Origin of the sequence: Parasphingorhabdus sp. JC815 (genome assembly GCF_040717415.1) — a bacterium.
Taxonomy (GTDB): domain Bacteria; phylum Pseudomonadota; class Alphaproteobacteria; order Sphingomonadales; family Sphingomonadaceae; genus Parasphingorhabdus.
Map to the genome: position 1 here is coordinate 56,808 of NZ_JBFEFM010000007.1, position 41,199 is coordinate 98,006.

A 41,199-nucleotide genomic window follows, 5' to 3' on the forward strand; every position below is an offset into this window, starting at 1 on the left:
GTCTTGTCGATTCTCACAACTTGGTCGAACCACGCTTTGAGCGCGGCCGGCATGCCGTAGTTATACATCGGCGATGCCATGACGATGATGTCGGCGCTGGCCACTTCGTCAATCAGTCCGTCTGATAGCATAAGAAGCTGTTGCTGGTCGGTAGACCGCTCCTTTGCGAAAGCCGCTGCAATCCAGTCTTCAGTGATAATCGGAGGCGGATTGGCGCCGACGTCGCGCAGGACTACCTCATCCAGCGGACGACGTTCACGCCAGCTTTGCACGAAACTGTCAGCCAGTTCCCGGGTAAGCGAACGCGTGGTCCGCGCGCTGGCATCGATGCGTAATAATCTAGTCATTTTCAGGTCTCCTAAAGTAGCGGTAATCCCAGTTATCGAGCAATCTCGCGGCCAAAGCGCAAGCCGTCTACTTTACTGAGGGGTTTGGAGTGTCTGGATGATGAAATGGGCGAAATTTACCCTGCATCAGCCCGTTTTGACAAGGTCGGTAGTCCAGGCGTTCGGCGCAAATGCAGCGTCCAATTCGGTGGCAGCGATATGGTTGGTATAGTTCGACATCACCTTGAGAGATGTACCTAGAATTACCTCCAAGATATTCTGCCGGGTGTAACCCGCGTCAAGAAATGCATCGACATCTGAAGATTCGGGCCATCCGCGCGTTTCATTGATCACGGCGGCGAAAGTACGAAGCGCCTCAAGTTTCGGGTCACTGATCGGTGTATCGGTGCGCAGGGATTCAATTATATCTTTGGGGACACCAACACCTTGAGAAATGGAAGTATGGGCAGCCATGCAATAATGACAGCCGTTCAACCTGTTATTCGTCATCAGAATGATTTGGCGCTCGGTTTCTGACAGATCGGTTTTGTCGTAGATACCTGCCAGCGTCATATAGCCTTCTAGCAGGGCCGGGGCCTCGGCCATGGTTCCCAGCAAGTTGGGAACAAAGCCATATGCGCCTTTGGCGGCAATCAGCAGCGGCTGTGCGGTTTCAGAAGCGGTTTCGAAGCTGTGGGTGGTGAAAGGTGTCATTTCAAATAGTCCTTTATATTGGTTCGTGCCCGGTGAAAGACGCGAACGGGAGAGGGTAAGATGCCGGATTGAACGGCAACTGTGGGGGTAGCGAGCCGTCCGGCGGGGTTAGAGATCTTCGACCTTGCTGTGCTTGATGGTCGGCCATTTCTCTTCAGCCGTCAGTTCGGAGGCAAAATAATAAGCCACGCCATCGTGAACAATTACATGGCTTGCTCCGCCTGGCGCAACAGCGTCCATCGTACTAAGAACAACCGTGTCGACGCCATGGACACCCAAGCCGGCGCCATCTAGCGTATAACCATTAGTAATAATATATTCATCAGCCGCTTGTGCGGTTACTGAGAGCCCAGCTGAAAGCGCGATGGCAAGGGCAAGGTTGGTTAGAAAAATCCGCATAATTTATTTCCTTGAAATTTAAAAAAGGGGGACGGTGACCGATGAAGCCGGGTTCGGGGCAATGGGCATTCCCGGTCACCGTCCGTTCGGCTGGAGCAGGGGGAGAGGGATCAGTGGCTCCAGCCAAAGATCGAGAGGATTGAGTTACTTTCTGCGATAGGCGGCGTTGATCGCTTTGACTGTGTTGTCAGTGTTGTCGACTGCACTGGCAATCATTCGAAAGTTCACGAGCGAAGCATCGTAACCGTTATAATGCTCGGTGATCGCACCGGCGGTCGCATCAGTGACAACCATCACTTCAAAGCCCGCTTCGATCAGCGATCGCATGTGCGATTCCGTGCAAAGATTTGAAGACATGCCGCCCAGGATGACCTTTGAAATCCCTGCCTTGCGTAGCTGTAGGGCCAGGTCGTTGCTGTCAGGCCCGTAAACCTTGTGAGGGCTGGTCACGATTGTCCGGCCGTTATTTATGTAAGGCTTGTACTGGTCGAGCCAGTCAGCACCTGACCCTTCAAAGGCTTCGAGGGTGAGGGCATGCGGGCGGTCGAACATGCCGATGGAGTGCATCAGCTTTTCAAGCGTGCCTTCGAACTGCCATTGATGGTCGTGTTTGAAATAATAGTGGGGAGAGACGAACACCGGCATACCGGTTTGATGGGCAACCTTGAAAAGCGCACCTAGGTTTTCAACAGTACGGTTTTTGGTGATGCTTTCACCCACGACGCCCCAGGTCACGCCGTTGGGCGACAAAAAGTCGTTTTGCGGGTCAGTGATGACGATCGCGGTGGTCGCAAGATCGATCTCGAAGCCGGGCATCGGCAATCCGTCGTTGACTGGCGGTTGCGTTGCTGTTGCGGCGCGTGATTCTTCCTGTGCGGCTACGCCGCCGGTAGCCATTCCAATTGTTGCGATAGACGCGAGCAGGGCAAATGCCAGCTTGCGCGAAGGCTTGTGGGGGTGGTTCATCATTTATTCCTCAGCAAGTGTTTCAATCTGTCTACTCGCCTTGGGTCATAAATCCGGACCACCAGCTCAAATTCTGTGGTTCGCGGGATGTGGCCTTGGAGTTGACGATGATTGGATTAAGCCAACAGAGAGCGGTGGTTCTTGACCGTAGCCGCCAAAAATTTGATTTGGTGTGCCAAATTTGAAGAAATGCGTTATACGAGGCACTGGATCGGCAACGACGGGGTAGGCAGGAAGCACATTGGAAGAAGTTTCGAGCCTTTTCGCCCGTAAGGCGATTGCGCAGGCGGAGCGCGCGGTTGCCAAACGGGCGTTGGCGCTCGTCGGCATAGCTCAAGAGACGCTTTTCGACCCCGCGAACCACATACCTGTGCGACAGCACCACCTCCTGTTTGAAACATTGGCTCGGGAAGAACGCCCACAAATCAGCTTTCACATGCGAACATCGGGTTCGATGCGTTGCGAGGAGTTCGGGCCACTCGGGCTGACGATTAAATCCGCACCTACGCTGCGACGATCGTTCGAGCGGCTTGATCGCTATGCAAGGCTCTACAATCCTTATTCCGTCTTCGCCTTGGCGGACAAAGGTTCGGAATGCTGGTGGATGAACCGGAAGCCGGTTCCGGATAATGATGGCGCCAAGCTGTCGAACGAAGCGGCGCTGGGAACGTTCGTCTCGCTTTGGCGCGATGCGAATGGCGACGAGTTCAACCCCAAGCGTGTCCAGTTCAGTCATCTGCCGGTGGGAGATGTGCGACCACTTGAAGAACATTTCAGATGTCCTGTGACCCACGGCGCGGAAGTCGACGCGATTATCATGCATCAACAGGACGTTGATCGACCAAACCGTGTCGGTGACCAGCATATCTGGAAGTTTCTCCGCGAACATCTGGAGGAAATCCTTCGCACTACTGAACCGAATCGGATAGATCGCGAGGTGGTAATCCAGATTGCCAACAGCCTGAGCGATGGCGTGCCGCGCCTCCAGGATGTGGCCTGCCATCTGGGCGTGGGGAGCCGTACCTTGCAGCGCCGGTTGTCGGATCTGGGTCACAGCTATCAATCCCTGGTCGACGAGGCACGACGGGAAGTTGCTCTCAAGCTCGTCGGCGAAACCAACCATTCGCTGGTGGAAGTTGCGTTCCTGACCGGTTTTTCGGAACAAAGCTCCTTCACCCGTGCCTTCAAGCGATGGTCGGGAAAAACGCCGCGGACCTATCGCGATGAAGGGCCGAGAGTGGTGGTTGTTCAAGATTAAGGGTTCATGGATTTTCATCATTGTACGGGAACGGCTGATGCTGTTTGAAGGGCTCAAAAGCGCTCGTAGACATCAGCAGCCCTCTAGAGCCCAAGCTCGGACAGTCCAGGATGATTGTCAGGACGCCGCCCTAAGGGCCAGCGAAAAAGCCGCTCAGCCTCTGTGATCGGACGTTCATTGATGCTGGCATGGCGGCTGTGCATCAGGCCGTCTTCGGCAAATTCCCAATTCTCGTTGCCAAAGGCACGAAACCAGTTTCCGCTGTCATCATGATATTCGTAGGCGTAGCGAACCGCGATGCGATTGCCGATATATGCCCAAAGTTCCTTGATTAACCGGTAGTTGAGCTCTTTCGCCCACTTCCGCTCCAAAAATTTCCTGGCTTCTTCGCGGCCCAGGGGAAATTCGGAGCGATTCCGCCATATGGTATTTTCAGTATAGGCCAGGGCAACCTTGTCTGGATCGCGACTGTTCCAGCCATCTTCGGCCAGTCTCACTTTCTCGCGAGCGGACTCTGCATCAAACGGGGGCAATGGGGGACGTGACATGGTTCAATCCTTTATCTGGTGGGGTGAGAGAGGAGGCTGAATGCGATCCTCACAGGGGAATTCTGCTGGCGTCCTCGCCTTTGCCGCACCTGGTTGCGCATCGGCGGATCGGGCACCCGATGTAAACTGGAATATGAGCAGCAACATCAGCAGATAGAGACCCGCGATATTGCGGAATACAACGAAATCGCCATGCTCGCGGCTGACGCCATCCGGTGGGAAATAATCCATGGCCAGCTCTTCAGCGGCTGGCAAAGTTATCAGGCTGAAAGTCACGGTTCGATCTCCCCGGACGCGCTTCCGGTCGTCCGTGCGCCGACGGAAAGCGCGGCTGTGCCATTCGGGTGAGTGGTGCGGCCCGCGCCAAGTTTGGTCGCAACCTCTGTCCAAGATCCGGTCCTCAGCGATTTTGGCGAGAAGGCATTATCACGCATCGTCCACCGCAAGGTAGATGCCCTCCGGCGAAGGACCATCCTGCTCGGGCAGAACCTCCAGATCCGCTCTGCGCCCCTGAAGGCTGCTGTTTCCAGAGAGTTAGTGATGACCCGGGCGATCCCGGTGAGTTGCAGCATGTCGCCTGTTTTGAAATCCACGAACAGCAAGCCGGCGCGCGGATTGACGAGAAAATTACCGAGTGTGTTGAAGTGGAAATTGCCGGAAAAATCTGGGATCGTCAGCTGACTACGGTCGTCGATCCTGACAAATTCGGGTTTACCACCTCTGTGCGAAGCATCGATCTGCCTGGAGTCACCGCGGTCGACATAGGATGCCACGAAAAAGGTGTCGGCGGTCGATATGATGGCACAGGCCTCCTCGCTCAGTTCGCCAGATTCCGCGACCTGCGCCGCCTTGGTCTGGTCCGTTTCCCGCGAAAAGCTAATATCACGCAACTGGATATATTGCGGGCAGTTGCCAAAGGCCTGACCGACTTCAACTTCCAGAGAACCGTCGGCGGCGCTCTTGATGTCTCCGTTCATCCGGTTTCGACGCCGGGTGTGCAGTTCGATGCCGAGTATGCCGATGGCCCCGCCGGCATGCGCGCCGGCGGATGCGGGATCGGCAGGATCAGGCGTGCCGCTAATGGTTAGAGACCGGGGTGACGGGGAGCTGATGAAGCCCGGAGCGCCAGTAAGCATTGTCGGCCATATATCACCAGAATGATCGACAGTTGCCACAATGATAAACGGCAATCGCGCATAAAAGTCACGGTGCTGCTCGGGCATAAAATCGCGAACGACTTTTGCGCCGACATGCTCCATCCGTTCAGCCATGCCGACCGAGCGCTGCAGTGCTACTTCGCCTGCGTGGAAGAGCCCATCTGTTGGTTCGCCGGTCAATCTGTTCATGGCCAAGGTCCCTGTAGCAAGAGTGGCGAGGCAGGGATGCTGCAGGAGCGAGAACAATGCGCACCGCCGCCTCGTCAATGGCGTCAGGCCGCTGCGGCGAGCCCGACCGGGGTCTGGGGGAAGGCGACGAAGCCGGGCAGTGCTTCGATGCTTGAAAGCCAGCGATTCACTTCGGGATAGCCCGAGAGATCGACATTCCCTTCAGGCGTACGCGCGATATAACTGTAGAGCCCAACGTCTGCGACGGATGGTCTTAGCCCGCCGGCGACCCAGTCGCGGCCTACCAGTTCTGCCTCGATAACAGTCAGAACATCGTGCGCGCGACCGATCACTTCCTCAGGGCTGAAGGTTGCACCGAATACGGTTATCAAGCGCGCTGCTGCGGGTCCGAAAGCAATCTGTCCCGCAGAAACCGACAGCCAACGCTGAACAGTTGCTGCCTCGGCTGCGGTCTCTGGCAACCAGTCTGTGCGGCCAAATTTCTTCGCAGCATAAACTAGAATTGCGTTGGAATCAGCGATGACCGTATCGCCGTCGACTAGAACCGGGACCTGGCCAAAACGGTTCATTTTCAAATAGTCGGGCTGCTTATGCTCGCCCGCGCCGAGATCGACGTCGATGACCTCAACCTCGGCACCGATGAGCGAAAGGAATAACCGCGCCCGATGGGCATGGCCGGAAAGTGGAAAGTGGTAAAGTTTCATGGGATCGCTCCAGATTGCATGGGGCCGATATGTTCGACTGGTCCTATGTAGAGGAATCCATTTGCCGTAAGAACCGCGATTATTTTGAATTCAGCATTTCGCAAATTGAAACAATATAGTTTGTTTCTCCCTGCTGTCCCGCTAACCTGCGTTCTTCATTTCCTGACGGAGGAAGAAAATGGACAGGATACAGGCCATGCGTGTGCTGGTCCGCATCGCCGATAGCGGAAGTTTTGCGGAGACTGCCCGCCAGTTAAATATGAGTCCGCCGGCTGTGAGCCGCGCCATCGCGGGACTGGAGAGCATAGTCGGTGCCCGTCTGCTCACGCGCACTACGCGATCGGTCAAACTGACCGAGATTGGCGCACGTTATGTCGAGGACTGCCGGCAGATCCTCGCTGCTGTTGAAGAGGCGGAGGCCGCCGCATCTGGATCCTTTGCAAGGCCGACTGGCAGTTTGACCATCACGGCTTCGGTGATGTTCGGGCAGATATATATTCTGCCGATTGTTACAGAGTTTCTCGACACCTATCCCGAGGTGACAGGCCGTCTAGTGTTTCTGGATCGCGTGACTAACCTAATTGACGAAGGCTTGGATGTCGCTATCCGGATAGGTCACCTTCCTGACTCCAGCTATAGCGCGATCAAGGTTGGATCCGTCCGGCGCGTTGTCTGCGGTGCTCCGGAATATTTCGATCGAGAGGGTGTCCCCGCTCGACCTGCCGAACTAGCGACGCACCGGATTATTGCGGCTACCAGTGCCTGGACCTCGCTGGACTGGAGATTTGGTCGAGAAGAAAAGGAGACTGTTCGGGTCTCGCCGGGTCTGTTCTGCAATTCCAATCCCGCGGCAATCGAGGCAACGCGATCCGGTTGGGGTCTCACCAGGGTTCTATCCTATCAAGTCGGACCGGATCTGGTTTCGGGGCAGCTTCAGACAGTTCTCGAGGAATATGAGGAAGAGCCTTTGCCGGTTCACATCGTCCATCCAGAAGGCAGGAATGCGTCTGCAAAGGTGAGAGCATTCGTCGATTTTACTGCTGAACGACTGCGGGCAAACCGCTTCATTAATTGATTCAGTGTTTCATTTATTGGAATAATATCTTTCGTTGAAGGTCGATTATCACGTAAGCCGGACGATCCTATCTGCAAATCCGACCCCGCTTAAGGGGCAAGATATGGAGTTAGAAATGAAATCGAAAATAATCATAACAGCCTTCGCAGGCATTGCAGGCTTCACCACAGCGCCAGCGCTGGCCAATAATTTTGATGGCCCCTATGTTGGTGTTCAAGCGGGCTGGAACAGAGCTGAAGTGGCTGATCGCACCATCGATACTCAGACTGTTGATGCCGAAGTATCGCGCGATGCCGTCGTGCTTGGCGGCTATGCCGGATATAATCACAAGGTCAGTGACCGCTTCGTGATCGGTGCAGAGGCTGGATTCAGCGGCGCATTTGATGATGAAATCCGCGCCCGGACGTCTGGCAATTCGATCATAATTGATCCTCGTTACAGCTTTGAACTGACGGGGCGCGCAGGTTATCTCGTGGATGACAAGACACTGGCATATGTGCGCGGCGGCTATGCCAATGCCCGGGTTCGCACAACACTGGTTTCTGATAATGCAACGTCGCGTGCATCTGACAATCTGGACGGCTGGCTGGTTGGCGGAGGCGTTGAACGCATGCTGACCAACAATATCAGTGCGCGTCTAGAATATCGCTACACCGACTTTGGAAACAATGGTGGTCTTTATGACCAGCACCAGGCCTTGGTCGGCATCAGTTACAACTTTTGATCCGCTTGATGGTGCCGCCGTCCTGAAAAGACAGTGGCACCAACGCGGTCATGGAATTCATCATGAGATGGACTTATTCAAAATTTGACGAACCCTGTCTAGGGTTCAGCTTGTTCAAGCTGCAGTCGATCGTGAATGCAGCGTTCGGCAGCGGTCCTCTGACCGCGGCGCTTTTGAACCTGGCTGCAGTGGTATTGGTTACGCTGGTTAAGCGCTACCTACCTGACCTTCTGTGCATACTCACTGTACACCGCTGCAATGGCTGATCCTGTATACGAACGGATATTAAGCCAGCTCAAACTGGCCTTGCTTAACGATTGCGGCTGTGAGGATACACTTTCTAGGGCCGAGGAGGGCGCACGCGATGCAGGGCTTTCCGGCATTGATATCGACGCCGCGCTGTGCAAACGCAGCTTCGACGTGCGAACCGCGGCAGTTCTCGCCTTTGGATGCGCGATCAGAAATGGTGATCCGGTTGCTCGAGATTTAGCCAGAGAAAGGGCTCAGGCCTTGGGTTTGACAGCCGAAGAGTTGGATTTCTTTACCAGCTTTGTCTCAGAATTTCGTGGACTTACACGGTAATGATAGCACGTCCAGTTGCCTATTGTCGATTGTCTGATTGCCCGGTTCAGCGATTGTCATTTTGCAACAATGGAAATCTCCGTTGACTGAGCACTAGAACAGCATAATGAAGGCAATATTTATGGCAGGGTGGAAATGCCTGCAAGAGAGGATGAGACTAAACGCGACACGTCAGAATCTTGATGATTCACGTCCGCTAACCACCCAATTTGAGACATAACGGCTTGGCAGTGCTTCGCTATTAGCAGACCGGCAGCTTGAGCGGTTCGCGGATTACAAACTGACGGGCGGTTCACGACCCAGTATCTGTCGTTAATCGGCAAAAGGGCGCAGCCCAAAGGCAAATGTTTCTAAGAGAACAAATCCAGACTAATTAGCCCCGTCACCGATCAGTGAAAAGGGAGCCCATGCACTTGGATGCGCCCAAGTGTCGGTATTACTGTCCGCGCTTCTGTCATTACGGATCTCGCGCATTGCTTGCTGGAATGCCTGCGCTCTTGTTAGCTGCGGATTGTCCTTTACGATGGATATGGTCCGCACAGTGAGCTTGGCGGCTACGTCATCTCGCACTGGCCAATGCGAGGCTAGCAAATTCCTTGCTCCTGCATAAAAGAACGAACGGGCTAGGCCTGATAAGCCTGGTGCTCCTTCACTGCCATCACCGGCTGCTGTATTACAGGCAGACAAGATTACCCAGTCAGCATTTAGTTTGAGTGCTGATATTTCCGAAGCACTCAAATAACCATCATTGCGCTCGCTCGCCCGTAACGGCGGGGTTAGAACAATCCCTGGTTCGGCTGTCCCGCTAATTTCGCCGGCGAGCAGGCCGTGGGTGGCAAATGCAATAATATTGGCATTTAGATTTTGGGTGCGCACGAAATCCTCTGTCGCTTTTTCAGCCAAGTATAAAGCGTTTTGAGGTTTTCCAAACTCTTCCCACATCGCAGTCAACTCGGTTGCAGTTCCGGGAAGTCGTGCCATCTTCCTGAGCTCGGATATATTGGCAACACTCGCCCCGCCGCGCGTTGACGAACTGCTGAACACGCGTTTGAACGAACCACTGCCGTTTATAACGCCACGTTTAGACCGTTGATTGCCACGGATTTCTGATTGACCCGTTAAAACGGGGTCACCAATACCCAGAAACGGCGTGTTAGGCGTTCTCCCATCTGAAGCGCGATATTTACGCAATAACTCGAGTGATTGAAGCGATGGTATTACAATGAGCGCATGAGCATCGGCAAACCACTTGGCGGAACGCAAAACATTTGGGTCCCCGCTATCGCCCTCTGGAACTTTACTTACCAGAAGTCCGAAAGGAAGACTCGAAAGCGATCCGCTGGCTGACAAAAACACGTGTTTCTTGCTTTTCAGACCTTCGTAAATAGGCTCAATCAGTTCACGGTAGAGCGCGTATGAAGTCTCAAAAGAGAACGGATACGCGCCCCGACCCTCTTCAGACCATGCCACCCACTCGGCGGCGTTTACGTCGACATTCGCACCAACATCCCACAACAATCGTTTAACGAACGCATCTATTTTATCACTGCCCCAGTCAGATCGCACCCAGCGTAAACCTTCGTCCGACACCAGCATTATATGAGTGCCATATGGTGTCGGCACAACCATCAACGCTGCCTCATCCGAGGCCAATACCTTTTGCGCATCAGAAAGCGCGAGCGCTTCGGGCCTTATCAATGCAAAATATTCTGGCGCTTCATTGCGCAGTCTATCATCAATGGTCTCCAGCCGAGCTTTCAGCGTTGCAAGCCAGTCACGCAAATTGCTGCGTTTCTCATCACTTGCGCTATCGCTTTCGCCCAAAGTTTTGATCAGCGCATTCTCGGTTTCGATCCATTGCTGTGATAGCTCTTCTCGCTCCATCACCAGCGGTTCCAAAGGCCCTGCAGCCTTACGTGCCACGGTCGCTGTGATAGCTTTGCTTGCCGCACCCGCCAATGCATCTTGTAGTGCCATAAAAACTTCTTCGCGCAATCCGGCCTGCGCTGTAGCATCTAGTGGATCTGCTCCTGCCGCTATCGCTTCTTCAACTAACCCGGGGCCGCGAGACCATGCAGCATTCGCGAATAACGTAAAAAATGACGATTGGTTTTTCTCCTCACGCCCAAGCTGCGCTACTTCGCTCGGTGTAAAACCGGCAACTTTTCGAGCAGCGCGAATATTGATCATCAGGGAACGCGCTGGTTCTACTGCCAAATGCGACCGGGAAGGTATATCCATGCGGACATAGGAGAGGTTATTCAGGCTTAGAAGCGTGCCGGGATACTTATCACCTAACACCTCACGTCTAAGTCGCAATGCTTCGGCATCAAACGGTTCGGCCTCTATAGGGCGGCCTAGATCCCACAGCACAGAAGCATAATTACTCAAGCTAACCAGTGTGTCAGGATGCTTTTCTCCAAGCACCTCGCGCCTAAGATGCAGGGCTTCGGCAAAAAGCGGCTCGGCCTCGCTGGCACGTCCTAGATCCTTTAGCGCTGAAGCATAATTGTTCAGGCTATTGATAGTATCTGGATGCTTTTCTCCAAACAATTCGCGCATATGCCGCAGGGCTTTGGCAAAAAGTGGCTCAGCCTCGCTGGCACGTCCTAGATTCTGTAGCGCTGAAGCATAATTGTTCAGGCTATTGATAGTATCTGGATGCTTTTCTCCAAGCACCTCGCGCCTAAAACGCAGGGCTTCAGCCGAAAGTGGTTCGGCCTCGCTGGCACGTCCTAGATCCTGTAGCACTGAAGCATAATTATTCAGGCCACGGATAGTATCTGGATGCTTTTCTCCAAACAATTTGCGTCTAAGCCGCAGGGCTTCCGACAAGAGCGGCTCCGCCTCGCTGGTGCGGCCCAGACTATTAAGAACCATTGCATGGCCGCTCAAGCCAGCCAGAGTATCAAAATGCTTATCTCCCAGCACCTTGCGACTAAGACGCAGCGCTTCTGCATATAGCGGCTCGGCCTGTTTGTCGCGCCCTAGCTCATGCAGCACAGAAGCGTATTGATTAAGGCATAGTCGGGTAAAAGCATGTTCTTCTCCGAACTCGTCTTGAGATAGCTTTAAGGCTTCTGCATATAACGGTTCGGCCTCGCTGGCGCGACCTAGATCCTGCAACACAGAAGCATAGTCGCTCAAGCTCTCGAGAGTGTCCGGATGCCTTTCACCTAACACCTCACGTCTCAGCCGCAAGGCTTCGGCAAAAAGCGGCTCAGCTTCGCTGGTACGCCCTAGATTCTGCAACACATCTGCATAACCGTTCAAACTCGCCAGTGTGAGTGTATGATTGTCGCCAAGCACCTCACGGGTCACTCTTAGCGTTTCAGCAAAGAGCGGTTCGGCTTCAATATAATTGTCTGTGTCATATAGTTTGATTCCGGCCTTAAGCATTTGCGAAGCTTGTTCCAGCTTCTGGTCGTCATCCGACGATAAAGTTGCTTTGGCTTCGAGAGAAACATTCTGCGCCATGGCTATGGCCGGGTCCAATATTAAAATAGCAAGAGCGAAGAACAGTCCACTCCTACTAACAACGCTAACAGATAACGATCGAACCGGCGCTCCGTATGGGTAGTATGAATCTATAGCGAACAGGGACAATACTTTCTCTTCATTTACAAACTGCTACGCTTCTATACTAATGCCGATTAGTCAAGTTTCTTGCTCCGTTTGCTGCAAGTCACATTAATCACGATTGGATTTGCGGTCGTGTTGGCGATGCCCATTTTTCGTATGAAACATCAACAACATCGCGGACCATCCATTGCCCCCCATAAGCGGACGTCAGGTGAATTCCATCCGGCGTCCAACTGCAGTCATATCTCGGTCTTCTCAGCCAAGGTAAGTGCATCTTCGATGTCGACGCCTAGGTATCGAACGGTGTTCTCAATCTTCGAATGGCCAAGCAAAATCCCCCGTCGTGAAATCTCTGATTTCAAGAATGCCTTCATACGCTGAGGGTCACCGAACGTCTGTCAAAGCTCATAGCCCACCGTAACTCAAGAAATGTAACTGGGCACAATCGAGATTTAAGTATAGCCTTAACTTGAAATATGGGTTTTAAGGGCACGCTCAAAAGAAAAAGCAATGAACGGAAGAAGAGTGAAAGACGCGGTAGAGAAGGATCCATTGCTGCCCGCCGAACGCGCAAGATCTGATTTCGTGCGCGATTTGGTACAGCGCAACATAAGTTCCACATCTGGGCCGTCTTCATGCCCGGGGCCGACCCCTAGGCGGATAGTTCAATTCTGGGATGATCTGGAGCGACTGCCTGACGACGTCGAAGCTTGTATGAAATCGTGGAGGAAACTGGAGCGAGATGGTTTTGAATTGGAAGTTTTTGATAGGGATTCGGCGAGCAATTTCATCCGCGATCGCTTAGGAAGCCGCCACGAACAAGCCTTCGCTCGTTGCTATCACCCTTCAATGATGTCTGACTATTTCCGCTATGCGTATGTGCTGGTTGAAGGGGGCTTCTACATAGACGCCGACGATGTCTACCATGACACTTCAATCGGCCATCTTTTTGACGACGGTCGACTAAAGCTTCAACCCTTCTGTTACGATATCGCAACATCTCAAATGGTGGCACCATCGGTTTTTACTAAAGCCGGAGCCGAACAACCTGGGTGGATTTTTTACTTTAACACGACCCCCATGATTGCGGCACGTAACCACCCCATGATTGAGAGAGCCTTGTTGAACGCTGCCGCATCTCTGGAAGCAGACATTGTGAACGAGTTGCCCGAGGTCCAAGCAACAACTGGTCCAGGGAATCTCACCCGATCGGTATTCGAAATCATACGGGAGGGGTGCTCACCGGAAGCGCTGATGGTCGCCCATGACTGGGAGCTGACATCTACCAGCCAATGGCCGCTTAGTTACCACAACGATGCACGGAACTGGAGATTGTCCAATGCCTTTGGCTCATCAAACTTGTGCGAGGTTCTATGATAATCTTCATGAGCGCCGTGTCTCAGCGCTTCGAAATCATAGAAGGAGTATTCAGTGCCAGCTATCGACTCAGCGATTTCAGATGTGCCCGGTTCAATCCATCCACCGTGGGAGCTATGATTGAAATCGTAGATGCGCGGTCCGCCATTCGGATCTGATAATCGACACCCTCTCGCTCAGGCGCAAAAAGCTCTTCGAAGCTGCTGTAGCGATCAGCCATCCGACATATTACTAAAAGCAAACCGAGCTTGGATTGACACATTTGCAATGTGCCAAACGTAACATAAAGTAGCCGCTCGGAAACCAATCAGTTGGTGCACAGAAGCTTGATTCGAAGGAGGGATTTAAAATCAAAAGAACGTTTCGTGACATTCCAGAAGATAAAATCAGTGAAGAGGAACGTCTCGAGTTCCTAGAAGCTTTGTCGTGGCACCGGGGCCTTGATTGGGATCAGCTGCTCGAGTCACGGAGAATTCTGATTGTGTCCGAGGCGGGTGCTGGAAAGACTTTTGAATGCCAACGGCTTCAAGAACGTTTATGGAATTCGGGTGAGCCAGCATTCTATCTTGAGTTGTCCGAACTGGCCAAGAACCCGATGGAAGAGCTTCTTAGTCCAGAGGAACTTGAGCGTTTTGCGGCTTGGCAATCTGCACAGTGCGAGGACGCAATTTTCATCTTGGATTCAATCGACGAGTTGCAACTCAGCCAAGGCTCATTTCGCACCGCATTGACCAAGCTATCCAAGGCTTTGGATGGGAAGTTGAATTTGGCCCGGATTGTCGTGACCAGCCGCCCGGTTGCCTTCGACAAAGAAGAGATGCGGAAGCGCCTTCCGGTTCCAAAATCTGATGTAGCTATCCATCAGGAGGGTTGGTTTGCAGCCGTAGCCATGGGCGAAGCAGGAGAGGTAGCGGAGAGCGAAGCTGAACCAAAGCATGTTTGGCGAGAGGTCGCTCTCATGCCTCTCTCGTCAGAGCATATGGAGATCTTGGCCGCGAATGAAGGGGTCGCCGACCCCAAGAAAATGCTGGCTGAAGTAAGGGCACAGAATGCCGATGGCTATGTTAGGCGTCCGCAAGACCTGATTGAACTCTGCGCCGATTGGAAACTCCACGGAGAATTGCGGAGCCATCGAGATCAGGTGAAAACCAACATCGAGTGCAAACTTCAGCCTCGTGAGGATCGGCAAGAGAAGGTCGAACTTTCGATTGAGAAAGCTTGGGAAGGTGCGAGTAGGCTAGCTCTCGCCGCTGTCTTGTGCCGCAAGCTTACAATTCGTCACAGCAAGGACGCAGACAGGTCGTTAGGCGCCAATTCTACTCCTCCCCTCGAACCTTCGCTAATTCTTCCGGAGTGGGGGCATAAGGAAATTACCACACTTCTCCAAAGGCCGCTTTTCGGGTTCGCGTCTTATGGAAGGGTTAGGTTCCATCACAGATCAGCAATTGAGTTTCTAGCCGCGGATAGGCTGTCGAGGCTTCTGGGGATGGGGCTTCCCACCAAGACAATCAAGCGAATGTTATTCGGCACCACGAGCGAGGGATTTGAAATCATCAAGCCTAGCCTGCGGCCAGTAGTTGGTTGGCTCGCACCGGAAAATGGAACAGTCTTCAGCGAAGCGTGCATTCGTGAACCAGAAGCTCTTGTCACTCATGGTGACCCAGGATCCCTGTCGACTGCTGACAGACGGCGTGTCATGGAATCTCTAGTAAAGCGCCATGGGAAAGGCGACTGGAGAGGTATACAGCTGCCTCAAATACAATTGGCTCGGCTAGCAGAGAAGAAACTTACAAAGGACGTCCAATCGCATTGGAGCAAAGGCGTCGAGAACCACGAGGTTAGGGAGATCCTTCTGGGCCTAATTGAAGGCGGGAAGCTTAAGGGATGTGCGGATCTGGTATTCGACGTCGTGATAAACAGGAACTCAGGCTACGGAGAACGGATAAATGCACTTGATGCGTTGATCGGTGTAGATGACCCTAGATTGTGTGATCTGGCGGCGGCAATAGCGGCGGAAGACAAAGGATGGCCAATGCGACTGGCCAAAAGCGCTCTTGTTCGCCTGTTCCCCAACCATATGTCGGTCGATCAATTGTGCGCCGCACTTGCAATATACAGCGAGGAGAAAGACACGATCGGCGATCTGTCGTGGTCGCTACCAAAGTTGATTGACCACGAGGATCTCTCGTCGGAAACGCTCGAGGGCCTCCGAGATGGACTTGCACATTTGATTCAATCCACTGCCAGTTGGCAAAAGGACAGGTGGCCGCATCTGCAGTCGGACAGGGAACACCTTATCCCAGCATTGGTTGCAACTTGCCTAAAGGAGGGCCCAAAGAAGTTCTTGTCTCAAGGCTGGCTGAGGGCCGCAGTAATTGCGCTCAAAATAGGAGACAAAGACTATCAACAGCGGGAAGCATTGGAGGCACTCTCCGAAAGAGTCCTGTCGGCTGGGCCTGACGTCAGAATGCGTCTCTTTTGGGAAGCTGACAATCTGCTGCAAGAATTCAAACCGGAATCAGACCCATACACTCGGTTCGCCAATGCGACGCTGCGCGAGCACCTTTTCCTGGATGCTGAAGATCATGATTGGGTGATCGGCTTTCTTGGAGACTCTGGCGCACCGACCGACAAACGAGCGGTCGCCTTGGAGGCCGCCATTCGCCTCCCCAGAGGGGATGTCGAGTGGGTCGAATGGCTGGAAGGCCTGAAGAGGCATGTCGCCGATGAAGTTGCTCTCACTCGAAATCTGGAAGATAGAGCTAAGAAGCGTGATCGCGAATTGGAGCGAATGGAAAAGAGGCATCAAAAGCACAAGGAGAAGGCGGAGCGAAAGAAGAAGATTGCGCGAGCTAGTTGGGTGACATTCTGGCGAGAAGTTTCGATAAATACAGACGCGGTGTTTGACAAGAACAAAACAGAGAACACGGTTTGGAACCTCTGGAGAGCGATGAAAAACGAGAAGCGTGGCAGACCCTTCTCAGGCTGGAATAGAAGGCTCTTGGAAGAGGCTTTCGACAAAGACACAGCTGATCGCGCTCGCTCAGCGATCATGCAGTATTGGAGATCGTTGACACCTAGCCTTCGTAGCGAACGTGAAGATGGCGAGAAGGGGACTTACTTAGTTAAGTGGCAGGTGGGCTTAGCCGGCATATACGCCGAGGCAGAAGATCCTTTTTGGTCGGATCGCCTTTCGGAGAAAGAAGTCGAGCTTGCCCTACGGTATGTCTCCATTGAATTTAATGGATTTCCAAGCTGGCTGCCTGACCTAGTGTCAGCCCATTCTGAGATCATTGAGCGAGTCCTAGGAGTTGAGCTACTCGACGAACTGAAGGAGCGTAGCGACGCGGGATCTATCTCACTGCAAAACATTGAGTCCGCCCCCACCTCTCTCGCAAGGGTATTTTTCCCTAGGTTGATGGATCTGCTCGAGGAAGCGGTGAAAGCAAGCCCAGAAGCGGATGGCCTTGATCATCTCTGCAATCGTCTGACTATGCTTGTGAGAATTGTCCCTAAGCACGGCACTGATACAGAGATTCGTAAATTGAAAGATTGGGCAGCAGAGGCGTTGGCTTCCCCAGTCTCAATGCCTCTCGCTTCTATTTTGTTATCGGTGATGTTTCGGACCGACCCTGAGGCGGCTGTCGAAGCACTAGAGCAACGTTTGAAAACTAGCCCTGAAGACGCAGTTCCTTTGTTTGGAGGTCTCTTCGGAGATCGCGACAGCGCCATTCCGGTTGGGCTGTCAAGCGGTGACTACGCGCCCAATCTGCTGCTGAAACTTTCAAAAATCGCTCATGAATACGTCCGGAGAGCGGATGACGTGAAGAGAGGTCCTGGAACCTACACCCCCCATGCTCGCGATCACGCTGAAAGAGGCAGGTATGCCATCGTAGATGCATTGCTATCCTCTACAGATACAGAAGCATGGCCCGCCAAGCTCGCATTGACTAGAGATCCGGAACTAGCTGATCTCAAGGATAGGTTCTTTGCGCTCGCTCTCGAGAGAGCAGCAGAACAAGCGGATAGCTCGGTTGCATCGGAAGAACAAGTTGCTGCACTTAATTCGTTTGCGGATCTGGCACCCAAGACCTGGCAGGAATTCTATGCACTGATGGTCGACCGACTAGAGGACATAGCTGAACTCTTACTTCAGGATGACTCACCTAGAGGAACATGGGCGCTCATCGGAGATGAAATGCTCATGCGAAGAGAGATCGCCCGGGTCCTAAAGCAGGACTCGAGGAAAGCCTACACAGTCGATCAGGAAGGGGTGACAGCAGAAGAAAAGGAGACTGATATTCGGCTTCGATCCACAGCCTCCGATCAGGAGGCTGTGATCGAACTGAAGATAGGAGAGAAGAACCGAACTGCAAAAGCGCTTGCCAAGGCATTACGCACGCAACTCGTCGAGAAATACATGGCAAAGGGGAACTGCCGAGCTGGGTGCCTTATGATCACTGTCCGCGGAAAACGAACCTGGAAGCACCCTGAGACGGGCCAAAAGATGGAACTTGACGAGCTAAAGGAGTTCCTTAAAAACGAAGCGCAGAAGATTGAACAAGAGATGGGCCATCAGCTGAGTCTGTTTATCTTCGGCCTTGATCTAAACCCACGCCTGCCGACCGAAAAAGAAGCCCGTTCATAAAGCTTGTGGCACCCCAAAATTCGAAAGTCGCTGAAAGTGGGCGCATTCATCGCAGGGCGACAAACGACGCCTGGGAAGGACCAGCGAAAGACCCAATAGGCCCTAAAAGTGCTCCTGTGTTTTCCATTAGCGGTTTTACTCTCTCTGAACGGTCGATATTGCCTATTGCTTTTACACAGTCATAGTGGGCAAATGGATAACTTCTACATTGGCCACCGGCTGACGAACCTAATCATCCCGGGCGAGCCAGACGCGCTCACCATTACAACTCCGGCAGGATCTTGGGAATTGCGAAAGGATGCTCGATACGAAGAATACAAGCGAGCTATTGTCGAGGGAAAGATAGCCGAGACCTACAAGCTCGAGATTAGCTGCTCTTACACTGGTAGCCGCGCTGCCGCGATGGACGCATGCGATTACGAGCTCATCCCCCTCTGACTTGCCGCCAGTTATCTTACTGGCCTTAGCGTCGCACCGAGCCGAAGTCTGCCAGCGTCACAGGTGACCTTCATGCAGGTCGGCCCGCACTTTCCTCAGCCGCGGGCCATGGGCATTGGCTTTCCCGCGTGACGGGACGACACATCGTTTTCTCAAGCGGTTGGCGGCTTCGTAGCGGCATATCCGACTAAGGGGATGGATGAGAATATTCGTCTCGTCGCACATCATTTTCTCGACGCGCTGGCATTTTGGTCACTTGAGGATCTCGTGCTCAGCACAACGACTATTTTGGAAATCATCGCCATCACTGCCAAGCGCGTGGCTGACGCTCAAGGACGGACGATAAATGATTTCACGCCCAGACTGGCTTTCGCGGCTAGTCGATTTAATCTTCCAAATCTGCCGCCAGATTTTCGCAAAATGCGGAATGATTTGGTCCATGAGGGAACGCTCTCGGGGCAGAGGTTCCCAAACAAAGATGCGTCCGCCTGCGGTGTCGTCGTCGCGGAGGCCTTGGACTGGATCGACGCATACGTCTTTACGGCAATGGGATTAGACAAGCCGACTCTGCCGCGGTTCATCCCAGAAGGCTTCCAAGGAGCGAACAGCTTCTCATTATAAGGGCCGCGGCTAAATGAGTGGTTCCGAAACCGGCCTTTGGGTCCGAGATAGCACTCGAAAACGGGCTGTAAGTGGAACATTAGCATTCTCTGTTGTAACTGAGTAACCGGACTTCAGTAGAGCCACTGTCACCGAGCTTCAAGCCCACATAACTAGCTATATCATTTGAAAAATCGCTCGGTCAGAAGTGTACAAGTATGGAGATTCTTTTACATTTAACGCGACGTTCTGTGCTGCTGTAAATACCATAAAATGGCTTGCTAAAATTCATCATCGAACTTCTACATTCGGGCCGTGCGCTTCAGCTCTTGGGTGCCGGATTTTGGGCGCGTATCGGACCGACTGCAATTGGGCCGATTGCGGAGAGTCTTCTTTTGGCGATCCTAGCATGCATGGCTACCATTCTACTACAACGCATTACGGAGATATTGGGGTCGAGGCATAAATACGTGATCCGCAATTTTAAATATCTTAAGTACTGATTTCGGTGCTCAGTCGCTCACCCAATTGCGATGACCGGAAGGCCGTCGCGCGATGCAGGGTGAGTCTGCAAGGCAGTGTCAACGTGGTGCCGGATTTTCCACAACATCCGATGTATTTGATCGACTTCATTCTCCTCGAAGTTTAACGATTCACCGCCGCGCACTGCCAAGAAGTCATGGAACTCACCATCCGGTAGAGGCGTTCGCCAGATTTCCAAACCCATACTGGTGAAGTCGCTGTCTGAGTGCGCGTGCAACTTGTTTCGGTATGTGAGCAGCCGTTCGTGAAGCCGCATTTCCTCAGGTTCAAGTTCAAGCTCGGGTACCATATTCCAGTTAAAGGGTGGTGCGACCTGACCGCGCGACTGGGCGAAAGGGCGACCGTATGCGACTACCATTGTTGTTTCGTAGCAATGGAACTTACGTCTCTCCGCATTGCTATAACGCTTACTCCAATCGCACTCTTCGGTCAAAAAGGTTGCAGCACTCAAGGCATGGCGAAAATCCCTCGCCGACATTGCCAGTCGCATAAGTTGCTGGTGCTCTTTTTCCTCGCGCGTCGATTTAGATTTGCTCATTCACGAAGGAATGGTCGAAATTATCGAATTCAGCAAGGCATCAACTCTCATGCTCTAATAGCGGGTAGTCCGCATTTAGGTTTGTTGCATGAATGCCTCTTCCTCCGAGATTGGGGCGCTAAGCTGCCGTCGCGGCGGTGGAAGAATGAATGACTGCCTAGCGATCGCCGAGTTAATATCGGGCGGTCAGGATGGCCGACAATTTGAACATCCAGCCAGAAATCAGAGCGCCAGCTCAGCATTCTTAACTATCTCATCAATGCCATTTTCGACGCAACGCGAAATCGCCCCTGCCGCACGGAGTCCGTATCATTCGGTTGCCTGCACTTTATTTTCTAGTGCGGTGATCCGTTCCAAGCAGATTGTGTGAACCACGCGGCCAAGTTCCTCAATCTGCTCACCCAGCCACGTAAGTTCTTCCTCGCTGATACGGTAATGCTTCGAGTAGCGCGCCTTTACATAGGCTTCCTTCAGCTTCTCGAACATCGCGCGATCACGGCGGCTGTCGCGCGGCCAAGCATCCACCAAGCGCATATCCAGCCGCTCGGCCTGCGTTCTTAAAAAGCCTAGATTGTGCACATGTGGCGTGTAGAAAGTGCAGACGAGCAGAACGGTGTGGTAAAGGCTCTCGGTCGTTTGGTGCAAATCAAACGCCGCCTTCTTGCTGTAGCCCTTGTCCAACGCATACTTGGCCACATCAAAGCAGCGCATCGCAGCTGGAAACCATTCCTCAAAATACTCTTTTGCCATGGCCAGCGCTTGCTCGGGCGTCTTGGGCTTGGGTACGTGGAGTTGGCGGTCATCGGCTTCATAAAGCGCGATGCCGTCCTTTGCGACGTCCATGAAGAAGTAGCGGCCATGCGCGAGACCGTCATTCACTTCACCAAGGGTATGGACGATGAAATTGACCGGGGTGCGCAGTGTCTTGTCGATAGCAAGTTCGCGGATAAGGCGGTTATCGAGCTTGAGCCAGTAATCCACTTTGTCGGTGAGGCGCTTGTCATTGACAATGATGAGGATATCGAAGTCTGAGCGATAGCCCTTGGCCGTGTGCGGTTCATCGACCCAGCCGCCTCTTGCGTAGCTTCCATAAAGGATGATCTTCTCGATCTTCCCTTTCTTCTTCCACTCGTGCTGCGCGAGCGCTAGCGCGTCTTCGAACTCTTCGAAGATGATCGCCTTCACGCGTTCAATCTCGCGTTGCTTGGCTGCCGGAAGGTGATCGAGGTCAGTGTGCATATCGACACTTATCGTGGAGTCTTACGCCTCCATTGGCAAGGGGTATCACACGATATTGATATTAAAGTTGTGTAGTCGGTCGGTGCTTGGTCTGCCGGATAATGAATCCTGATCTCACGGGTTTGCACAAACGTCATTGAGCTCGTTCTGCCCACTGATCACCACCCTAGCCTGGTCTGATAACTAAATTCTGAACCGATCCGCCGGGAGACTCACAAAGCGTTTGATCACAGCCTTATACTTTGTAGAAAAATTTAGCCACCGCAGGTGAAGGTGTCTCGTATGCAGAAAACAAAATAATAGTTTTGAAATGATTTTGTCCGGCACTACGGCCGATTTTCATGTCCCAGACCCGTTCGTGCGTCCATGCGGTATACATGTATTACAAAGAGGGATATTTTTAGTTCTCTGCTCGTCGACCGGATACCGGTATGTATGTACAGGCGAAAGCTAAAAGGTATTGTTGCAAATCCTTACATGTGCTTCCAATGCCGGGGTCTCTCGCTACAAATGATCATGGGGCGATTATAATATGATTATAAAATAGATTATCGAAACAGACCCGCTCATCTTCTGTGTCGCGGCTGCTGGAGTCGCAAATGCAACGAAGGAGAAGAGCAATGAAAGAATTTGACATCAATGATGAAACTGTTGTCGATCTTGGTCAGGCTTCGGTCGAAACCAAAGGGCAGGCAATATTCGATATCGATGTGAGCGGTGGCCCCCGGCTTTACGCCGCAGGCATAGCCGCCGACTGATGCGAGAGGGTGCGCGCCCATCGCGCGCACCCTTTGGATTACAGATAACCCCATGTCGTTTTTCAACAGCCCGGATCTCGCATGGTGTGACTTGGGCGGCACTCTCATCTTCCTCGATATCGCTAAAGACCGTTATTATTGCCTAGCCGAAGCGTGCAATCGCGAAGCGTTCCACCAACTCGAGCAAGCTGGTTTAGGGCGGTTTCAACAGCCAGCCTGCTGGCCGAAGCCGGCAGACTGGACGGCGCCGGTTCGTACCTCCGCGGCGGTTAGCAATGGTGTTTTTCGATTGCCGGACATAGCCAGAGCTATCTGGATACAGCGCCGGACCGAGAGAAGGCTAACATCGACATCATTTGCTGCGACATTGTCGAATTTACGCTGCCTTAAGGACGCAGTTGACCGCAAGGCTTTGAAATCCCGGCGCACCGCCGCACAAAACATCCGTGCTTTCGAACATGCCCGGCTGCTGCGCACAGCGGCTGACCGATGCCTGCCGCGTTCAATCGCCCTTGCATGGTGTTTAGCTTCAGACGGCGAACGGACAAATCTCGTCATCGGGGTGAAGCTTGCGCCTTTCAGCGCTCATTGCTGGGTACAGTCCGGTAACGAAGTGCTTAATGACAGCGTCGAGGAAGTGCTGCGTTACCAGCCGATCCTGATTATATGAAAGCCGTCAAATTCGTGCTCGCAGTGCCTTTAGCTAGTCAATGTGGGTCGCCCGCAACACTGAAACGATCAAGGCAACGAAAGGATCTTTGCAGGAAATCGCCCAGTCTCTGGACTGACGACAAAACTGCCTTGGTCGATCTGGGTGCGGCGGGCGTAATATTGGGCGCGTTGTTTTCGCGGTCATCGTTTGAGCTTCTCGAAAGTCTTCCCGATAACGCGTTTGAGTGCAGTAATATCGACAAGCTGGCAGCTTGGCTCATCGAGGAATGTTGGGGCGCTTATGTCGCGGTTCATACCAATTGCGAGACAGGCGAGGTGCATATACTCGTTGATCCTTCGGGACTGTTACCCGTTTACTGCGCCGAGACAGCCACGCACCGAATTTTTGCTTCGCATCCCGAGCTGCTGCGTCGCGTGAGCGGATTTCAGCTGGTTCCTTCATGGCCTGCCGTATATGCCCATCTTTCAAGGCCTGATTTACGTCAACGTGCAGCGTGCCTTGCGGGCGTGAACGAATTGGCGCCCGGCAAACTGATCGGCGCCGGAGAGCGGCAAGTTTCTGGAAGGCAGATCTGGTGGCCCGATGACTTCATGCCGTCCACCATACAGACTTCGTACGAAGAGGCGGCCCTGCATCTTCGCGAACTTGCAACATCGGTAATAGGTGCATGGGCCATGCGTCTGGGGCGGGTTGCAGTTGCCGCGTCGGGCGGTGTCGATTCTTCGCTCATCTGTGCCGCACTTGCAAAGGCAGGCCAGCCATTTGACTGCGTTACGCTTGCAACCGCAGACCCGAGCGGCGACGAGCGGTCCTATGTCCGCAAGATCGGCGATCATCTTGGCATCAATGTACGGAACAAGACATATGATATACGGGAAATTAATCCGCTGGCTTGCGTATCCACGGGCCTTGCGCGGCCTTCTCGCAAACCTTTCATGGCAGCACTTGATGCTGCACTTTGTGATGCCGGTCAAAACTTGGGGGCGGAGGTCGTTTTCGACGGAAATGGCGGCGATAATCTTTTCTGCTTCCTCCATTCAGCAGCCCCCCTGATCGACCGACTGCTTTGCGAAGGACCGGGACGAGGGTCGGCCGCAACCTTGGTCGATCTATGTCATCTTACCGGATGCTCGATGCCAACAATGTTGCGCGCAGCAGTAGTGAGACTATTTCGCAAGCGGCCATCTGGTCTTTGGCCTGCCGATTTACGCCTGCTATCTAGCGCTTCCGAGCAGCATGAATGCGCTCAGCCTTTAACTTCCTGGCTCAATACTATGGTAGGACGGCATCGCGGCAAGTACGATCATCTTGTCCTCTTGATGCGCAACCAGAACTATGTGAACGGTCTGGCCGCAGGAGGGGTGCCACGATTTTCGCCGCTGCTCAGCCAACCGCTCGTCGAATATTGCCTCGGCGTTCCGACCTGGGTCTGGTGCGCCGGCGGAATCAACCGTGCTCCGGCCCGCGCTGCGTTTGCAGCCGAGTTGCCGCGCGAGATTTTGGAACGCGTCTCGAAGGCCGGGCCTGACAGCTTTGTTCGGTTGTTTTTCGACAAATACCGGCAGACTTATCGCGAGCTGCTGTTGGAAGGCCTACTCGCACGGCATGGCCTGCTCGATCGCAAAGCTGTCGAGGCAGCGTTCAATGTAGATTTCCGGTCCGAGGGCTCCATAATCTACCGGCTGCTCGATCTCGTCGAGACAGAGAACTGGGCGCGTTCATGGTCATCGTGATTGGTATCGCAGCGCAGTTCCTCGGCTTTAGGAGCGCCTCTCATCACTTTCCATCTGCCATATTGGCATGATTTTGCAGGATCACAATTCATCTGGTTCATAAGCCAGAATTGGAACCATTCGGTAGACCGTTCATAAATCGCCAGACGGTGTGCAGGTTGATATTTAAAATGCGGCTCGTTTTCCAGAACAAAGAGCTCAATTGCTTTTCCGCGACGTTTGAAAGCGTCCACTACGTCGAGGCCAATTTCATATTCGCTGTCTCCGGTCTGGATCAAAATTGGCGTGTCTATTCGATCAGCATTGAGCGCAAGCGACATGGGCTTCCAGTAATCGTCGGCGCCCGGTTCAAGGAAACGATAACCAAGTTCGCGGGTCCAGTTCCTGAAATAGGGTCCGGCATTGAGCGGGTATGCGTACATATCTTCGCAGCACGCGCCGAGCGCAGCCACCTTGAAGAGGCGTGAATTTATCAGCGCCCACTGCGTCGTGGAAGTTCCGTCGCTAAATCCGCTGATACCCATGCGGTTTGGATCTACTGCGCCGGTCGACACAGCCTTCTCAACTGCCATTTCGAGTGAAGACTGAACGCTTCGCCGATCGCGCCAATCTTTACGTAGCCAACGGCTAAATTCGGTGGAGGTCTCAGCCGTTATCTGTTCCACCGCAAAATCGGGACGTGCAAAACTCAGGACGGCGAAGCCTTTGGCCGCGAACAGCTGGATCGGAAACTCGTCCCCGGTACCGCCCCGGAGAAATCCGTGGCTGAAATACTGCACCACGATGAGAGGATATTTCGAGCCCGGTTTATGATCCGGCGGCAAGACCAGGTCGGCAAAGCTTTCAACACCATAGGCATTGGTAAAATGAAACCGCTGGGCCCTGCCCAATTTGATCAACTGAAAATCCGGGTTGGGATCGGCAATGGTCCGTTCGCGGCCGGTATCGGGATCAATTGCTACCAGCTTTCTTGGACGGACCGAACCTTCACGCGCACAAACCAGTTCTTCGTGAGTAAGATCACAACCGACAAGCGCATCATCGGTCACCATGATGCGCTTGGGTTTCGGTTCTCCGACCCGCCAGCGCAACAGCGCAGTCTGACTGCCGGCCCATCCGGTCTTCTGGCGCGCATAAAGCGTGAAGCCGTCCACTGACCACCATATTTGTCTGACGCCGAAGCATAATGGTTCCTCACAGTGCAGTTTCTGTCCATCGAGCAAAGCCATGACGAGCCGAGATTGGCTCAGTAGCCGCCGCGGATGGAGCGGCTCGAGCCAGGCGGCTGCGCCGCTATTGGCCTTGACATAGCTTCTCGCCGCAGGTGCAACAGATTCTGGTCGGTCTTCAACGAGAAGCTCGATTTCAGCGGGAGTTGATGGCCGGATATCTCCTGTTGCAAGTGTAGCAGTGTGATATACAGGTTCGGCCGGTCCGGTAGGAATCGGACGACCGGCTTTATCGGGAGCAAAACGGTCTCCAAAGAGAAAGCCGGTTCGTGCCTCCCGCGCAATCGCCTCCGCCTGTAAGCGGATACCGGGACGCGTCGCTAAGACCAGTGACTGCCCGCCTGCCGTCCACGCGAAATTGTCAATGTTATCGGGCATTGCGGTGGCGTTTTGCGCAGGCGTTTCACCATCTTCTGCGACCACCCAGACCTGATCAATTCCATTGCTGCGTTTCAGAAAAGCGATATATTTGCCGTCGGGTGACCACCGCGGCGTAATCACCTTGGCGTACCCGCTCATAAGTGATGTAAAATTATGCAGCGGGAAATCAGCCCTGATAAACTTGCCGCCGCGATCAATCTCTCTAGGCTCGCCTTTACCATCCATCTGCGCCACCATCAGTCGCTGACAATATTGATTTTCCTGCGCATTGGCCCTTCGCAAAAGAAATGCGATGCTTTTACCATTGGGCGAAATACTGAACGGGCTGGCTGATTCATTGGAATCGGATCTGCCGATATCCGAGAGCTCGACCAGATCCGTAGCGTTAATCCGTCGGTACGATAGATTACGGTCCGTAAAGTGGTCAAATTTGGCGCACGGATCAATGGACGATGGCGGGACCACAGCAGTCGGAACAATGGTCGTCGCCAGCAATGAAGCTAATAGGAGGCTCATTACCAATTACTCCGGATGCCGACGGCAATGAAACGTCCGATCGGCGAGAAATTTGTGGAATCATAGGGTGTGTCGGTTGGCCCGGTTGTGCGGATGACATCCGGTTTGTCGTTAAAGACATTATTGATCGTGATCGAAAGCGACAGCCCCGGTTCGGCTCCCTTTCCAGCAATCACATCATAGCTCGCCCCCATGTCAAGCGTCGCGGCCGGTGATATCCGTGCTTTTGTCGCAAACCGCTGGTCCTGCAGCGCACCTGTATAATTTAGTGATGACGACAGACTGAACCCGTTGACCCGGTAGCTGACAGCTGCGCGCGCACGAACTCTGGGTGGATTGAATATCGTACCTGCCAGATCGACTTGCGGTAGGTCGGGTGTCAGTTGCTGGCTGCTATCAAGCCATGTAGCTGCCAGATCGACTCCGAGCCTTCCCGCACCAACAGTTCCGTTCCAGGCGAGATGTGCATCGACACCGCGAATTTTCTGGACGGCAACATTGATATTCCGGTTGTCGACAAGTGCAATGACATTGGCAGGATTATAAGGCACGCCAGAGAAGTTCTGTAGCCCTAGCTGTGCACCCGCCACCAAGTCTGCCAGCAGTGCCTCGCCAGGCGATCTATTAATCAGCGTTGTATAGCCAGGATCGTTGAAAGCAGCGGCAATCGACCCCGCGATAGGTTGTACAACGCGGTCGCGGTAGCTTATGTCAAAATAGGTCGCACCGGCTGTGAAACCGGCTAGCATTTTCGGTTTGAACTCGAACCCTACAGTCCAGCTGGAAGCACGTTCAGATTCAAGGTCTGGATTGCCGCCGCTTGTGTAGAAAACAGTGCCCACGCCTGCTCCGAAGGCGCCGCCAGGAAGCAAAAATGCCTGAAAGGGGACATATTGCTGGTAAAGCGAAGGCGCTTTGAACGATCGTGCAAAGCTCCCACGCAGGGTCAGGGTAGGCACTGGCGCATAGATGAGCCCGATCCTCGGAGTCACGAGCCGGTCCAGCCCTTTATAATCCTCGTAGCGCAGCGCGCCCGATAGTTCGAGTCTGTTAATCCCGCGAATTTCGAGCTCTGTCGATACCAACGGCAAATAGATTTCGCCGTAGAGGTAGCGACTGCGGCGCGAAACGTTGAAGGCTGCTGACGGCGCACCGTTAATCAGCCGCGTAAAATCCATCCCATTATCCCGAATACCTCCACCGATCGCCATCCTGGCGTTACCCCCTGCCAGTTCGAACAGCGGGCCATCCGCGCTTATGTCGAGCGATGTGACACTATTGCAATAGCACCCACTCGTAATCCTGGTGCTACCGCCAAGAGGTGTAAAGCTGGTTTGATAGTTTGTGTGATCTCGTCCGAGCAAGCCAACGATTTTGGCTTCCCAGTTCGAACCCAGTTGCAGTTCCAGCGACGGTGCTACAGTCAGGCTTTCGACCCTCGGGTTAAATAAGAAACGTGATGCTGGTGTTCCGCCAACGGTTTCTGATTCGCGCCGCGAGTAAAGGACATCTACCTTCGCTACTATGCGATCGCCTAAACTCTGATACGCAGAAATAGTTGCCACATGACGATGCTGCGAGGGATAAAGAAAGCTGTCAGGATCGAGCGATCCCGCATACGAGCGCTGGCGCGATTCAATCTCCGAATTGCGCGAAAAATCATAAGCAACAAGAATGCCTCCACCGTTCCAGGTCGTACCGCCTACAATGTCGGCCTGCTGACGGAAATAGCCTCCATCGTTACTCGCCCCGATCTGCGCCGAGGTTGCTACACCTTCGAAGTTGCGTCGCAGGATGACGTTAACTACACCTGCAACCGCGTCGGATCCATAAATCGCGGAAGCACCATCGGATAAGACCTCTATGCGATCAAGTGCCGCCAGTGGGATCGCCGAAATATCGACGCCGCCAAATGCGGAATCATAAGGTAGCCTATGGCCGTTCAGGAGCGTCAATGTTGCATCAGGCCCAAGACCACGCAGATTTGCGTTCGATGCCGAATTTACATTGCTATTGATCAGGCCTGCCCCGGTGCCGATCCCAGGATTTTGACCGCCGCTAAAATTTTGCGGTAAAGAACGGATAGCCTCGCCTAGATCGACCTGCCCGGCCGCGATTATGGTTTCCTTGCCGAGTGTAATGACATTTCCGGCCACTGCCGCGCCTCGGATCCGTGAGCCCGTTACGACAATGCTTCCATGTTGATCCAGACTCACATTGCTCTTAGTGCCTTTTGTATCGGTCGTCCTCTCCTGTGCATGGGTTTTGTCAGTTTCTGCATCCTGGGCAGCAACCGCTTGCGGTATGAGGGTAAGTGCTGTTCCCGCCAACAAGCCCGTAATTATATGTCTGTGTTGCATCGATATCTCCCTAATCGTTTCCGGCCCAGTTTAATTTTTGGCCATGCAGGGATAGACGCAGAGATTGAGGATGACCTTAGTTGCCAGCGTAACTATTATAGAGTGGCAAAAGCTTCTGGAGTCATGGACAAGGCTTTCTAAAAATCCAAAGACCTGGATTTTCATAGTCAGTTGCGAAGGGTACGATTCCTGAAAACTGGTCTCATACGATCCGCTGGGACAGCCATCATATTGGCTAGGCAAAAGAATCTTCAGCATATCGTGATGATACTTACCGAACCATGGCCTGGGCTCGCAGGTTAGAAATGCGAGACCATTGTATTATATGTGTTCGTCTCCGTGAACGTACAACCATCCCGGTAGATACCGATAAGGACTAGTCCTTTACGTAGAACCAATATCCCTAAGGGCCTTTTCGTCTTTCAGATACGTCGAACAGCACAACAGAGATTCTCGGCCTTGTTGGCATGGCCGCTCTACGTCGGTCTATCTATATGACGAGCGTTATCTGGACGAATTTAATTAAGATCGCCAGTTTTCCGATTTCGCATGTTCAATGGAATAGCCGGTCTCATACCCTCAGAAACCATCTGCTCTTCATCAGTGCGCGCTACCACGGACTGATTGGATGGTCAGATATCTATCTTGCTGTCCGTTTTTGTCTATAATTAGAAGGCATTAAGGTCTTTTACATTACGTTACATTTGTTATTTCAGGGATCTGTGATGAATGCCGGGATTTGCCATAGACACGTGTGGTTGACGGCCCAACGGGAATTAAGCCGTCTTCTGCTTACCGATGCTATGAGTTAGTTCATAGTTTCCCCGGCTCCCAACATCACAGTGATAAGTGTAAGAGCACTTGGGTAATAACCACTGGCGGCAAGTTTACGGTTGCTAGTGGCTGCTCGATCTCGCTGGACTTCAGTGGCCTGTCCATCAATTCCGCGAAGCGTTCACGAGCCGCAAGGATGTTCGCATGCTGTTCGCCTGAACCTGAGAAATGGTCCCAGTTCAAGGTATTGATAATTTAGCTCAACGACGCCCCGATGTCGCTTTTATGCCAATGATTGATTTCTGTGACTATAATGAAGAACGTTTTTGCAGTCACTAAGAGGCTTTTCATCGGTCCATTGAGAAAACAACATGGTCGCCAAAATTTCCAGGCTAGTAGCTCTACGACCTGAAAAACAGCCACCAGTCCTACCTAATCCAGAACAATAGCGGATAATTCCGTCACTCCAGAACCACTAATCCCTAGCGACTATCTTTATATGCTAAACCGTTTCGCATAGACTACTGCGCAAATGCGACAACGCTTTCATCATATGGTATTCGACGGCACCCATCGAGATATCGAGGGCGTTGCGAATGTCGCGATACGCCATATCGTCGAACCGGTTCATGATGAATATGGTTCGCGTCCTTTCAGGTAACTGGGTCAACGCGCGTTCAAGGCATAGTATCAGGTCGCCTGCCTCTAGCTCATGTTCCTGCTGTGCATCGCAGTGCGTGTCACGTGCCTCGTCCATTGGCAAAGTTACCACTCTGCATTGCTTCCGCCGCGCAGTATCAATCAACAAATTCCGGGCGATGCATAGCAGGAAACCACGGGGATTGACGAGACTGGACAGCTGTGGACTGGTGGCAGCGCGCAAGAACACCTCCTGCGCAATATCACTTGCCAGCTCCGATCCGACACGGCTTCTGAGAAAACGGATCAACCCCTCGCGCTCATGGCGGAAAATCGTCTCGAGCGTCTGTCGCGCGGTATAATCTGGCCGATCTGACCGGTAGTATTTACTCGGCTGAGGCAGAGCCTCGCCCGTCCGACTTTCTCGGACATTTGTCTTTAGCATGGAAGTATCGCACTGGCGATATCTATCGTCCCCTCAACAGCTGAAGGGAGTGATGATTTGCCAGCGCTCTGCCGCCGTTCAAGCTTCTAGCGAAGCCCTTATTCGGTCCGGCCCCCGGTCCACTATCGGACCAGGGTAAATGATGGATGGCGGAATATTTCCGCGCAGCCTACGCCAAATTTCGGACTGCGTGAAATTTTTCTAACAAAACAGCAGATGCTGCGCAAGTATTGCTTTCACTATTCAAACAATGCTTGAGATATTAGCAAATATCATTTTCTGCTATGAACATATATGCTCGGTTATCAAATAAACAAGAGGATTGGCACCATCATTGTATTAGGTCGATGAGCGTCGACACTTTCTCGTGTCGTCGCTGATGATATTTGTATAAACTGCTGCGTAATCCCGCGTCTTGATTTGCCGAAAGCTGCTCTAACTCCTCAATCTCCTGCAGAGCATCGGGAAATACCAACAGATCTTTCATTCGTACGATATGCATACGCTCATTGAGCGAGCGTACGGTTTCAATGATGATGATATTTCCGGAAAGAGAGGCGATGAGGTCAAAGAACGTGCTTACCCGGTCAGCATAGGTGCAATTTTTAAACTTAAATTCCACATGGCTCAATTCTTCCGGCCGAGTAATAAGTGTTAATTCAAGCAGCGCGACATTGACTACGAGCATATCGCGAAGGGCCTTTTCGCTAATGCGCGGAACTCGGTACCCTTCTCCAGGTTTCATCTCGACCAATCCCTCACCGACTAGCCGGTTCAGACAGTCCCGGACTGGTGTCATACTGACCCCAAGCTCATCCGCCAAACGCAAAGCTTCGAGCTTTTCGCCCGGTGGCCAAACCCCTTCCATCAGCATATACTTCAGCTTTTTACACGTAGGTTCAATTACGTGCGCGGGGCTCATGGCGTAAAATGTTTACCGGTAACAAATTTGAGGACCGCATCTTGCTGACTTGACCTTAGAGCATCTATAGCACGGTGGAAAACCTGCACAATCTCATGCAAAAATGTCGATAGACGCTGCCCATCGCGATGGGCGGTATTTGGTCGGTGCTGCGTATAATATGCACGTTCAGCAAGGTCGGGTTCATAATATATCATGATATACCGCGAGTAGGCAAACCAGCGATCTTCGTATGGTTTCAACCAGCCCAGATTGATACCGGTAACATTGACGCGCCTGACATTATCCAAGCGGTTTGCCCCGATTCCATGGATCAATCGCAACCCGGCACGACGATTTCGTCGATAGCCTCCCATCCATGGCTCATATCGCATCATCATTATACTAGCTCGCATTTCTCTAGGCCATCTTAGTCCTTCTAGCTCACTACCTAGCCTCATGCAGCCAGTATGGTATTTGACATTCGTAAGAATAGGTCTAGCGTTTGTGCCGGTTACATCCATATGTCAGGTTCGCTCACGTAAACTTTCCTTAATTGGAACCTACCTATTTAGCCTTAGTCCATATTTTCGTGCGGCAGATGAAGGCAACACATCCCTTGACTTCGAGTTTGCCGTTCGCGAGCAACTTCAGATATCCGCGCGATGCACCATCGCCAGTTTCGGGATCATAGACAGACTTCCCTTTCCATTCGACGGGACCGCCCGTGAAACTCTTCAAAACCACAAGCCCCTTGATCCGCCGCCCGCGTTTCGTAACGTCCGAATTACGCACGTCGCGCAAATCAGGATTGGTACTCAACCTTGCCGCGCCAATTACCTTACCGCAAAGCGCCGCGCCGCAGCGATAGATCTCCACGCGGCCGCCTTCGCTACCGGTTGCCCAAACGCCAGTGATATCAGCAGTCGATGCGGACGCCGGTACCGCGTACAGTCCGAGCGCGGCGAATGTGAGAGCTAGTTTATTCATACCATATTCCTCTTTGTTTCAACTACTTCGAGCGCTTTCGTCAGTAGCGCTCGGTTGTGGAACTTCCACGAATAACAATCGAAGCGCATATACCAGGTATCCACATCCAGCACATGACAAGGCTGCGCTTCTGCTAACGACGTAGCGTCTTCATCTCGCTCTGAAGATCGCGGGTGCGTAATCCGTTGACATCGAGTGCCTCTCATCACTAATGTCATTGACATCAATGTATAATGAGGCAGTTGATCGTGCAAGCGTTTTTCTGCCGCTCTAAAGCTGAGCAACGTTATAAAGCGTATAAAAATGCATTGTTACGAGCGCACGCTCTGGGCTATGGACGATTAAGATTAAGGCCGATCAAGGCCGGGATGACCGCAAGGAACAACGACAATGCACAATGAACCACCACCGCGTCAAAAGCGGCGTAAGCGGATGGGTCCCGAAGTTCGCGCAGAAGGTCTCGCAGCCGCGCGGCTATTGCTGCTCAAGGGTGGCCCCGGCGCAGTGACACTCGCCAATATAGGAGACGAGATCGGCATGTCACACGCTAATGTTCTACATCATTTCGGATCAGCCGCCTGGTTACAATCGGCGCTGATGGGGTCCATGATTGAGGATCTAACGAAGGCGCTCGACAATGTCGTAGAGCTCCTCAAAACCGATGTCGCTGCGCCACGCACCATCGTCGATCATGTCTTCGATGCGTTCGACAAAGGCGGTGCCGGGCCACTCGCAGCGTGGATCGTCCTGTCAGGCGACGTCGCGCATCTGGAACCGGTGCGCGAAGCAGTGCGATCACTCGTCGAAGCAATCGTCAGCCAGCCAGAGGACGAAGTTGCACCTGGACGGGTGCGCACTGCTGTGCTGATGATAGCGGTCAGCGCATTTGGTGACGCCGTGATCGGTCCTTATATCCGCGATATGCTCGACCAGGAAGACGACGCGATGCGCGATTTGATCGCGCGGATCCTTCCGCTCTTTATGGTCCCTTCAGGCATTCCACCGACGACTTCCTGAACGGGTGACCGGTACCGCTAGAATTGCTTCCGGATGCTCAGACGGATTGTTCGCCCTAACGGATCGATCTCGTCGTGTGTCAATTCCCGGCGCGTGATGTCGCCCTTTACCGACACCTTTCGGAACCCGCCTAAAATATTTTGGATATCGAGAGATATTCTGAGATTTGATGCCCAATCGCGTTTCACCGATAGTCCCCCCCAATGCTCGGGTTCTGCGAACAAACCTAAATTGAACTTCATGAAAGACGGATAGAGAAACTCTGTCGCGCTACCCATCTCGTCATTCGATCGGACGCGTGCGGCTCCATTCCAGTTTCCGTTCAGTGACACCCCCATCCCGCGTCGGCCAGCGACAAGATTAAATATGACGTTATGCCGAGGTAGGCCGCTGTCTCGCAATCTGTCCAGCACCGGAAGTCCCCGGCGTATGACCATCTCACTTGCGAGCTGCCAGCTATGGATGATCGACAGACTGAATGTCCATGGACGCTGATTATCTGGTATAATCGGCACGTCCATATGTGCCTTCCCCTTTGCGGTGTATAGCAAGTTAACGCCAGATGTGATCGATTCAGTCCGATCGTGCGATATGTTGATCGGCCGCGCATTGATCGAAATGAGCCGCCCGCTCGTATCACGCATGACCCGTTCCGGAAAGATCGCTTCAACATCAGGCGTAAGCGTTGGAAACGATATAATGCCGCCCTTGGCGATACGTCTGCGATAATTGATATTGAAGGTCGCGAAATCGCCTTTAATTGGCCTTATCACCACGTTCATCGAAAGATTATTTACGCTGCCGCCCTCAAGCCCAGGATTGCCTCCGAAAACTCTGATAGGCTGGACATATTCCTGCTGCGCGAAGTCAAACAAACGGGTGACTACCTCAATCCGTGGACCGTGTAATTGTTCGAACAGTGGTTCAACATTTTCGCGCCCGAACGACGCCCGAAAATCAACAATGGAGAACGGAGCCCATCGCACTCCGGCATCCCATTTATAGCGTGTTCTGGATCGACTCGCCTTGCCGAATTCCATCGACAAGTCCAAGCCCAGATCACCGAGCGGCGCGAGGACATCGAGCGAGCGATTAGCAACCGGCAGAGTCAATGACCATCGACCATCAAGTTGATTACTCGAAAATCTGTCTTGTGACATATTACCATTTGAAGCTACTAAAGTGCTAAACCGCGATCGGCTATGGCTTGCATTCACAGTGACACTCGTACTCGCCTCGCCTGCTGGTAGTTTAAGGATAGATTTGGACGCGTTGAACGTAGCGCTAAAATTCTTGGAATTCGATCGGCTGTTCGCGGTACGCAATGGTATGTATGGCCAAGGACCGGATGGATCAAAAGAAGAATCACCCGCATCCACCCTTTGTTGCAAAGCGCTACTATCATAGCCCGTATCGTTGGAACTATTATTGCGGTTGTTAGAATAAGAAGCTGAAATACTTGCCTGCCATCCTGCTATCAGCCCGGAAAGTGAGGCCGAAGCACCCATATTGGTCGATCGTTGCTGGCTTTCCAATGCGCGCCCCCCAACTAGCCGATAAAATGTTTCGCCTGCCCCGGCGGAAGGTAAAATAAGCGAAGATAGCGGCATTCCGATTAGTTGCGTACTTCGGTCAAAGCCCGCATTAGCGCTCAGCGACAGGAAAAAATCGTCAACCGGCCGCGTGACGCCGATGTTCATATTTACCGAACGCGCTTTTGCAGTCAGCGATTCGTACCGGTTCGGATCAATCGAACGTCCTTCTGCCGCTTCAAGAGATGGGAGGATCGCCTCGACATCGGAGCGCACCGGAATATCGCGTTCGCTTTTTAGCAGCGGCGTGTCGTAGCTACCCCTCAACTGGACATTCCAACGCGTGTTGCCATCAATGACCGATCGCCCTACGGACAGCTGGGAATTGGAACTGCCGCCTGTGAACGGCATTGAGAAACCAGCATCTACATCCGTGCTCGCAAAATTTTTCTTGAGCTCTAGATTTACAACCCGCTTCCCTGCGGCATAGCCATAGCGCGCTGCCGCTTCGGGGGGCAGAATTGCCACATGCTTAAGCGCCTCGGGCGGATAGCCGGTGACCTCCGTTGCGCTATTGATGCGCCTGCCATTGACTAAGACAACCGGGGTATCGCGCGTTCCTCCAATTAACGGAGCGATGTCCTCTAACAGATCACCGATAGTGTTGGCTCCATAGGCCGCGATCCGGTCTTCATCCAGATCTCGTTCAGACGCGATATCAGCCTGCCCCCACCGGCGACCAGTAACGATGATCGTGTTATCCTTCTCATTTCCTGCAGGGGTTTGTAAAGATATCCGCGATAAAGAGGGCTCGCCAATCGCCAATGCAGCACTCCCTTTTTCGTCAGCTGCATCAATATTCTCCGCATGTGCAGTCTGTGCCTCGCACCGTTGCCCACACGATAGACAGATGGCTGACACGATCAGCGAGGTTGACCAGCCAAATAACCGGAATAAGTTAAAAGGACTCCGCATTGCTGCGGCATTAGCTGAGGTGGATCTCAGAAAGGTCAAGTGTCTCTCATAGCATGGCTAAGAAGTGTCCCTCAGGCTTGGCTATTCTTAGAATCATGCCCCGATACAAAACGACACTCGAACATGCTGCGCGCCAAAGGGAGGAGAGCATTACCGACCACATACAAAAAACAGCCGCAATCAGGGATTGGTGATCGTAAGGGCGCCTGGGCCAGAAGTTTGGGACAGCGTTCCCATAAATTTGCATGGGCGTCCACTTGGAGCTGTCGAATTTGACAGTGGAGTGCTCATCTGAATAGTACGGGGCATAATGCCATTACCCCCCCAGAGCATTTTAATCGATCCTGTACACGGACTGTTGGGATAGAATTGAAGCGTAAGACCGCTCAACGTAAGATGCGTTCCGTCAAAAGTTAGGACACCTTGGCCGCTCACGACTGCAAAGCAACTGTAAGCGCCCGCAGATGATAGCACTGCCGTCGTGCTGGAAGACGAAGCATCTATATCGATTTTCATTGTACAATTATACACCCCACTATTCTTCTGAAAATCTACAGGGCCACTAAATGTATGTACACCTGTAGGCGCATAAGTGGTGGCATTCACGGATTGAGCACTTAACAAGGCAGAAGCAGCCATTATCAAAGAAGTTAGATCCTTCATGTTTTTCCTTTCCTAGAACTGCATCACCCATCGCACAAAAGCAAAGAAGGGGCGTCTCGAATTTCACAACGCCCCTTCTGGCACCGGTGGGTGTTTTATTATGGCGTTAACGTCAGCGTGTTCGGCGTCGGGCTCGTATTAGTGAGCGTGCCGACAAGTGTACACGGCTTGCCTGAGGTCGCACTCGAGTTTGAATATGGCTTGCTCAAAGCGATTGTCCGAGTGCCCGAGTTTCCGCCCCAGCCGAATTTAATCCTGCCTGTACACAAGCCAGAGCTGATCGGTGGGTCAATGGTCAGACCCGAGATACCCCAATCGGTGCCGTCGTGCGTAATGCTGCCCGTGCCGGTGATCGAAATGAGTCCGCAGGGAAAGCCACCGGAAATTGAAGCCGTTGCAGTAGCCGTCGAAGAAGACGTTACATTGGCATTTACTGTAAGAGTACAAGAATAGGTTCCCCCATCCTTCGACACATCAACATTTCCCTGAAATACGTGCGGACCGCTAGGGGCCGGTGCATAGGTCGCGGCGGATACAGCCTGCCCACCCATCAGGGTAGCAGTCGCTGCAAATATTGTTGCAAATTTTTTCATCATAACTCTCCTAAGTAAAACAATTAATGTTTTTATTAATGCACTTAAGAATTATAGTTAAGTGCATTTATTGACATGCACATCTTTTACATTGATGTCAACATAAAGATTCTTTTTGTAATATCTTATATGTAACTTTCTCTATAATCTCATCAACCATTTGAATATATTTCAGAATTTCTTCGCAACACTAAATCCAAATATCCGAGGATCGAGCGTAAATACATTCGTACTCAGTCCGGTATCATCACTATTCGTGAAGAAGTCCGTGATCGGAGTCTTGTCGAAAAGGTTTTTGACATAAAACTGGAATGTCAGATCATCTGATGGCTTATCCAGCGTTATCGCCAGATTTGCATTGCTCCATCCTTTCAGGCGATCATATTCGCTATTATATACACGCGCGAAGCTTTTCGATTGGCGATAATAATCCCCTCTCAGCGTCAATTCCCAATCTCCATCGTTGATGAAAAAAGTATATTGAGCGCCAATATTGAATGTCAGCCGCGGCGCGTTGGGCAGCTCATTCCCTTCCAGGTCGGCAAAAAAGCCGCGACCGCCATTGGGCGCATCGGTGATCGGATTATATTCAAAGCCATAGAATTGATAGAGAGCTACACCGTCTAGAGACGGGTCAAAGGTCCCTAATTCTTTGGACCCCCCGCACAGCGCCTGAAGAGCTGGCAGTCCCAGTCCAAATTGGGTTATGGGATTGCTTAAAATATCCTCGACCACCTGAGCGGGCGCGATGCAGTTCGAGGGGAGCTGGATCCACGGACGTAATAAGACCCAGTCCGGATTGCCCTGGGTGCGATTCATCACGTCGATCGATTTTGCTCCCTTTTTCAGCCGGGTTTGCAAATAGCCCAGATTGGCATCGACCTGGAACGCACGCGAAGGCCGCCATGCGGTTTCGAGCTCAAGCCCCCAACTGGTCGCATCAAAATTCTCGTTGAGCGAAATGCGGTCAACGATCTGTGAAATCTGGTAATCCTTGTAATCATAATAAAATGCCGTCGCGTTCAACGTAACACGGCCGCCATCGAAGCTATTCTTCGTTCCGATTTCAAAGGCGTTGACGAATTCAGGCTTGAACGTCGATGGCAGGGGTTGGAACTGCACGATACGCGGATGCAAATTGGGCCGCGGCGGGTTGGTGCCCCCGCCCTTGTAACCGCGCGATGCCGAAGCATAGATCAGCGTCTGGTCGGTGAAATCCAGCTCGGGTTTCCAGTCGACCACGATGCGCCCGGTTGGTTCGGACCATTTCTGGACGACATCGGGATCGGTCGGATAGCCAGAACTCACATAGCCACCGCTTGTCCCGATCGTCCCGCCGCCGCCACCAAGCAATAATTGGCTTTGCACCGGCGTGGTGATTTTCTTGTCTTTGGTCCAGCGCAGGCCGGCTGTGACCTTCAGATTATCTGTAACGTCCCAATAGGCTTCACCAAAAACCGCCCAAGATTTGGTCCGCACAAGATTGCGGCTGAGAAAATAATTATGGCCCTGCTCGTCGAGCGAATCGATCGGATTGGGATCGACATAAACGCAATCGCTTCCCGTGGTTCCTATCGGGCAAGGGTCATATGTGGTTGGGCTATCATACAGGCGGTTATACTGGTTATAGGCGATATAGGTGAAGGCGTTGTTGAAGACGAAATAATCGTCTTGTGTTTTGAAATCGAGATAATTGACCCCAAGGTTGAAATTGAACGGCCCGTCGAAGTCGGATTGCAGACGAAATTCCTGCGACCATTGACGGTTACGCGAGCGGCTGAGGTCAACAGACAGAAGACGGTTGGAACATCCCAATTGCGGGTCGCAGAAAACGCCGCCTGGCGCCGCGTGATCCTGAGGTATAGGCAGCTGGTTAACATCCACAAGACCCGTCGTATCGTTAAACAATGGCCCTGAGACAAAGCGGTTGTAATCCTGTGACGAATAATAGCGATCACGCGCATAAGCGGTCTGCGACACAAATGTCAGCGAATCGGTGACGTCGAATTCCAGATTGCCCTGAAAGACATCATTTTGTGCCCGGAAAACCGGATCATATTCGGTTGCAATTTCCCGCAGGTCACGCGATTGCGTGGCATCGAGAAAAGGGTCGGTCGGGAGAAAGGCATATTGCTGTCCAAACACGCCTGGCTCAGAACCCATCGTAATTACCACCTGACCGGCGACAACAAAGGCAAGGCCCGATCCGTTCGGTGTGCCGTATGCCGCATCGTCATAAAGCGACGCGGACTGGCAACCCTGGCTGAACCGCCCTCGCAGATTCTCCTCAAAGGGAGTAAACAGGCCAGGCTGTGTCCCATCGGGTATCCGGACACCGTTCACCGTTGCTGGACCGGGGTCGCGCGTACATAATTGCTTGCCGGTGCGCGAGCGATCATCGTCCTCTTCAAAATGCTGCCAGATCGCATTGACCCTCAAACGATCGCTTGGCTCCCACTGCATCGACAAGCGGCCGGACCAGAGTTCGCGGCCATTGACCCGGCGATCGGTGAAGGTGTTGTAATCAAAACCATCACGGCTGGTGAGCGCTCCCGCAGCCCGGATAGCCAACGTGTCGGTGAGCGGAACGTTGATCATCCCGCTAGCCCGCATCGTTTTGAAATTACCGACCTCTAATTTGGTATCGAGTCCGAACTCGTCATCGGGCAGCGCCGGAATCAGGTTGACCACGCCAGCGGTGGCGTTGCGGCCATATAGCGTCCCCTGAGGCCCGCGAAGCACCTCGACCCGCTGCATGTCAAAAAGCTCTGCTTCGAACAACCGGTTGCGGATCAGCGGTGTATTGTTGAAACTCACTGCAACCGCCGGATCGCTCGATGCCGAAATCGCTTTCGTCCCGATCCCGCGGATCGAGAAATTATACATACTGAAATTGCTTTTCGAAAAGGTCACATTGGGAACCGCGCGGAGCAGCTCTGAACCGCTTTCGATTTTGTAAGCGTCGAGCATTTCGCTCGAGAATGCTGATATAGCGATCGGCACATCCTGAATCGCCTCTTCCTGCTTCTGCGCGGTGACGATAATGACGTTGCCATCCGGCGATTCGTCGCTCTGCGGCCTGCCCTCCGTGGCCATAGCGGGCGTTGCGAGCGCGCTTCCAAGTGCAAGAAGGCTGATTGCGCGCGACATAGCCTTAAACCGAGTATTTACCATAATTTCTCCCCCATTGTAGTGCCAGATAACCAGCTGTTTTTTCTTATTTCACGAAGTTGATACATTTACACATTAATGTCAATATACATTGGTGCTAATGTTAATATAGTGGATATGTCTTAGTTTTTGGCTACTTAAAGCGCTTCACTCGAATGTGCCGTACTAGCTGATGCAATTACTGATGCCATGCGTTGCATCGAGTGCGCAGAATATGAACTGAGCGGCACATGCGACGATAA

At 52.7% G+C, this 41,199-nt stretch carries 32 protein-coding genes (1 of these 32 cut by a window edge); 12 read left to right on the forward strand and 20 right to left on the reverse strand.

Translation table 11 applies throughout. From position 1 onward, the window contains the following. The 4 genes from AB1K62_RS14085 to AB1K62_RS14100 form a co-directional block, all read right to left on the reverse strand. Positions 1 to 347 carry the 5' portion of an NAD(P)H-dependent oxidoreductase gene (locus AB1K62_RS14085; RefSeq protein ID WP_367004498.1) on the reverse strand. 328 nt of this gene lie to the left of the window's left edge, so only the first 347 of its 675 coding nucleotides appear in the window; the start codon lies at positions 345 to 347; the stop codon falls past the left edge of the window. Between the two features lie 126 nt (positions 348 to 473). Further along, entirely contained in the window at positions 474 to 1,040 is a 567-nt protein-coding gene (locus AB1K62_RS14090; protein WP_367004499.1) for a carboxymuconolactone decarboxylase family protein, read from the reverse strand. Positions 1,041 to 1,148: 108 nt separating this feature from the next. Further along, on the reverse strand, positions 1,149 to 1,439 hold the full coding sequence (locus AB1K62_RS14095; RefSeq protein ID WP_367004501.1) for a hypothetical protein: 291 nt from the start codon (positions 1,437 to 1,439) through the stop codon (positions 1,149 to 1,151). A 144-nt stretch (positions 1,440 to 1,583) separates the two neighbouring features. Continuing rightward, the gene (locus AB1K62_RS14100; protein WP_367004503.1) at positions 1,584 to 2,408 is read right to left on the reverse strand and encodes a cysteine hydrolase; all 825 of its coding nucleotides are present in this window, start codon (positions 2,406 to 2,408) and stop codon (positions 1,584 to 1,586) included. A 238-nt stretch (positions 2,409 to 2,646) separates the two neighbouring features. Here AB1K62_RS14100 and AB1K62_RS14105 point away from each other — a divergent pair, with 238 nt between their 5' ends. Next, positions 2,647 to 3,663 carry an AraC family transcriptional regulator ligand-binding domain-containing protein gene (locus AB1K62_RS14105; protein ID WP_367004506.1) on the forward strand — a complete coding sequence of 339 codons (1,017 nt, stop codon included), beginning with the start codon at positions 2,647 to 2,649 and terminating at the stop codon, positions 3,661 to 3,663. An 83-nt stretch (positions 3,664 to 3,746) separates the two neighbouring features. Here the strand turns inward: AB1K62_RS14105 and AB1K62_RS14110 are convergent, their stop codons facing one another. The 4 genes from AB1K62_RS14110 to AB1K62_RS14125 all read right to left on the reverse strand — a co-directional run bounded on the left by AB1K62_RS14110 (position 3,747) and on the right by AB1K62_RS14125 (position 6,261). Then, entirely contained in the window at positions 3,747 to 4,211 is a 465-nt protein-coding gene (locus AB1K62_RS14110) for a DUF1348 family protein (RefSeq protein WP_367004508.1), read from the reverse strand. Between the two features lie 3 nt (positions 4,212 to 4,214). After that, on the reverse strand, positions 4,215 to 4,487 hold the full coding sequence (locus tag AB1K62_RS14115) for a hypothetical protein (RefSeq protein WP_367004509.1): 273 nt from the start codon (positions 4,485 to 4,487) through the stop codon (positions 4,215 to 4,217). Beyond that, a complete protein-coding gene (locus AB1K62_RS14120; protein ID WP_367004510.1) occupies positions 4,484 to 5,557 on the reverse strand; it encodes a pyridoxamine 5'-phosphate oxidase family protein in 1,074 nt (357 codons plus the stop codon). The genes AB1K62_RS14115 and AB1K62_RS14120 overlap by 4 nt, the downstream gene beginning before the upstream one ends. An 83-nt stretch (positions 5,558 to 5,640) precedes the next feature. Beyond that, positions 5,641 to 6,261 (reverse strand): glutathione S-transferase, encoded by a 621-nt coding sequence (locus tag AB1K62_RS14125; RefSeq protein ID WP_367004512.1) that lies wholly within the window; start codon positions 6,259 to 6,261, stop codon positions 5,641 to 5,643. 178 nt (positions 6,262 to 6,439) lie between these two features. Here AB1K62_RS14125 and AB1K62_RS14130 point away from each other — a divergent pair, with 178 nt between their 5' ends. The 3 genes from AB1K62_RS14130 (at position 6,440) to AB1K62_RS14140 (ending at position 8,642) form a co-directional block, all read left to right on the forward strand. Next, on the forward strand, positions 6,440 to 7,336 hold the full coding sequence (locus AB1K62_RS14130; protein ID WP_367004513.1) for a LysR family transcriptional regulator: 897 nt from the start codon (positions 6,440 to 6,442) through the stop codon (positions 7,334 to 7,336). A gap of 115 nt (positions 7,337 to 7,451) precedes the next feature. Further along, positions 7,452 to 8,060, forward strand: coding sequence for an outer membrane protein (locus AB1K62_RS14135; RefSeq protein WP_367004514.1), 609 nt, complete (start codon positions 7,452 to 7,454; stop codon positions 8,058 to 8,060). A 258-nt stretch (positions 8,061 to 8,318) separates the two neighbouring features. Next, on the forward strand, positions 8,319 to 8,642 hold the full coding sequence (locus AB1K62_RS14140; protein ID WP_367004516.1) for a hypothetical protein: 324 nt from the start codon (positions 8,319 to 8,321) through the stop codon (positions 8,640 to 8,642). A gap of 369 nt (positions 8,643 to 9,011) precedes the next feature. On the opposite strand, the gene AB1K62_RS14145 is transcribed toward AB1K62_RS14140, so the two are convergent. Further along, positions 9,012 to 12,119, reverse strand: a complete 3,108-nt coding sequence (locus AB1K62_RS14145; RefSeq protein WP_367004517.1) for a tetratricopeptide repeat protein — start codon at positions 12,117 to 12,119, stop codon at positions 9,012 to 9,014. Between the two features lie 615 nt (positions 12,120 to 12,734). Here AB1K62_RS14145 and AB1K62_RS14150 point away from each other — a divergent pair. After that, positions 12,735 to 13,601, forward strand: coding sequence for a glycosyltransferase (locus AB1K62_RS14150; protein WP_367004518.1), 867 nt, complete (start codon positions 12,735 to 12,737; stop codon positions 13,599 to 13,601). On the opposite strand, the gene AB1K62_RS14155 is transcribed toward AB1K62_RS14150, so the two are convergent. Then, entirely contained in the window at positions 13,529 to 13,735 is a 207-nt protein-coding gene (locus AB1K62_RS14155; RefSeq protein ID WP_367004555.1) for a poly-gamma-glutamate hydrolase family protein, read from the reverse strand. The genes AB1K62_RS14150 and AB1K62_RS14155 overlap by 73 nt on opposite strands. 347 nt (positions 13,736 to 14,082) lie before the next feature. On the opposite strand from AB1K62_RS14155, the gene AB1K62_RS14160 reads away from it, so the two are divergent. Together AB1K62_RS14160 and AB1K62_RS14165 are read left to right on the forward strand one after the other, a co-directional pair. Next, a complete protein-coding gene (locus AB1K62_RS14160) occupies positions 14,083 to 18,249 on the forward strand; it encodes a hypothetical protein (RefSeq protein ID WP_367004519.1) in 4,167 nt (1,388 codons plus the stop codon). Positions 18,250 to 18,882: 633 nt separating this feature from the next. Continuing rightward, complete coding sequence (locus tag AB1K62_RS14165) at positions 18,883 to 19,308, forward strand: hypothetical protein (RefSeq protein ID WP_367004521.1); 426 nt, start codon at positions 18,883 to 18,885, stop codon at positions 19,306 to 19,308. A 499-nt stretch (positions 19,309 to 19,807) separates the two neighbouring features. On the opposite strand, the gene AB1K62_RS14170 is transcribed toward AB1K62_RS14165, so the two are convergent. Both AB1K62_RS14170 and AB1K62_RS14175 read right to left on the reverse strand, forming a co-directional pair. After that, positions 19,808 to 20,188: a hypothetical protein gene (locus AB1K62_RS14170; RefSeq protein WP_367004522.1), complete on the reverse strand. Its 381-nt coding sequence runs from the start codon at positions 20,186 to 20,188 to the stop codon at positions 19,808 to 19,810. Between the two features lie 489 nt (positions 20,189 to 20,677). Continuing rightward, entirely contained in the window at positions 20,678 to 21,607 is a 930-nt protein-coding gene (locus AB1K62_RS14175) for a HEPN domain-containing protein (RefSeq protein WP_367004524.1), read from the reverse strand. A gap of 620 nt (positions 21,608 to 22,227) precedes the next feature. Here AB1K62_RS14175 and AB1K62_RS14180 point away from each other — a divergent pair. The 3 genes from AB1K62_RS14180 (at position 22,228) to AB1K62_RS14190 (ending at position 24,771) form a co-directional block, all read left to right on the forward strand. Further along, a complete protein-coding gene (locus AB1K62_RS14180) occupies positions 22,228 to 22,365 on the forward strand; it encodes a benenodin family lasso peptide (protein ID WP_367004527.1) in 138 nt (45 codons plus the stop codon). Positions 22,366 to 22,417: 52 nt separating this feature from the next. After that, positions 22,418 to 23,035 carry a lasso peptide biosynthesis B2 protein gene (locus tag AB1K62_RS14185; protein ID WP_367004529.1) on the forward strand — a complete coding sequence of 206 codons (618 nt, stop codon included), beginning with the start codon at positions 22,418 to 22,420 and terminating at the stop codon, positions 23,033 to 23,035. 131 nt (positions 23,036 to 23,166) lie between these two features. Continuing rightward, positions 23,167 to 24,771 carry an asparagine synthase-related protein gene (locus AB1K62_RS14190; protein ID WP_367004531.1) on the forward strand — a complete coding sequence of 535 codons (1,605 nt, stop codon included), beginning with the start codon at positions 23,167 to 23,169 and terminating at the stop codon, positions 24,769 to 24,771. Here the strand turns inward: AB1K62_RS14190 and AB1K62_RS14195 are convergent. The 6 genes from AB1K62_RS14195 to AB1K62_RS14220 form a co-directional block, all read right to left on the reverse strand. Beyond that, positions 24,714 to 26,897 carry an Atxe2 family lasso peptide isopeptidase gene (locus AB1K62_RS14195; protein ID WP_367004533.1) on the reverse strand — a complete coding sequence of 728 codons (2,184 nt, stop codon included), beginning with the start codon at positions 26,895 to 26,897 and terminating at the stop codon, positions 24,714 to 24,716. The genes AB1K62_RS14190 and AB1K62_RS14195 overlap by 58 nt on opposite strands. Beyond that, a complete protein-coding gene (locus AB1K62_RS14200; RefSeq protein WP_367004535.1) occupies positions 26,897 to 29,257 on the reverse strand; it encodes a TonB-dependent receptor in 2,361 nt (786 codons plus the stop codon). Before AB1K62_RS14200 ends, AB1K62_RS14195 begins: the two co-directional genes overlap by 1 nt. A gap of 1,276 nt (positions 29,258 to 30,533) precedes the next feature. After that, on the reverse strand, positions 30,534 to 31,115 hold the full coding sequence (locus AB1K62_RS14205) for a sigma-70 family RNA polymerase sigma factor (RefSeq protein WP_367004537.1): 582 nt from the start codon (positions 31,113 to 31,115) through the stop codon (positions 30,534 to 30,536). 331 nt (positions 31,116 to 31,446) lie between these two features. Beyond that, on the reverse strand, positions 31,447 to 32,037 hold the full coding sequence (locus AB1K62_RS14210) for a GntR family transcriptional regulator (RefSeq protein ID WP_367004540.1): 591 nt from the start codon (positions 32,035 to 32,037) through the stop codon (positions 31,447 to 31,449). After that, the gene (locus AB1K62_RS14215; protein ID WP_367004543.1) at positions 32,034 to 32,417 is read right to left on the reverse strand and encodes a hypothetical protein; all 384 of its coding nucleotides are present in this window, start codon (positions 32,415 to 32,417) and stop codon (positions 32,034 to 32,036) included. The genes AB1K62_RS14210 and AB1K62_RS14215 overlap by 4 nt, the downstream gene beginning before the upstream one ends. A gap of 166 nt (positions 32,418 to 32,583) precedes the next feature. Then, positions 32,584 to 33,006 (reverse strand): DUF2147 domain-containing protein, encoded by a 423-nt coding sequence (locus AB1K62_RS14220; protein WP_367004545.1) that lies wholly within the window; start codon positions 33,004 to 33,006, stop codon positions 32,584 to 32,586. Positions 33,007 to 33,396: 390 nt separating this feature from the next. Between AB1K62_RS14220 and AB1K62_RS14225 the strand changes: the two genes are divergently transcribed. Further along, positions 33,397 to 34,023, forward strand: a complete 627-nt coding sequence (locus AB1K62_RS14225; RefSeq protein WP_367004546.1) for a TetR/AcrR family transcriptional regulator — start codon at positions 33,397 to 33,399, stop codon at positions 34,021 to 34,023. A gap of 17 nt (positions 34,024 to 34,040) precedes the next feature. Here AB1K62_RS14225 and AB1K62_RS14230 read toward each other — a convergent pair whose 3' ends face one another. Beyond that, positions 34,041 to 36,569, reverse strand: a complete 2,529-nt coding sequence (locus AB1K62_RS14230) for a hypothetical protein (protein ID WP_367004548.1) — start codon at positions 36,567 to 36,569, stop codon at positions 34,041 to 34,043. Between the two features lie 765 nt (positions 36,570 to 37,334). Here AB1K62_RS14230 and AB1K62_RS14235 point away from each other — a divergent pair. After that, positions 37,335 to 37,646, forward strand: coding sequence for a hypothetical protein (locus AB1K62_RS14235; RefSeq protein ID WP_367004550.1), 312 nt, complete (start codon positions 37,335 to 37,337; stop codon positions 37,644 to 37,646). Between the two features lie 311 nt (positions 37,647 to 37,957). Here AB1K62_RS14235 and AB1K62_RS14240 read toward each other — a convergent pair whose 3' ends face one another. Continuing rightward, positions 37,958 to 40,960 (reverse strand): TonB-dependent receptor, encoded by a 3,003-nt coding sequence (locus AB1K62_RS14240; protein WP_367004552.1) that lies wholly within the window; start codon positions 40,958 to 40,960, stop codon positions 37,958 to 37,960. Between the last annotated feature and the right edge of the window lie 239 nt (positions 40,961 to 41,199).

Coding starts and splice junctions, on each gene's coding strand:
- AB1K62_RS14210 (WP_367004540.1), bottom strand. CDS start 32,037: ATGAGCCCCGCGCACGTAATTGAACCTACGTGTAAAAAGCTGAAGTAT.
- AB1K62_RS14180 (WP_367004527.1), top strand. CDS start 22,228: ATGAAAGAATTTGACATCAATGATGAAACTGTTGTCGATCTTGGTCAG.
- AB1K62_RS14120 (WP_367004510.1), bottom strand. CDS start 5,557: ATGAACAGATTGACCGGCGAACCAACAGATGGGCTCTTCCACGCAGGC.
- AB1K62_RS14170 (WP_367004522.1), bottom strand. CDS start 20,188: ATGGTAGTCGCATACGGTCGCCCTTTCGCCCAGTCGCGCGGTCAGGTC.
- AB1K62_RS14145 (WP_367004517.1), bottom strand. CDS start 12,119: ATGGCGCAGAATGTTTCTCTCGAAGCCAAAGCAACTTTATCGTCGGAT.
- AB1K62_RS14110 (WP_367004508.1), bottom strand. CDS start 4,211: ATGTCACGTCCCCCATTGCCCCCGTTTGATGCAGAGTCCGCTCGCGAG.
- AB1K62_RS14130 (WP_367004513.1), top strand. CDS start 6,440: ATGGACAGGATACAGGCCATGCGTGTGCTGGTCCGCATCGCCGATAGC.
- AB1K62_RS14165 (WP_367004521.1), top strand. CDS start 18,883: ATGGATGAGAATATTCGTCTCGTCGCACATCATTTTCTCGACGCGCTG.
- AB1K62_RS14220 (WP_367004545.1), bottom strand. CDS start 33,006: ATGAATAAACTAGCTCTCACATTCGCCGCGCTCGGACTGTACGCGGTA.
- AB1K62_RS14135 (WP_367004514.1), top strand. CDS start 7,452: ATGAAATCGAAAATAATCATAACAGCCTTCGCAGGCATTGCAGGCTTC.
- AB1K62_RS14195 (WP_367004533.1), bottom strand. CDS start 26,897: ATGAGCCTCCTATTAGCTTCATTGCTGGCGACGACCATTGTTCCGACT.
- AB1K62_RS14200 (WP_367004535.1), bottom strand. CDS start 29,257: ATGCAACACAGACATATAATTACGGGCTTGTTGGCGGGAACAGCACTT.
- AB1K62_RS14240 (WP_367004552.1), bottom strand. CDS start 40,960: ATGGTAAATACTCGGTTTAAGGCTATGTCGCGCGCAATCAGCCTTCTT.
- AB1K62_RS14225 (WP_367004546.1), top strand. CDS start 33,397: ATGCACAATGAACCACCACCGCGTCAAAAGCGGCGTAAGCGGATGGGT.
- AB1K62_RS14150 (WP_367004518.1), top strand. CDS start 12,735: ATGAACGGAAGAAGAGTGAAAGACGCGGTAGAGAAGGATCCATTGCTG.
- AB1K62_RS14185 (WP_367004529.1), top strand. CDS start 22,418: ATGTCGTTTTTCAACAGCCCGGATCTCGCATGGTGTGACTTGGGCGGC.
- AB1K62_RS14205 (WP_367004537.1), bottom strand. CDS start 31,115: ATGCTAAAGACAAATGTCCGAGAAAGTCGGACGGGCGAGGCTCTGCCT.
- AB1K62_RS14175 (WP_367004524.1), bottom strand. CDS start 21,607: ATGCACACTGACCTCGATCACCTTCCGGCAGCCAAGCAACGCGAGATT.
- AB1K62_RS14140 (WP_367004516.1), top strand. CDS start 8,319: ATGGCTGATCCTGTATACGAACGGATATTAAGCCAGCTCAAACTGGCC.
- AB1K62_RS14100 (WP_367004503.1), bottom strand. CDS start 2,408: ATGATGAACCACCCCCACAAGCCTTCGCGCAAGCTGGCATTTGCCCTG.
- AB1K62_RS14090 (WP_367004499.1), bottom strand. CDS start 1,040: ATGACACCTTTCACCACCCACAGCTTCGAAACCGCTTCTGAAACCGCA.
- AB1K62_RS14215 (WP_367004543.1), bottom strand. CDS start 32,417: ATGATGATGCGATATGAGCCATGGATGGGAGGCTATCGACGAAATCGT.
- AB1K62_RS14125 (WP_367004512.1), bottom strand. CDS start 6,261: ATGAAACTTTACCACTTTCCACTTTCCGGCCATGCCCATCGGGCGCGG.
- AB1K62_RS14095 (WP_367004501.1), bottom strand. CDS start 1,439: ATGCGGATTTTTCTAACCAACCTTGCCCTTGCCATCGCGCTTTCAGCT.